Origin of the sequence: Cobetia sp. MMG027, from assembly GCF_027947415.1 — a bacterium.
In the GTDB taxonomy this organism is placed as follows: domain Bacteria; phylum Pseudomonadota; class Gammaproteobacteria; order Pseudomonadales; family Halomonadaceae; genus Cobetia; species Cobetia marina.
Genome location: NZ_JAQJIO010000011.1, coordinates 1 through 57,509, shown reverse-complemented (window position 1 = coordinate 57,509; position 57,509 = coordinate 1). Strand labels below are relative to the sequence as shown.

Genomic DNA, 57,509 nt, shown 5'->3' with positions numbered 1-57,509 from the left:
GCATCTATCTGGCTGACTCGCTGATCCAGATCGAGGACAAGGGCGGCAGCGCCAGCCTGCTGGGCACGCTGACGGGTCAGTCCGGAGGCCCCGAGGAGGGCAGTACCAGTGACGAGCTGGAGATCCTGGCCTCGCGGCTGGTGCTCGGGCAGGCCGTGGCGCGTGAGCGTCTCAACATCGTCGTCACACCGGTGCGCTACCCCGTCATCGGCGACTGGCTGTCCCATCGCGGAATGCGTCTGCCGGAGAGTCTCGGCGGCAATGAATATGCCTGGGGGGATGACGTCCTGAAGGTCACCACGCTGGAGCTTGGCGGCCAGTGGCAGGGACAGACGCTGACCCTGGAAGTGGTCGATGAGCAGCACTATCGCCTGCTGGACGCCGAGGGCAACCTGCTGATGCATGGCACGGTGGGCGAGAATGCGCTGTCCGGTGACATCAAGGTCTTCGTCCAGCGCATGGAGGCCAGCCCCGGGGCGCGCTTCGCGCTGACCAGCATCTCGGACCTCAGTGCCATCAACTCCATCAAGTCGCGTTTCACCGCCGAGCGCAACGGCAGCGATACCGGCGTGGTGACTCTGAGTCTGTCCGGCAGCGACCAGCAGGCCATCGTCAGCACCCTGGACACCATCACCGACGTCTTCCTGCAGCAGAACATCGAGCGCGAATCCGCCGAGGCCGACAATCAGCTGGGCTTTTTGGGTGACCAGATCCCGACGCTGCGCGGCCAGCTCGATGAGGCGGAATCCGCCCTCAACGACTATCGCCGCCGCCGCGATTCCGTGGACCTGACCGCCGAGAGCCAGCAGGTGATGGAGAACCTGGTGGGGCTGGACAACCAGCTGACCGAGATCAAGCTGCGACTGGCGGAGCTGTCGCGTGCCTACACCCATGAGCACCCGGCCTATCGGGCACTGGTGGCGCGTCGTGACTCCCTCAATCAGGAAAAGGCGCGGGTCCAGAAGCAGGCGGAACAGCTGCCGGCGGCGCAGCGCGAAGCGCTCAATCTGAACCGCAACGTCAATGTCAGCCAGGAAATCTACGTCGCGCTGCTCAACAAGCGCGAAGAAGTGCGCCTCAAGAAGGCCGGTACGGTCGGCAACGTGCGGATTCTGGATCCCGCCGTCCTGCAGCCTGGCCCCATCTCGCCGAGAACCTCGCTGATGATGGTGGTCTTCGCGATGGCCGGTTTCCTGCTGGGCGTGCTGGGCATCCTGCTGCGGCATTCCATGCGCAAGGGCATCGACAGCGCCGAACAGATCGAGTCCCTGGACCTGCCGGTCTACGCCACCATCCCGCTCTCGCCGCTGCAGCAGGGCATGATGCGTCGCGTGCGCCTCAAGGGCGAGAAGTCCGGGCGCGAGATCTATCAGGGCGTGCTGGCGACCTCGCAGCCTTCCGACATCAGCATCGAGGCGCTGCGCAGCCTGCGCACCAGCCTGCACTTCGCGCTGCTGGACAATCAGCGCAAGTCGGTGATGTTCACCGGCCCGAGTCCGGGCATCGGCAAGAGCTTCGTGAGCCTCAACCTGGCCGCGGTGAGCGCCGAGGCCGGCCAGCGCGTGCTGCTGATCGATGCCGACATGCGGCGCGGACATCTTCACCACGCCTTCCAGCGCACCTCCGAGCAGGGCGGCCTATCGGATGTCCTCAGCGGCGCAAGTCCTCTGGAAGAGGTCATCTATCACACGCGCATCGACAACCTGGACTTCCTGGGCCGTGGGGTGGCGCCACCGAATCCGTCCGAGCTCCTGATGCAGGAAAACTTTGCCCAGTTGCTGGAGCAGCTGGGGGAGCGCTATGACCTGATCATCATCGATACCCCGCCGGTACTCGCCGTCACCGAGGCGCTGATCATCGGGCGCCATGTCGGCGCGAGCCTGATGGTGGCGCGCTTCGGCATGAACCAGGTGCGTGAGCTGGAACATGCTCGCAAGAAGCTCGAGAACAACGGCATCCACGTCAAGGGCGCGATCTTGAATGCCATCGAGCAGCAGGCCGGGGATAAGCAGCACTACGGGTATTACAACTACAGCTATACCTGATGCCGTGTCGCGGCACGGCTCTCATGACGCTTGAATCACGGAGGAGATGGCACGATGAGCGGTTTACCCTTATCGATGGAGCACCAGCGTCGTTACTCGCATCATTACGAGCGCTTGATCGCCAGCAAACGCCTGCAGCTGGTCTTCGGCATGCTGGTGGTGGTGATCGCGCCGGCACTCTACCAGGCGGGGCTCAACGAGCTGGTACCCGGTGACCACGGCTGGTGGCTGACCAGCGATGCCCAATGGCACGCCATGATCGGCACGGGGGTGGCCTATACGCTGTCCATCACCGCCGTCAATCGCCTGTCGCGCCTGCCGGGGACCCGCTCCTACCTCTACGTGGTACCCACCATCGTCATCTGCTATCTGATGCTGATGCTGGCGCTGGGGGTCTTCGATCTCGACTACTCGCGTCATCAGGTCGGCCTGTCCTTCCTGCTCGCCGTGAGCCTGTGCACGGCCTACTACTACATCGACACCCATGTCCGGCGCATGCGCTTTGCCGTGGTGCCGTTCGGCAAGGCGCCGGCGCTGTGTCAGCGTCGCGAGGTCGAGTGGCTGACGCTCAAGGGGCCGGACCTCGTGGGCATGCGGCGCATCGATGGCGTGGTGGCAGACCTGCGTGCCGAGATGCCCCGTGAGTGGGAGAGCTTCCTCGCTGACTGCACCATCCACCGCATTCCCGTCTATCACGCCACCCAGGCCCACGAGATGATCACCGGCCGCGTGCTGCTCGATCACCTCTATGCCAATGAATTCGGCTCGCTGATGCCGCGTGAGGATTACGAGGTCATCAAGCGCTGGATGGACTTCAGCGTGGCGCTGGTGCTGCTGCCGCTGCTGGCACCGGTGATGCTGCTGACCGCGCTGGCCATCCGACTGGACAGCCCGGGCCCCGTGGTCTTCCGTCAGCCACGCATGGGCTTTCATTGCCGTCCCTTCACCGTCTACAAGTTTCGCAGCATGTATGACGGCATGAAGGGGGCCGGCTTCACCCAGGAAGGCAGTGACCCGCGCATCACCCGGGTCGGGCGCTTCATCCGCAAGTGCCGTCTCGATGAACTCCCGCAGCTGTTCAACGTGCTCAAGGGTGACATGAGTCTGATCGGGCCGCGTCCGGAATCGATGAATCTGGCGGACTGGTATCGCAAGGATGTGCCGTTCTTCCATTACCGCCATGTGGTACGCCCGGGCATCACCGGCTGGGCGCAGGTCGAGCAGGGCTATGCCGCGGAAGTCGAGGGCATGATCCGCAAGCTTGAATACGACTTCTTCTACATCAAGCACTTTTCCTTCTGGCTGGATCTGCTGGTGGTGATTCGCACCATCCGGATCGTGATCAGCGGGAACGGGTCGCGCTAGCCGACCCTCCTTCCTCCGGTTACCCCTGGCACTCGCGACCTGACAGGGGCCCATGAGCTACCACCCATTGTCTGATGCACGAAAGGAGTCGAGATCATGATCACGGTGACGCGCCCCTATTTTCCCGAGCGGAAGAATTTCGATCGTTATGTGGATGCCATCTTCCAGAGCCGCTGGTTGACCAATCATGGCCCGCTGGAGCAGGAGCTGACCCGGCGCCTGGAGACCTATCTGGGCGTCAAGCATCTGCTGCTGGTCAGCAATGGCACCCTGGCACTGCAGGTGGCCTATCGCGCGCTGGGGATCAACAACGTGGTCGGGCAGCGCGAACCCGCCGAGGTCATCACGACTCCCTTCACCTTCATCGCCACGGCCAGCAGCCTGAAGTGGGAAGGGATGCAGCCGGTCTTCGCGGACATCGATCCTGCCACCCTGTGCCTGGACCCCGCACAGGTCGAGGCGGCCATCACGCCGCGTACCCGCGCCATCGTGCCGGTGCACGTGTTCGGCAACGCCTGTGACGTGGAAGCCATCGATGCGCTGGGGGAAGAGCACGACCTCAAGGTCATCTATGACGGCGCCCATGCCTTCGGCGCGACCTACCGTGGCAACAGCCTGCTGTCGTACGGGGATGCCAGCACCCTGAGCTTCCATGCCACCAAGCTGTTCCACAGCATCGAGGGCGGCGCGATCATCTTCAAGCGCAAGGAAGACCTGGAGCGTGCCCGCAAGATGATCAACTTCGGCATCACCGGTCCCGAGTGCATCGAGGAGCTGGGCATCAATGCCAAGATGAACGAGTTCCAGGCCGCCATGGGGCTGTGCGTGCTCGACGAGATCGAGGGCAACCTCGAGAGCCGCGCGCTGGTCTGGCATGCCTATGCCCAGGCGTTTCAGGGCAACGTGCAGCTTCAGGCACGTCAGCCGGGCGTCAGCCTCAACTACGCCTATTTCCCGATCATTCTGGAAAGCGAAAGTGTCCTGCTGGAGGTGATGCAGCGTCTGGAGCGGGAAGGCTACCAGCCGCGGCGCTATTTCTGCCCGTCGCTGGAGTCACTGGCATTTCTGGGGCGACCGGCGGCAGACCTGCAGGACGCGGACTTCCAGCAGCCCGAGATCGTGCATTCCAGAGACATCGCCAGCCGTATCCTGTGTCTGCCGTTGTTCTCGGGACTTCAGGTCAGCGAGATTCTCGCCGCGGTGCGCGTCATCGTCGATCGGCATCAGAAGGCAGCCTGAACGATGAACATCGCGATCATGCAACCCTACCTGTTGCCGCATCTGGGCTACTTCCAGCTGATGCACGCCTGTGACGAATTCCTCATCTATGACGACGTCGCCTACATCCCGCGTGGCTACATCAACCGCAACAGCGTGCTGCTGGGCGGCAAGGCCCATCGCTTCACGCTGTCGGTGCCGGATGCCTCACCCAATCGGCGCATCAGCGAGCTGTCGTTCGCACCGACCCCCCAGTCACTGTTGACCACTCTGCACCATGCCTATGCCAAGGCGCCGCATTACGCAGAGGTCATGCCGCTGCTGCAGACGATTCTCATGCATGAGGATCGCCGCATCGGGGCACTGTGCCAGTTCAGCTTCGAGACGATCTGCCGCTATCTGGGGCTCGAGTGTCGCTTCGCGCTGACCAGCGAGATGGATTACGAGCGCAGCCAGTCGGCGCAGGACCGTCTGATTGAACTTTCCCGCCAGCGCGGCGGGCGCGGCTACGTCAACAGTATCGGCGGGCGCAAGCTCTACCGGGGGGAGGCCTTCGAGCAGGCAGGGCTGCGTCTGTCCTTTCTCTCCAGCCATCCGCGTGATTACCGCCAGGCAGCGCCCGGCGCACGCGAGGGCGAGTTCGTCGGCAGTCTCTCGATCATCGATGTGCTGATGTGGTGCTCGCGCGCCGACGTCGTCTCGCGGCTGGCGGAGTACACCCTGCTGTCGGGAGATGCACCCTGGGGGCCCGCCGCTGAGGGCATGGAACAGCTCTGGCAGCCGTCGCTTGCAGAGCCTGCTTCGCGCCCGCGCGCCTCTTCACGAGAAGCAGCCGGAGGCGTCGCCGCGTGTCACTGACCCACAAGACGACCATCGGCATCCTGTGGAATTTCATGGATCAGCTGTTGCGCCGTGGCATGGCCAGCATCGTCACCTTGCTGCTGGCCCGTCTGCTGCTGCCGGAAGACTTCGGGCTGCTGGCCATGGTGCTGGTCTTTCTGACCATCGCCTCGGCCATGATGGATTCGGGCCTGCAGCAGGCCATCCTGCGTCTGCCGACTCTCGGCCCGCGTGATGCCAGCACCGCCTTCTTCAGCAACATCGGCTTCGGGGTGGTGGCCTATGCGCTGCTGTACTTCAGCGCCCCGTTGATTGCCGATTTCTACGCTGAACCACGGCTTGTCGTGCTGGTGCGTATCGGCGGGCTGGTGGTGCTGATCAACGCCTTCGAGGTGATCCAGGGCGCGATGCTCAACCGGGCACTGGATTTTCGCACCCGCATGAAGGCCGGCATCCCCGGCAGCGTGATCTCGGGCAGCGTCGCGGTGTTGCTGGGCTGGCTGGGCTTCGGGGTCTGGGCGCTGGTGGGCCAGATGCTGACGGCGGCCTTCGTGACCACGGCACTGATGTGGTGGTGGGGCAGCTGGCGTCCGCACCTGACCTTCGACATGGACGCCTTCAAGGCCATGTTCAGCTTCGGCTACAAGATGTTCCTGTCGCGCATGCTGGACGTGGTGTTCGTCAATCTCTACGTGCTGGTGATTGCCAAGCTGTTCGCGGCTTCGGTGGCGGGACTGTTCTTCTTTGCCGATCGCCTCAAGGAGCTGGTGCTCAATCAACTGGTCGCCGCGATCCAGAACGTGACCTTCCCGGCCCTGGCCAGCATCCAGCATGACCCGGTGCGGCTGAAGGATGCCTATCGACGCATTCTGCAGCTGATGGTCTATCTGCTGTTCCCCGGGGTGCTGCTGATGGCGGCGCTGGCCCGTCCGCTGTTCGAGGCACTGTTCCCCGACCGCTGGCTGGACGCCGTGCCCTATCTGCAGTTGATGTGCATCGCCGCCGTCATGTATCCGCTCAGTTCGCTCAACCTCAATGTGCTCAAGGTCAAGGGGCGCTCGGACCTGTTCCTGGGGCTTGAGGTGATCAAGAAGCTGCTGATCTGTGTGGTGCTGGCGCTCACCTGGCAACACGGCGTGATCGCGATCCTGATCGGTCAGATCGTGGTGGCGGTGCTGTCCTACATCCCCAATGCGTGGTTCTCGCGAACGCTGATCGATTACAGCATCCGCGAGCAGTGCGTCGACTTCCTGCCGAGCCTGATGCTGTCATCGGTCATCGCGCTTTGCTGCTGGCTGGCGGTGGAGCATCTGGCGGCATCGCCAGACTGGTCTCCGTGGGCGGCGCTGCTGGGACTGGGATGTCTCTCCGGCGCAAGTTACCTGTTGCTCTCTTGCCTGCTGCGCTTTCCGGCCTGGCAGTCGGGTGTTGGTCTGATACGAGATCGTCTTTCACAACGGAAAGTGGAGAATCTTCATGCTAGCTGAATTGAGCTATTCCCAGGCGCAGGGTACCCCGGTCACGGGGGGCGCCCTCGAGGAAGGGCCGATTCCGGTACCCCCGGCGCCGGCGGATGAAGCCACCATCATGGCGGACTGGGAGGGGAATCTCTCCACGCCGCGTGTCTCGGTGATGTGCTTCGCCTTCAATCACGGCGACTACATCGCGATGGCGCTGGATGGTTTTCTGATGCAGCGCACGCGGTTTCCCTTCGAGATCGTGGTGCATGATGATGCCTCCACCGACGGCACGCGCGAGATCATCGAGGACTATGCCGCGCGTTACCCCTCCATCATCCGGCCGATCCTGCAGGACGTGAACCAGTACTCGCAGCACGTGTGGCCCATCACCTTCTGCATGCCGGTGATGCGCGGCGACATCATCGCCTACTGCGAAGGGGATGATTACTGGGTCAAGGCCGACAAGCTGGCGCGTCAGGTGGCGCTGTTCGATGCCAACCCGCGTGCCACCGTGTGCTTCCACCCGGCCATCGAGTATGACGAGCATCGCGATGAGCATTCGATCATCTGCCGCTATGCCGACAGCGTCGCGCGTCTCTCCCCCGAGGCCATCATCGGGCTGCGGGGCGGCTCCATTCCGTCACCGGCGCTGACCTTCCGCCGCGTGGAGTCGCATGTGGACGCCATGCTGGAATCCTACCGTGGTGCGCCGATCATGGACTTCTTCCTACAGGCCTACATGGCGCTGCTGGGGGAGACGCTCTATTACGAGGATGCCGCCTGCGTCTATCGTCGCAACGCCAAGGGCTCCTGGACCTCCCAGCAGCAGGATCATGAGGTCGAGCAGCGCTACCAGCGCGACATGCTGGCCGCCATCGACACCTTCTATGGCGCCACGCGCACGCTGCCGGAAGCCGACACCCTGTATATCCCGCTCTATCACTATTTCAAGCAGTACGTGATGGCGCCCGGCACCACCCAGCAGCGCCTCGCCAACTTCCGCCGCGGGCTGGGCTATCTGCACCACATGCAGCGCAACAAGGTGCTGTCGCTGGTCCGCCGCGACATGTTCGCCAAGCTGACGCGTCGCAAGGCTGCCACGCCCGGGCAGGCGAAGGACACGGAGGCAGCGGCATGAACTATCGCAGCTACGGCGATCTGGGCCGTGACATCGCCAGTCAGATGTCACGCCTGCAGGCAGGGGACTTCGACCTGATCGTCGGCATTCCGCGCAGTGGCATGGTGCCGGCCTACATGATCAGCGCGATGCTCAATCGCGCCTGTACCGATCTCGATACCTTCCTGGCGGATGGCGTGCCCGGCAAGGGCATCACGCGCAAGTTGCGCGAGTCCACCGCCGGCGAGGGGGCCGAGGAAGGCACACGTTCCGCCTGGGCCTGTCGTCGCGTGCTGCTGGTGGATGACAGCCTCAACAGCGGTGCCTCGCTCAAGGCCTCCCTGGCGCGCATCCCGGCGGATTGCCCCTGCGAGATCATGACCTGCGTGATCTACGCCAACCCCGGGGTCACCAATGAAGTGGATCTGGCGCTCGTCGAGCTCGAACACCCGCGCGCCTTCCAGTGGAACCTCTTCCACCATCCGGCACTGGAGGATGCCTGCGTGGATATCGATGGCGTGCTGTGTCTCGATCCTTCCCCCGAAGACAACGATGACGGCCCGCGCTATCGCAGATTCCTGCTCGAGGCGACCCCGCTGCATCTGCCCACCTACCGGGTGCACTCGCTGGTCACCAACCGTCTCGAGAAGTACCGCCCCGAGACGGAGGCCTGGCTTGCGCGCCATGGCGTGAGCTATGAGCGACTGATCATGCTGGATCTGCCGAGCAAGGAAGCGCGACTGAAACTGGGCTGTCATGCCAGCCACAAGGCCGGCTATTACCGCGAGTCGGGCTGTCGGCTGTTCATCGAGAGTGAAGTGGGGCAGGCCAGCAGCATCGCGCAGATGACCGGCAAGCCGGTCTACTGCGTGGATGCCCAGCAGATGGTCAACCCCGAATGGCTGGCCATGCTGAAGTTGCAGCGTGGCAAGTGGATGACACGCCAATGCAAGCGTGGCATCCGCCGGGTGATGAAGCTGCTGCCGGCTTCCTGGGAGCGTCAGGCACGGGGCGTCTTCCAGCGAGTGGCATGAACCTCGCGCGGACACCCCCTCGGGGGTGTCCATCCACTGCAAAGGAATCGTTATGAAAACGCACAGGATGGCGCTATTCGTCTCGGCCGGCTCCGATCATGGCGAGACTCGTCAGATGCTGGCGCTGGCCGCGGGTCTGACCCGCCTGGGACACGAGGTGGATGTGGTACTGCCGCATGCCGAGGAAGACGTCGTCACGTCGCTGGCGCATGGCGTGCGTCTGGTGGAGCTTGGCAGGCAGGGGCCGTTGGCCCTGTCATTGGCCCTGACGCGCTACCTGGCGCGCCACAAGCCCTGTGTGCTGATGTCCAGCGGTCTGGAAGCCAACCTGACGGCGCTCAAGGCGGCGCGCCTCAATCGGCGGCGCGTGCCGGTGGTCATCCACCACGTCGCGGCGCTGGCGCAGGAGCTGGCAGCGGCGGGGAATCGTCGCGACGCGGCAAGACGTGCGATGGCGCTCAAGTATCCGCAGGCGGCATTGGTGATCGGGGCCAGCGAAGCGATCACTCAGGCACTGGCCAGCGAGGCAGGCATCCCGCAGGCGAATACCGCGCAACTGGATCTCGCGCCACAGCGCATCGGTGGCGCGGCGCACGCCGGGGAATCGTCTGCGGCGCTGGAAGAAGGGCCCTTGATGCGGTGTCTGTGGCTCTTGATGCAGGCGGCAGGCATGAACACGCAAGAGCTGGAAGACAGCCCGTCAGTCGCGTCCGCGACTCCCGCACGCGTGCAGGGACGGGACACGCAGACCGTGCCAATCACCGCGTTTGCGGGTGACAGGGCATCGGCGACGTATCGCGTCACGGCCAATGCCGGCCTGTCTGCTACACACACCGACGTCAGGGACTGAGCCGTTTCATGGAAGCCATACTGCTCGACCTGCCCAATCTGCTCGTCTGTCTGGTACTGGTGATGGTGGGCTTCGTGCGCGGGTGGGTGACCCGCAACGTCGCGATCATCCTGAGTCTGAGCAGCCTGGTGCCTTACCTGCTCAACAATGTGCTGTTCTCGCCGGAATACATGCCGGACCAGTTCCGTTACTGGGAGCAGGTACTGGCCATGCGCAGCATGGACTGGGACTCGATGGATCACTCGCTGACCGTCTCGTTCTCCTCGAGCCTGCTGGCCCTGCTGCCATTGCCGCTGGTGGAGACGATTTCCAGTCTGGGATTCTTCAACAAGTTTCTCTACATCGGCGGGCTGATGGTCATGCTGCGCCGCGGGATCATCTCGCATGCGGTGCTGCTGTTCCTGCTCTGCTACCCGAGTCTGGTGCTCTACAGCTCGCTGAGTCTGCGCGACACCCTGGTGACGGGCTTCATGCTGGCCAGCTTCCTGCTGGCCATCGAACGGCGACCGGGCTGGGCACTGCTGATGCTGATGCCGCTGTGGCTGATCAAGTTCCAGAACATGCTGATCATGCTGGTGTTCCTCGGCGTCTACGTGGTCTACGACGTCAGCCGCCGTGGCCTTTCCACCAAGCGCTTCTGCTGGTTGCTGGTCGGTCTGGTCGCCAGCGTACTGATCATCTATCCGCTGGCGGTGGACCAGATCAACTTCTTCCGCGCGGCCATGTACATCGAGGATGGCGGCAAGAAGGAGGATGTCGAGATCATCCAGGGCTTCGGCGACTTCGTGGTCACGGGCATCCAGGGGGCGCTGTACTTCCTGATCAAACCGTTGCCCTGGGAGGCGGCCAACCCGCTGCAGCTGATCCAGGCCGGCGAGAATCTGCTGGTGGTGGTCTTCCTCGTCTGGCTGACCCTGCAATGCTGGCAGGTCCAGCGCGAGAAGACGCTCTTCTGGCTGCTGTACCTGATCGGCGCCTTCACCATCTATGGACTGGTGGTCTTCAACTACGGGACGGCAGTGCGCTACCGCTTCCCGTTCCTGGTCATCTACGTGGTCTGCATGGCCTACGACACCGGGCTGATTCGCCGCTGGCAGCAGGAACGCCGCCCGGCCTTGCTCGACTGACGCCTCGCGCTGATCGCCTGCCCGCACACTTCCCGCCGCTCATGTGGCTGGCAGATCACCGGGCAGGCGATCCGTGCCCCTCGCTTGTTCCTCTGCATCACATGCCAAGGATAGCCACATGCCGACATCAGATTCCCGGCCCGCCACGGTGGTGCTGGTCTCCAACTCGTCCTTCTTCCTCTACAACTTCCATCGCGGTGTCATCGAGGGCCTGCGCGACACGGGCTATCGCGTGGTGTGTCTCGCTCCCACCGATGCACACAGTGCGCGCCTGGTCGATGAGCTCAAGGTCGAGCATCGGCCGCTGGGGATGGAAGGCAAGGGCACGTCACTCGTGGGTGAGGGCAAGAGCCTGATGGCGCTGTTGATGACGCTGCTCAAGCTCAGGCCACGCTATGTCCTCAACTTCACCATCAAGGCCAATATCTACTCGGGGCTTGCCTGTCGCCTGCTCAACATCCCCTACACCAACAACGTCTCGGGACTGGGTACCGCCTTCCTCCACGACAGCTGGCTGTTCCGCCGGGTACGGGCGCTGTACGGCATCGCCAATCGCGGCGCACGCTGCGTGTTCTTCGAGAATCGGGATGACCAGGCGCTGTTCCTGCGCATGGGGCTGCAGAAGTCGACACCTTCCGTGGTGCTGCCCGGTGCGGGGATCGACCCTGAACGCTTCGCCTTCACCGAACAGCCCCAGAGCCCGCCGCTGACCTTCGTGATGGTCGCGCGGCTCATCGCCGACAAGGGCGTGCGGGAATACGTGGCAGCGGCGGAACGCCTGCATGAGCGTTATCCCCAGGCACGCTTCTGGCTGATCGGACCATCGGGCATCAGCAACCGCACCGCGATCAGTGACGAGGAAATCGCCCAGTGGCGTGCGCGGGGCGTGCTGCATTATCTGGGGGAACAGCGTGATGTCAGGCCGTTCCTGGCCGAGTCCAACATCCTGGTGCTGCCGTCCTACCGAGAAGGCATGCCGCGTACGGTACTCGAAGCGGCCTCAATGGGGCGTCCCGCCATCGTCAGCGACGTGCCCGGCTGTCGCAGCTCGGTGCTGCCGGGGGCCACTGGCTGGCTGTGCGAGGCCGGCAGCATCGACTCTCTCGAGCAGCACATGCAGGCCTGCCTGGAAATGCCCCGCGAGGCCCTGGAGGCGGCGGGGCTGGCCTCACGGGAGCGTATCGAGCGCGAGTTCGATCAGGCCATCGTGGTACGGGCCTATCTCGGGTGCATGCAGCACACCCTGGCGCCGGAAATCGGACGGGGGCGCGGTGCGATGTCACCGGCCTGAGCGGCGAAAGCATGACGGATTTGCTGCTATGCAGTGCGGCGAATATCGGAAACGGCGTGCGCGCGAGAGGCGCATAATGGACAGACCACGTTACCTGTCAGGCCGTCATCCTTCTGGTGCCTGCGCCGCCGTTACCTTCACGTCGTCATCGCCTTGTCGTTACCACGCCCACACGGCGCGAGCCCGCGGTGTCAGTCTGCCGAGTAGAGGGCAGCGCATGATGGCGATTGCGCCATTTGACTGTTCTGCCAGTTGCCATGCACGTAATGGAAGCATCTCGGGGTCGTGCCCGGGATATCTGAGAATACATGGAGTAGAGAGTCATCATGCGTGGATATCGTTTCTGCACCCAATGTGGCGGTGCCAGCGTGCACCGTATCAAGCGCCACTGGTGGCAGCGGCTGATCGGGCTGCCGCCTCGCTATCATTGCGAGGACTGTGGCGTGATTGACCAGGTCTCCGACAGGGAGCATCACCCAGCTCTGCATGAGGCGAAGCCGGGCGGTAGAGCCTCCTCCTGAGCGACGCATGATGTCGTCGTGACACCGCGATCGTGGGCCGAGCTCGCGATTGTCAGGCGAGACAGCGCGATGGCCATGCGTGATCGACCCTCGCCAGAGCCCCCGGACATGGCTTCTCGCCAGAGCCCCTCGAACTGGCTTACGAGCTAGCCTTTCGAAATGGCTCACTCTATATCGTCCACTCGAAATAGCCCTTCAAAATAGACCCCGCCATCGACACTCGTCGGTGGCGGGTTTTTTCTGCGCCGGAGATTGTCATGTCTGGTGCACCGCGCCCCTGGCTGCGCCTGCCGGACACGGCTCTCCTGCGTGAATTTCCCTGCACGGAGCGCATGAGAAATGAAGATCCTGTTCATCGTCGGCAATCTTTCCAGTGACGGCGGTACGGAACGCGTGACCTGCGAGATCGCCAGTGGACTGGCACGCGCGGGACATGATGTCACCATCGCCAGCCTGTTCGGTCCCGCGACCACCTCCTTTCATCTCGATGACGCTGTCATGACCAGTGAGCTCAAGCTCAAGGAAGCGCGCGGTGGCGTGCGCCGCTTCATGGGCATCAGCTCGGGTCTGCTTGCCAAGGTGCGCCGCCATCAGGCGGATGCGGTGATTCTGGTGGACTCCATCCTGTTCGCCTTCTGTGCGTCATGGGCACCTTTCGTGCGTTCGCGACTGGTGTGCTGGGAGCACTTCAATCTCGGCACGCATCATGGCTCGCACCTGCGCACGGTGGGGCGCTCGACCGCGGTGCGTCTGGCGGATGCCATCGTGGTGCTGACCGAGCGGGACGCCACGGCGTGGCGTGCACGCTATGGCATCACCGACAAGGTGCAGGCGATCTGGAATCCGGTGCCGCGCATCTCCCAGGAGGATGCGCCGACTCAGGCATCGCGCACCGTGCTGGCCGTCGGCCGCCTCACCGAGCAGAAGGGGTTTGATGTCCTGCTGGAGGCCTGGGCCAGGGTCGCCCGTCAACATCCGGACTGGCGACTGCGCATCGTCGGCTGGGGAGAGGATGAGAACGCCCTCAAGGCCCAGGCCTGGACGCTGGGACTGAGCGAGAGCGTGGTCTTCGTCGGTCGCACCTCCCGGGTGGAAGAGGAGTATCAGCGGGCGGCGCTGTTCGCGATGAGTTCGCGCTGGGAGGGATTGCCGATGACGTTGCTGGAGGCGCAGTCCTTCGGTCTTCCCGTGGTCTCCACCAACTGCGAGACCGGCCCGGCGGAAATCCTCCAGGGCGGCAGTGGCGTGCTGGTGGATGTGGAAGATGCTGCGGCACTGGCGCGTGAGCTCTGCCTGCTGATCGAGGACGCGCCGCGGCGCCAGCAGATGTCCCTGCTGGCGCGCGAGAACGCGGCACGTTTCGATGCCGACGTCCTGTGTGACGAGTGGCAGCAGCTGCTGGCGCGCATGCTGCCCGGGCAGCGGGTGCTGGACAAGGCATCCTGAGGCTCGGCCTAGAATGCCTCGCGTCGTATCAGAAACGTGCCGGGGAGCAGGGTGCCAGCCAGTCCGGTAAGCCTTCGGCTAAACACTCGCTGACAAGTCGCCCGGTCACGCCCGCCAGGGTCACGCCGATATGCTGGTGGCCATAGGCATGGATCACGCGTGGCTCGTTGGGTGACGGGCCGATCACCGGCACGGAGTCCGGCAGGGTGGGGCGAAAGCCCAGCCAGCGCCGGGCTACTGGAGCATCCAGTTCCAGCACCCTGCGCACTCGGGTTTCCAGATAGTCGAAGCGGGCCGGGTTGGCGGGCCCCGCAAGCGAACTCAACTCCACGGTGCCTGCCACTCGCAGACGCGGCCCTTCGGCGCCTCGCAGAGGCGTCATGTAGAAGGCGCTCTCCACCGGACAGGTCGGGCGGTTGAGCGGCGAGTGCTCGAGATCGAATTCGATGTGGTAGCCACGCTCGGTATCCAACGGAATCCTGTCGCCGATCTGGCGGGCGAGATGTGCCGACCAGGCCCCGGCTGCCAGTACCACGCGGTCCGCCATCAGCCGTCTGCCGTCGGCGTACTCCAGCAGCATGCCGGAGGCCTGAGAGCTCAGGCGGGTGACCTCGGCGGTGACGAGTCGGCCCTCCTCACGCAGCGGAGCGGCCAGGGTATCGATGAACACCTGCGGGTCATCCAGATGACAGGAGGAGGGGAACAGCACGCCGCCGGCGGTATGGCCTGCCATGGCGGGTTCCAGCGCGATCAGCTCGTCCGCTGTCAGTACCTGCTGCTGGATGCCGAGCTGGTCACGCAGCCGGATATCGTCCTGTGCGGCCTGCAGGTTCTCGGCCTTGCCGTAGGCATATAGACAGCCCTTGCGCTGAATCATCCCGGCCGCCGCCGGGGCATCGTCCAGCAGCGGCTGATAGTCCTCGTAGGTGTGACTGAGCAGACGCGCCAGCATCTCGCTGTTGGCTCGAAAGCGCGTGGCGTTGCACTGACCCATGAAGCGCATCAGCCAGGGCGAGAGCCTCGGCAGGCACTTCCAGTCGATGACGAAGGGGGAGTCAGGTGACAGCAGCAGTGAGGGCATGCTGCGCCAGATCTCGGGGCGAGCGATGGGCAGGCAGCCATAATCCGCGAGGGTACTGGCATTGCCGAAGGAGGTGCCGCTGGCGATGCCCTCGCGCTCGATCATCGTCACCTCGTGGCCGCTGCGCCGCAGCCACAGGGCGCAGGCGACACCGACGGCGCCCGCGCCGATCACGGCCACTTCCGTGTGTTCGCTATCACTCATCGAATGCTCACCATGTTGTCTTGTCGTTGTTGTCGGGGTGCTTGCGCCGCAATGCATCGCGCCCCGGAGTCAGCCGGGGCGCAGAGTGTGACAACCCGAGCATGCCTCGCAGGGGATATCTCGGCAAGGGCGTCCTGCGTCTCGGCAGCGTGTCCGCCAGGGCGATGGGCGCCAGGCGATGAGCGACTTGCGGCGAGCGGTTCAGGAGCCGTTCGGCTCCTCGAAGGGCAGCGGGATGTCATCGCCACGCCGCACGGCGAACACGTTCAGCGTCATCGCCACCAGGGCGTAGTAACCCAGTATGCCAACCAGTTCGACCACGACCGTCTCGCCGAACATCGCGACGGCCTCGGCATACAGCGCATCATCGATGCGCCGCTCGGCGTAGAGCGCGCGGGTGAATCGGTGGATCAGCCGCTCATCATCGCGGTCGAACTCAGGCTCCCGCTCCTCGCGCAGTGCCGTGATGACATCCGGCGAGAGACCGGCCTGCTCGGCGATCGGCGCGTGGATCTGCCATTCCGCCTGGGATTTCCACCACACCGCCGTGGTGAGAATCGCCAGCTCGCTCAGGCGCAGCTCAAGGCCGGTGGCGTAGCGGCAGAAGGCGCCGAGGCGCTGGGCGTGATTGGCAAGCTCCGGACTGTGGACCCAAGCCAGAAACGGGCCATCGAGGTTGCCGCGCGGGCCGCTGAGAATCTCGGCGATCACCTCGCGTTGGGCTGCGCTCATGCTGGCCTCATCCAGTTCGGTCAGGCGCGATGTGATCGCCATGGCAGAAGCTCCGTTCTGTGGGTGAATGACAGGTCGCCGATCAGTACGGGTGCCAGCAGGCCCGGCGACAGGAACGGCAACGGATCGAGGGGGAAACATCACAGGCTGGCCAGGGTGGTGTCGATGGCACGCCCCAGCCTGTCGGTGATCTCGTCCAGATGTGAGTCTTCCAGCATGAACGGCGGCGCCAGCAGGATGTGATCGCCCTGGCGGCCATCCAGGGTGCCGCCCATCGGGTAGCACATCAGGCCTTCGGCCATGGCGGCCTTCTTGAGGCGTGCGTGCAGCTTGAGAGCAGGGTCGAAGGGGCGTTTGCTGTCGCGATCCGCCACCAGTTCCATCCCGCGGAAGAGACCGCGACCACGGATGTCGCCGATGTGGGGATGGTTCGCGAAGCGCTCGCCCAGGCGTGCTTGCAGTCCCTCGCCGAGGACGTTGACACGTGTGAGCAGCTCGCGGGACTCGATGGCCTGCTGGACGGCCAGCGCTGCGGCACAGGCGGTGGCATGGCCGATGTAGGTATGGCCGTGCTGGAAGAAGCCGGAGCCATTGGCGATGGCATCACGGATGCGCTGGCTGACCAGGGTCGCGCCGATCGGTTGATAGCCGGCGCCCAACCCCTTGGCGATGGTGATCAGGTCCGCCGTGACACCTTCCTGCTCGGCGGCGAACAGGCTGCCGGTGCGTCCCATGCCGCACATCACCTCGTCGAGAATCAGCAGCACGCCGTAGCGGTCACAGACCTCGCGGATGCGCGTGAAGTAGCCCGGCACCGCCGTGACGGCCCCCAGGGTGGCACCCACGACGGGCTCTGCCACGAAGGCCATCACGTTCTCACCGCCCAGCCGCAGGATTTCCGCCTCAAGCTCGGCGGCGAGACGCACGCCCATCGCCTCGGGCGTCTCGTCGGGTTGCTGGTCCCGATAGGCGTAGCAGGGGCTGACGTGACTGACGTTGATCAACAGCGGCTCGAACTGCTGGCGGCGCCAGGCGTTGCCGCCGGTGGCCAGCGCGCCCAGCGTATTGCCGTGATAGCTCTGTCGCCGCGCGATCAGATGCTTGCGCTGGGGCTGGCCGATCTCGACGAAATACTGGCGGGCCAGCTTGAGTGCCGCCTCGACCGCTTCCGAGCCACCGGAGACGAAGTAGACGGACTCTAGCCCCTCGGGGGCGCGCTCGATGAGGAAGTCGGCCAGCTGCTCCATCGGCTCGCTGGTGAAGAACGAGGTATGCGCGTAGGCCAGTCGGCTGACCTGCTCCTTGATGGCCTGCGCCACTGCCTCGTCGCTGTGGCCCAGGCATGACACGGCAGCGCCACCGCTGGCATCCAGATAACGGCGACCCTCTCGGTCGACGATGTAGGGACCATCGCCCTGCACGGCGGTGGGGTAGTCCTGATGGAGGTTGCGATGGAAGACGTGGCTCATGGGGGCTCCGTGGGGCGGGTGCGCGAAGGCGTAATGCAAATATGTAGTGCATTTGTCGTTTGCGCAATCAATAATTGCATGTTGTCGCTTGTGCCTTCGGACTCGACCCGCCAGAGATGCTACCGTTGCCGCCATCTGTCCTGTCCCTTGCCAAGGAGGCATCCCATGCCCCCATCCTCCCGAGCCCCCGGGCCCGCATCCCCTGACTCGCCGCCGGAGACCCTGGAAGGGTTGAAGCAGCTGCTGGTGGCGATCGATCGTCGTGAGGTGGAGATCCGCCTCGGCGCGAGTTCCCGACGCGTGCTGGCCGTGCTGATCGAATCGCCGCAGCGCACGGCGGTGTCTTCCATCAGCCAGCTGGCGGAGATGACCGGCGTGAATGCCTCGACCTTCTCGCGTCTGGCCCAGCGCCTGGGTTACGAGGGCTTCAGCCGGTTTCAGGATGTCTTCCGTCAGGCCGTGACGGACGGCGAGCACTTCTACAGTCAGCAGGCGGCGCGACTCTCGTCACGTGATGCCGACAGTGGTGCCATGGCACAGCTGGCACGACTGGGGCGTCAGGAAAGCGCCAATATTCTCGGCATGCTCGAGAAGGTGAACGCCGCGGACTTCGAGGCCGCGACCACCTTGCTGGCTGAGGCACCGCGCGTGCGCCTGCATGGCATGCGTCAGTTCAATTCTCTGGCACTGTTCATGGCCTATGGACTTGGCATGCTGCGCCCGGACGTGGCGCCGCTGGATGCCAGTCGTCAGGGCGTGGCGGATGCGCTGGCCCAGCTGGCGGCCGGCGACGTGCTGGTGGTGGCCAGCTGCTTCCCCTATACCCCAAGCGTGGTGGCCTGTGCCGAAGTCGCAGTGAAACGCGGAGTCGTGGTGATCGCGTTGACTGATTCGGCCAGCTCCCCGCTGGCGCCGCTGGCGCGCCACAGTTTCCATGTGCCCAATCACAGCCTCTTCTACAGCAACAGCATGAGCGCCTTCATGTTTCTCGCCGAAGGTCTGCTCAGCGAGGTGGCCAGCAAGCTGGGAGAGGCAGGTGTGGCCTCGCTCAAGCAGCGCGAGGCGATCATCACGGAGCTGGGAGGCGCACGTCGCTGATCTGGCGCCGAGGCACTTGTCCCATCTCACGCGTCCCATCTCACGCGGCATGGCTGGGCGGGCGCACCAATTGGCAGCATCTGTCTGCTCGCCTCCGTTCGCGAATGACTGAAGGCGCGCCAATCTGGTGCGAGGGTGTCGCCGCGGTGATGTTCACTCTCGCCGTGCAGGCGTGTCAGTCATGCAGGCACGCCTTGCAGCGTGGGATCTGCAGGCATGTGCAGGACCAAAGAGGGACCTGAAGAAATTGGCGTGATTCCTGCAAAACGACTGAGATGAAATGACATCTGTCAGTGCAAGGAATCACCCATGAGTCGCGAATACCGTTACACCCTGGGCAGTCAGGTCCATCGCTTCGCCAGTCTGGCCGAGTTGATGGCCAAGGCGACCCCCGCCCGCTCCGGAGATCGCCTTGCTGGCGTGATCGCGGAAACTGCCGAGGAGCGAGTGATCGCTCAGCTGTGTCTGGCCGAATTGCCCCTCAAGACCTTCCTGAACGACGTGCTGATTCCCTACGAACAGGACGACATCACCCGCCTGATCATTGATGAGCATGATCCGGTAGCCTTCCTGCCGATCGCCCATCTCACCGTCGGCGACTTCCGCAACTGGCTGCTGAGTGATCTCGCGACGCCCGCGGTACTGGCGCAGGTGCGTGCCGGCATCACCCCGGAAATGGCCGCGGCGGTCAGCAAGCTGATGCGCAATCAGGACCTGATTCTGGTCGCGAAGAAGTGTGAGGTGGTCACGGCCTTTCGCAATACCATCGGCAAGAGCGGCCATCTCTCCACACGTCTGCAGCCCAACCATCCCACCGATGATGTCACCGGCATCGCTGCCAGCATTCTCGATGGCCTGCTCTACGGCAACGGCGATGCCGTGATCGGCATCAATCCGGCCACCGACAACGTGGCCCAGAGCATCAAGCTGATGCGTCTGATGGATGAGGTGATCCAGAAATACGAAATCCCCACCCAGTCCTGCGTGCTCACCCACGTCACCAACACCATTGAATGCATCGAGCAGGGCGCCCCGGTGGATCTTGTCTTCCAGTCCATCGGCGGCACCCAGGCCACCAACGAGAGCTTCGGCGTCGAGCTTTCCGTGCTGGCGGAGGCCCAGCAGGCCGCGCTGTCACTCAAGCGCGGCACGGTGGGCGACAACGTGATGTATTTCGAGACCGGCCAGGGCAGTGCGCTGTCCGCCGATGCCCATCACGGCCTGGACCAGCAGACCTGCGAGGCACGCGCCTATGCGGTGGCCCGCAAGTACTCGCCGTTGCTGGTGAACACCGTGGTCGGCTTCATCGGTCCCGAGTATCTGTTCAATGGCAAGGAGATCATCCGCGCGGGGCTTGAGGACCACTTCTGCGGCAAGCTGCTGGGCCTGCCGATGGGCTGCGACATCTGCTACACCAATCATGCCGATGCCGACCAGAACGACATGGATACCCTGCTGACGCTGCTCGGGGTGGCCGGCTGCAACTTCATCATGGGCATCCCCGGCTCCGATGACATCATGCTCAACTATCAGACCACCTCCTTCCACGATGCTCTCTATGCACGACGGGTGCTGGGCCTGGGCCCGGCGCCGGAATTCGCCGCCTGGCTCGAGGAGATGCAGATCTTCACCGATGTCGCCCAGCAGAAGCTGCCCGCTGACATGCCATCCTGCTTTGCCGACTCCCTGCGTCAGGTATCCGGAGGTGAGGCATGAGCCACGACTCCTCCCCCAGTGATGCGTCATCCGCGGCTCGCGAGGGCCAGCAGGGAACGGCTGTCAGCGAATCGCCCGCCATCGTCACGCCCAATGCCTGGCAGTTGCTGGGGCAGTTCACGGATGCGCGCATCGGCCTGGGCCGCGCCGGCATCAGCCTGCCGACCCAGCGCTCGCTGGAATTCCAGCTGGCGCATGCCCGTGCGCAGGACGCCGTCCATCTGCCGCTGGAGATTCCCCGACTGATCGAGGATCTCAATCAGCTACCCGCCCTCGAGAACGCCCCTGACCTTCAGCGCCTGCACAGTCGCGCCGTGGATCGCACCACCTATCTGCAACGCCCCGACTATGGGCGACGTCTCGATGCGGCCTCGTGTGAGCAATTGTCCAGCCTCGCACCGGAGCCTGCGGATCTGGCCATCGTGATCGTCGATGGGCTCTCGTCTCTGGCGGTACAGAACAACGCCGCGCCCTTCATCGCGGCATTGCTGGAAACGCTTGCCGAGGATGGCCCGGATGCCTGGACGCTGACACCCATCAGCGTGGTGGAGCAGGGACGGGTCGCGATCGGCGATGAAGTCGGTGAACTGCTCAAGGCGCGGGCGGTGCTGGTGATGGTCGGCGAGCGTCCCGGTCTCAGCTCACCGGACAGCCTCGGCCTCTATCTCACCTGGCAGCCGCGCGTCGGACTCAGTGATGCCAGTCGCAACTGCATCTCCAACGTGCGCCCGGCAGGGCTCGACTTCGCCATGGCCGCCCAGCGGCTGCATTACCTGCTGCGCGAGGCCCGCAAGCTCGGCCTCACCGGGGTGGGGCTCAAGGACAGAAGTGGCGACAACTCGCTGGAGAGCGGGGGCGGTATCCAGAACTTCCTGCTGTCCTGACGGGATGGCAGCGCATCAGCGGGAATCTCCCGATCCAACAATGACAATGCTTGACGGCAACAAGGCGGCACCATGACTCGCGACACGAACCACGACACCAACGAGCAGGACTATCTGGCCAGACGGCAGTTGAAGAAGGGCACGGCGGGCTGGATTCTGCTGGCGGGACTTGGGGTCTCCTATGTGATCTCCGGCGATTTCGCCGGCTGGAATTTCGGTATCGCGGAGGCGGGCTGGGGCGGCTTCGCGATCGCGGCGCTACTGATGGGCATCATGTATCTGGCGCTGGTGCTGTCGCTGGCGGAAATGTCAGCGGCGATACCGGCCGCCGGCGGCGGTTACAGCTTCGCGCGTCAGGCCATGGGCCCGGCCGGCGGCTATCTCACGGGCCTTGCGGTATTGATCGAATATGCGCTGGCACCCGCAGCCATCGTCATCTTCATCGGCAGCGCGGTGGAGTCGCTGCTGGGCATCAATGGCCCGATCATCTACGCCATCTTCTACCTGGTGTTCATCGGCATCCACCTGGCGGGGGTCGGCGAGGCGCTCAAGGTGATGATGGTGATCAGCGGCCTGGCGGTGTTCGCGATCATCGCCACCGCGGTCGCGCTGATCGGTGACTTCGACAGCAGTCGCCTGTTCGACATCGCGCCGACGGATGCCTGGGGCGCCAGCGATTTCATGCCCAATGGCTGGTATGGCATCTGGGCCGCGCTGCCCTTCGGCATGTGGCTGTTCCTGGCCGTGGAAGGGGTACCGCTGGCGGCAGAGGAATCGCGCAACCCGGCCCGTGATGTCCCGCGTGGCATCATCGGCGCCATGCTGTTTCTGATGTTCACAGCCGTGCTCGTCGTCTTCCTGCTGGCCGGTGCCGCCGGTGCCGAGGCGATCGGCAGCAGTGCCGTGCCGTTGGTGGATGCGCTGAACGCGACCGGCAGCGAAGGGCTGGCGACGCTGGTCAACGTGCTGGCGCTGGCCGGGCTGGTGGCCTCGTTCTTCTCGATCATCTACGGCTACAGCCGTCTGGTGTTCGCGCTGTCACGGGCCGGCTATCTGCCCAAGACGCTGTCGCTGACCAGCAAGCGCAAGGCGCCGACCTGGGCGCTGGTGGTGCCGGGCGTCTTCGGTTTCCTGGTCTCGCTGACCGGTGAAGGCGATCTGATCCTGGGCATGGCGGTGGTGGGGGCGACCGTCTCCTACGCACTGATGGCCGCCAGTCACATCCTGCTGCGCCTGCGCCAGCCGCAGATGGCGCGCCCCTATCGCACGCCGGGTGGCATCGTGACCTCCTCCATCGCGCTGGTGCTGTCGCTGATCGCGCTGACCGGGGTCTATGCCTTTGACCCGCGCGCCTTCAACTACACCGTGGTGCTGTTCGTGGTGGGCATCGCCTACTACGCCATCTTCAGTCGCCATCAGCTGGTGGCGAAGACCGCCGAGGAAGAGTTCGCGCTGGTGGCCAATGCCGAGAGTGATCTCGCGGCCAGCTGATCCGCTCAGGCAGACCCTTTAGCAAAGACGACAACGCCCGCCATGGCTGACCATGGCGGGCGTTGTCGTCTCTAGCTGATGGGCAGGATCAGCTCAGAAAGGATACTGCGCCAGAAATTGCTGGGCGGCGGCGGCGGGGTCCTCGGCACAACACAGCGCCGAGACCACGGCGAGGCCGTCAGTGCCGCTGCTCATGACGTCTCCCGCATTGGTCAGCGAGATGCCGCCGATGGCCACCGTCGGCAGCGGGCTTGAGCGCACCAGCTGGGTGAGTCCCTCGGTGCCCAGCGGTGCGGCGTGATCGGGCTTGGTCGCGGTGGCATAGACCGGGCCGAGGCCGAGGTAGTCGATGCGCTCGACATCGACGGCCTTGAGCTGCTCAAGCGTCTGGACCGACAGGCCGATCAGCACGTCATCGCCCAGCCGGCGGCGCGCCTCGATCGGGTCGCCATCGCTCTGGCCGATGTGCAGGCCATCGGCGCCACTGGCCAGCGCGACCTCGATGCGGTCATTGATGATCAGCGGCACCTCGTACTCGTCCAGCAACTCCTTGAGGCGAATGGCCTGGGCGATCATCTCCTCGTCACTGGCGTGCTTGTCGCGTAGCTGCACCACGCTGACACCGCCGCGCACGGCGGCCATCACGGTGGCCTCCAGGCCGCGCTCGGCACACAGCGCGGGGTCGGTGACCAGGTAAAGGGATAGATCAAGTGACATCGGTCAGCTCCAGACGAGAGGCAAGCAGGGGGGAATCGGCGTCGAGAGTATACAGGGCATCCATGAAACGTGGCACGAAGCTGCCCGGGCCTTGCGCCGACTGGCCCGCCGTCTCACCGGCTTCGGCATAGCAGGCCAGCGCGGCGGCGGTGGCCTGCAAGGTGTCGTCATGCCCGGCGAGGAAGGCGGCGACCACACTGCTCAGCGCGCAGCCCATGGCGGTGACGCGGCCCATCAGCGCATGGCCGCCCTGAATCGTGATTTGCCGCTGGCCATCGGTGACGACATCGACACGGCCGGTCATCGCCACCACGCAGTTCTGCGTACGCGCCAGGGAGATGGCGGCCCGACTGGCGCGCTCCAGCGCATCCTCACCGTCATCGCCGCTGTCCACGCCGCGACCCTGATTCATCTCGCCGGCAAGCGCCAGCACTTCGGAGGCATTGGCGCGAATCACGCTGGGGCGATATTCCAGCAGCGCGCGGCACGCGTACTGGCGCAGGCTTGAGGCGCCGATGCCGACGGGGTCCAGCACCCAGGGTTTGCCATCGCGGTGGGCGCACATCGCCGCCAGCTGCATGGCCTCGATCCAGCTGGGCGACAGGGTGCCGATATTGATCGACAGCGTCGCACTGATGGCGGAGATCTCCTGGATTTCCTGCTGCGCATGCGCCATCAACGGCGAGGCGCCAATGGCCAGCAGGGTATTGGCGGTCGGCGTCATGGCGACATGGTTGGTGATGTTGTGCACCAGTGGCGTGGTCTGACGCAGACGGCGCAACGCGTTGCCGGGGGAGAGGGGGTGCGATGTGGTCATGGGAGCTCGTGGTGGAAGACAGGAAAGGCAGGGAAGACGCTGTGAGTCGAGGGTAAGAGCTTGCGCTGCAAGGTCAAGCGGCGACCGTCGTGAGCGTGTGGATGACCCGCTAGCCATCGAAAGCCGCGAAAAGGGTAATAAATAACATCATGGTTCTATAAACCTTGACGACAAGTCCATAAGATACAGTCTCTTACGGTCTTTTGTGTACGAGTCATCAGTCAAGGGTCATGCAGTGATACAGACAGGTCATCCTGGTAGCGCCAGCAATCTGGTCATCAAGAACTCGATCAACAAGAACACTTTCGACAAGAACAGCACATGCGTCTCTCATCATGCGCGCCGCTGGCTGGGGAGTGTCGGCAAGAAGGTACTGCTGGCACTGTCGGTCCCGGTCTTGCTGGGCGGTGCCGCCGCCAGCCAGGCGAACGCGGTGATCGCCAGCTGGAACCTGAAACATGCCGGCTGGAACAACGGCAAGCATCTCGAACAGGTCGCGGCGGTGGCCAGCCACATGGATCTGATCGGCCTGCAGGAGGTGATGAAGGAGGAGGTCGTCACCGAGCTTGAACATCAGCTGGAAGCGCTGACCGGCGACGAGTGGGACAGCCTGGTCAGCCATGCGGTCGGGCGCAGCACCTATACCGAGCGTTACGCCTATCTGTATCGCGACAAGACGATCGCCTATCAGGGCGGGGCTACCGTCTATCTCGATCCCGAGGATGTGTTCTCGCGCGAGCCGCTGCTCGCCACCTTTGTCGAGAAGGACAGCGGGCGAGCCTTCAGCGCCGCCAACGTGCACATCGTCTATGGCGACAGCAAGGCGGATCGCTCGCCGGAAATCCGCGCGCTGGCCGATATCTATGACCTGATGAAGGAAATCTCGCCCGGCACCCCGGCGATCATCATGGGCGACTTCAATATGGCACCGGATGAACCTGCGTGGGGAGATCTGCGTACCCTCGGCCTGCGCCCGCTGATCACTGAAGGCGCAACGACACTCTCCAAGACCGAAGGCCGCTATGCCTCGCTCTACGACAACATCTGGTATGTGCCGAGTGAATGGCCCAAGGCCAATGGCGATGTGTTCCGCTTCCCGGACTATCTGGGCATCAGTCATGAGACAGCGCGTGCCGATGTCTCGGACCACGCGCCGATCTATCTGTCGGTGACCGGCGAGACACTGGCGTTGCTGCCGCTGGAGGGCGGTCAGCCCCAAGCGGCGGGCACAGAGGTGGCCAGTCGTGCGTCCAGTACCTCCAGTTCAGCGAGTCAGACCTGCATCGACCTCAACACCGCCAATGCCGATCAGCTGGATCAGCTGCCCAATATCGGGCCGGCGCGTGCCGCAGACATCATCCGTCAGCGTCCGTGGAGTTCCAGTGGTCAACTGACCCGCATCAGCGGTATCGGCCAGGGCACGCTCAGCGAGATCGTCGCCAGTGGGCTGCTGTGCAGCTGAGCTTTTTTCAGAACTGGCCTGTGCTGAACTGATCAGGCCTTAGCCTGAAGGGGCATCGGCCCCGGTCACACGGAAATGACGAAGCCAGCCATCACGCAATCCAGGTGATGGCTGGCTTCGTCGTATCGAGGCTGGTGGCAGTTTCCCCGGTGCCGCCTGAGGTCAGCTCAGATACTTCTCGAACCAGGCAAGGGTTCTGTCCCAGGCGAGCTTGGCGGCCTGTTCGTCATAGCGTGGGGTCGAGTCGTTGTGGAAGCCGTGGTGGGTGCCGGGGTAGAGATAGGCCTCGTAGACCTTGTCATGCTCCTTCAGCGCGGCTTCATAGGCGGGCCAGCCGGCATTGACGCGCTCGTCATGCTCGGCGTAGTGCAAGAGCAGCGGGGCCTGGATGGCCGCGACTTCCTCGGCGCGTGGCTGGCGGCCGTAGAAGGGCACGGCGCAGGCCAGTTCCGGGTAGGCGACGGCGGCTGCATTGGAGACGCCCCCGCCGTAGCAGAAGCCGGTGATGCCGATCTTGCCGGTGGTGCGGTTCTCGGCCATCAGGTATTCGATGGCGGCAAAGAAGTCGTTCATCAGCTTTTCCGGGTCTACCTGTGCCTGCAGCTCCTTGCCCCTGGGGTCGTTGCCGGGATAGCCGCCCACCGAACTGAGGCCATCCGGCGCCAGCGCGACATAGCCGGCCTTGGCCACACGCCGCGCCACATCCTCGATATAGGGATTCAGGCCACGGTTCTCGTGCACCACCACCACGCCGGGCAACGGCCCGCTGGCATTGGCCGGTGTCACTCGATAGGCGCGCACCTCGCCGTGGCCTTCGGGAGAGGGGTAGGTGATGTATTCGGCGACGATGTCGGGGTCGGTGAACTCGACCTGTGAGGCCAGTGCGTAGTTCGGGCTTAGACTGGCCAGTATCGAGGTGGCCGTCATGCCCGCGACGGCAAAGGCTGCCGCGCGATCCAGAAACTGGCGGCGGGTGATCTGGCCATGCACATAGCCGTCATACAGCTCCAGCAACTCGGGGGCAAAATCCTTTGCGGTCAGGCGGGTCATGTCAGACTCCTGTGATCAAGGGAATTCTGAACATAGCAACCCTGAGGTGACGCCACCATGTCAGCGCGAGTCTTTTTGTCGGATAGGCGAAGGGAGGCTGAATTCGGCATTCTTCCTGTACTACGCTCACCAGAGCGGTGGCCAATCGCTTGAGGCAAGCAGCGGGTGAGCGGTGAGCCGCCTGAGAAGCGTGCTCAAGACGTCTGACGTGGAGGCCAGCATGACAGAGGCGGAGTATCAGAGATTGCGCTGGAGAAGCATCGCGCTCACCAATGCCCAGTTGGTGTCGGCCGGTCTGGCGGTGGTGAATCTGTTTCGCGGCGATTTCGCCTCGGTGGTGGTGCTCGTCGGGGTCTGCTGGGTGCTTGGCTGGTTCAAGCCCCGCTGGGATGTCTAGCGTCGATGGCGGGCCTATCGCGCCAGTTGCGGATGGATATTCATGAAAGTGGAACGTATTGTATGGAAAAGTGATGTTTAATGGCGGATGATGGCGGAGCAGGCCGAGAGATTGCTCTGACTTGCCTTCATTTCCGTGCCATCGCCATGGCGCGGTGCACGACGTTTCTCAAGGAGGCCACATGTCCAGGACACGCATGGTGACCCAGTTCGGTATGGGCACTTCCATTCGCAGCCAGAACTACACCGAGGCGGCGGCCCGCGGGATTCGTGATGCCCTGTGGCACAACTCCCTGAATGTGGCGGATGCCTTCGGCTTTCCCAAGGAGGCGATGCTGATCGAGGTCGAGATCGGCGTGCAGCAGCCCGACAAGGTCGACAGTGACGCCCTGCTGGGGATCTTTCCCTATGGCCAGCCCAGCGTGAAGGTGGTCAAGGGCGGGTTAGACGTGACCAAGCCGGATGGCAGCGGGGTGAGCGTGATCGCCAATGTCGCCCTCATCGTGTCGTTTGACATGCTGGCGAGCGGTACCGACATGCCGGAGCACCCTCAGGCTTCGCGACAGACCCGCCATCCGTCAGGAGGTCAGGCATGAGCGAGCAGCGCATCATTCTCGAGATGGGCACCGGCAATGATCTCTACGGAGAGGACTACACCAAGGCCGCCTGCCGCGCAGTGCAGGATGCCCTGCATCATTCCTCCATCGTGCTGTTTCAGTCCCTGGGCATCGATCATCGTCAGATGCGTGTCGAGGTCACCATCGGCGTACAGACACCGGAGGCCGTGGATGTGGATGTCGTGACACGTGAGCTGCCACGCGGGCGCGCCGAGGTCACGGTGGTGCACGGTGGGCTGAATGTGCATGATGAGGCCAATGGCCAGACCCATGTCATCGCCTCGGCCGCCATCGCGGCAATGCTGGAGATCGAGCACGACGACTGGCAGCTGTGTCCGCCATCGTCTGGATAGTCCGGAGTGTCCAGGCAGGCCGTATCGCCTGCATCGCCTGTCTGCAAGGGCACGCAAGACAAGACGCCCCATCTGTCACTGACAGATGGGGCGTCTTGTCTTGCCGGCTAGCCGGCCGTCGCGTCCGGGAGCGAGTCCCTTGGATCAGGAGGCGTCCCGAGTGGTGACGTGGGTGATCACCGACATGCCGATGCGCACCTTGTCGAAGTCGGGTTGATCGGGGTCAAACGCGATCTTGACCGGCATGCGCTGGGTGATCTTGGTGAAGTTGCCGGTGGCGTTCTCGCTGGCCACTGCCGAGAAGGCGTTGCTGGAGGCCGGTGCGATGCTCTCGACATGACCATGGAAGGTCTTGCCCGGCAGGCTGTCCAGCGTCATCTCTACCGGCTGGCCCGGCGCCATCTCGGCCATCTGGGTCTCGAGATAGTTGGCGACCACGTAGGCTTCCTTGTGTGGCACGATGGCCAGCAGCGAGGAGCCCGGCTGCACGTAGGCACCGACACGCAATGAGCGCTGGGTGACGATGCCATCCTTGGGGGCGCGGATGGTGGTGTAATCGACGTTCAGCGCTGCCTGCTCAAGCGTGGCGCGCGAGCGCTCGACCTCGGCGCGGGCCTCGACGCGCTGAGCCTGCAGGACACCGATCTGTTTCTCGGCCGAGCGCTGAGCGGCCTGATACTGCACGAGTCGTGCCTCCCAGATGCCCTGTTCCTCATCGGCCTTTTCCTTGTCCTGCTGGGAGGCGGCATTGGTCATGCGCAGGCTGCGATAGCGTTTGGCATCATTGCGTGCGTAACGCAGTGACGCCTCGGTCGCCTTCACTTCGGCGAGGGCTTGCTGGACCACCGCGCGCTGACGTTCGATGTTGGCGTCCAGATCTCCCACCGCCGCCTGACTGGCGGCGAGATCCGCCTGGGCGGAATGCAGGGAGGCCTGGTAATCACGGTCGTCCAGCGTGGCCAGTATCTGCCCCTCGTGAACCACCTGGTTGTCTTCCACCCGTACCGTGTCGATCTGGCCGGCCACCCGTGGGGTGACCATCACGCTATCGGCACGCACGTAGGCGTTGTTGGTGGCCTCGCGGCCATCGTGACCCTTCCAGTAGAGCGCTGCATAGAGAATCAGCAGCAGCAGGGCCAGTCCGCTCAGCAGCAGAGTCGTGCGTGTCTTGTTCATGGCAGTATCGTGTTCTCGCTTTTCAGGTCGCAGGAGAGTGGGTGTGCTGGCGGACGGCAGGTGCCGGTTGCGGCGGGTAGGCGCGCACCGGCAACACCATGACCAGCACCAGCAGGGCCACCACGAAGGGAATGATGGCGAGGTAGGCATCCGCGTAGCTCATCACCGCGGCCTGCTCGGAGAGGCGCGTGGCGATATCGCGCGCGGCGTCCAGCGGGATGAGGCCGGCGGGCTGATTGCCCTGCAGGCCCAGCGCCTCGCTCAGACGGGTCGAATGCAGGGCATCACGCTGGACGATGAAGCTGCCATAGACGGTGGCGGCCACCACCGTGAACAGCGCCCGCAGCGAGTTGACCATCGCGGTGGCAAAGGGGCCGTCCAGCGGACTGATGGCGCCGGTGGCATTCATCAAGAGCGGCACGACCACCATCGGTTGGCCCAGGGTATTGAGCACCTCGATGAGCAGGAAGTTGTCACGGTTCCAGTCGCTGGTGAGCTGCGAGCCCAGCAGGCAGCTGATCAGGATCAACATCAGGCCCGTGGCCATCACATAGCGGCTGTCGACGTTCCTGCGATTGATCAGTGTCGCCACCAGCGGTGCCAGCACGAGCTGCGGCAGAGCCATGGTCAGCATCACCGGGAACAGCTGCATGGGGCGATAGCCCTGTACCTCGCCCAGGAAGGCGGCGGGAATGGTGCCGGCGGCCAGGGTCAGGAACATGAAGGTACACAGGGTGAGAATGCCGAAGGCGAAGTTGCGATGGGCCAGGAGCTGCAGCTTGTAGAGCGGCAACGGGTGGAACCATTCATGGATCAGGAAGGCGGCGAAGGCCAGTCCGCCCGTGCCCAGCAGGGCGATGATCACGGGGGAGTTGCCCCAGTCGAGACGCTCGCCCTGGGTCATGCCGGCCACCAGAGCACAGAGACCGGTGACGCCAAGCAGGGCGCCGAGCCAGTCGAACTGCTTGAGGCGCTCCAGCTTGAGCGGGTCCTGTGGCAGGCCCCAGGACACCAGCGCCGCCGCGATGAGACACATCGGCGCGGTTTCCCAGAACACCAGATTCCAGTCGCCCAGATCGCCATAGAGCGCGGCCAGCGGTGCCGACAGATAAGGGCCGAAGGTGGCCGTCATCGCATAGGCCGACAGGCCATAGAGCTTGCTGTGCCACGGCAGAAAGCGCAGCGCCGACATCATCAGCAGCGGCAGGATGCTGCCGGATGCCAGCCCCTGGGCAACGCGCAGCCCCGCCATCAACGGGAAGCTGTCGGCCAGTGGCACCAGAAGCGAGAACACTGCCAGTGACAGGCAGGCACCGATGGCGAAGCGGCGCAGGCTGAAGGTGACGGCCAACCAGCCGGCCAGCAGCATCATCGAGACTTCAGCGGCGCTGTAGAGGGTGGTCAGCCAACTGCCTTCATCATGGGAAAAGCCGAAGTGACCGATCACATCCGTCAGCACCGTCTGAGTGACTCGCTCGCCGACACCGGACATCAGCGAGGCGAGCAGGATACCCACGAGGCCGAGAGCGATTCGTAGATTGAAGGGTTGAGCAGCAGCCACTGGCAGGTTCTCGCGTCTGACGGAAAGGGCAGGAAGATATCGCGGTGGGTGTTTCGTTATGCGGTACACTGTACCATTCAGTGGTTTTGTTGAGCAAGTAGTTAGCTTGTTAAGGAGATGTGACTTGACCACACGTGAAGGCGGTGGCGTACAGGTCGTGGCCAGGGTCGCGGCGATTCTCAAGAGCCTGGAAGGCAATGAGCGGGGCATGAGTCTGGGGGAGATCGCGCAGCGCAGTGAGCTGCCGCGTTCCACCGTCAAACGGCTGGTGGACGCGCTGGCGCAGGAGGATCTGCTGGAGATTCATGGGCATGGCGGTATCCGGCTGGGGTCTGCCTTGATGCGACTGGCACGGCATAGCCAGCTCGACATCACCACGCACGCCAAGTCATTTCTGGAAGCCTTGAGTGTCACCACCGAGGAGACGGTGGTGCTCTGCAGCCTGAGCGGCAACGAGTTGCTGATACTGCATTCCGTATTGTCCCCGCAGCCCCTGCGGGTATCGCCGATGGCCGGCAATTTCCTCTCTCTGCACGCGACGTCCAGTGGCAAGGTCCTGCTGGCACACCTGCAGGATGCGCAGGTCAAGCACTTGCTGGGAACCGCGCTCACGGCCTACACGGACAAGACCGCGAACATGCCCGAGCTGCTCGAGCAGCTGGCGGAGATTCGTCGCTGCGGATACGCATACGACGCCGGTGAGCACACTCGCGGGGTCGCGGCCATCGCCATGGGTCTCGAGACCAGTCAGGGGCATTACGCCATCTCGGTACTGGGACCGGAGTGGCGCATTGCCAGCCGGCATGCCGAGATCAAGACGGCCCTCGGCCAGACCCGTGACGAGATGCTCAAGACGTTCCGGTCACTGGAGTGAAGGCATCGACAAGAGGCAGGGGGCAGAAGAAGGCTGCAGATCACCAGGGAGGTGGCGGTGAGGCGGGGGAAGAGGTGAATCAGACACGCCACGGGCCTTGAGTAGGCGCCGTGGCGTGTCTGTCATGCGGCTTTCACCAGTGGGGGAGATCAGGCGTGTCGGGTGGCGATCAGGTGATCGGCCAGGGTCATCAACTCATCGGCCACATGGTCCGGTGTCGGGACATTGTTTGCCGGCAGCACGGCATTGTGCGGACGCGTCAGGAGTGCACCCTGCATGCCGGCTGCCTGGGCGCCGATGGTATCCCAGACGTGACAGGCGACCATGCACATGTCATCGAGCTTGACCTCGAGTTGCTCGGCCACGTGCTGGTAGGTCGCGGGCGCCGGCTTGAACTGTTCCACGGCTCCGACACTGAAGTGCTGCTCGAAGGCCTCGCTGATGCCGGCCTTTTCCAACGGTGTCGGTGAGGCACCGGCGGGAGAGTTGGTCAGGGTCACCAGACGGAAGCCGGCCTGCTTCAAGCGCTCGAGCGCCGGTGCGACGTCGGGGTGAGCCGGCATCTCGGCCATGCGCGACTTGAGCTCATCGATATCGCTGTCCTTGAGCGTGACCTGATGGATATCGGCGACCATCTTCAGGACACCCACGCCAAGCTCACCGAAGGGGGTATAGCGATGCGCAAGCGTCAGGGTCTGGGAATACAGCACCAGTTGCGCGAACCATTCACGCAGCACGCCTTCATCGCCGAAGACGCGCCCGAACAGCGGTGAAAGGGTGGTGATGTCGAGCAGGGTCTCGTTGACGTCGAATACCAGAACGGAGACGGGCTTTGGGGTGGACATGAACACTCCTGGACAGACTGGGTGTGGGGTGTGGGCCTGGGGAGGCAGTACAGCGGATGTCGGTGAAAGGAATCTCCCTGCATTGCTGGTCCGGTAGCGCCCATCGATTGCCTACCAGCTTACGCAGATTTGAATGATTGCTCAACAATCGGCAGGAGGCGACCGTGATAGGGCCTGGCCATGACGAAAAAAGCCCCTTGCCCCCCTGATGGCAGGGGGCAAGGGGCGCTGGTTCGATGCACGCATGCGCCGGTCATCGACTCATGCGTGCATCGCTGCCTGGGGCTTGATCAGTCGTTCTGATAGGCACCGGCGGCATAGGTCATTTCATAGCTGTGGCTGTAGACCTCGAGGATGTTGCCGAACGGGTCTTCCATGTAGACCATGCGGAACGGCTTCTCGCCCGGGAAGTACTCGCGTACCGGCATGCGCTGCTTGCCGCCGGCGGCCACGATGCGTTCGGCCAGCCCTTCGACGTCCGGGTCCTGAACGCAGAAGTGGAAGATGCCGGTCTTCCAGTACTCGAAGTTGTTCTCCGGCGTCTCGTGGTTCGGGAATTCGAAGATCTCGACCCCGATACGATCACCGGTGGACAGGTGGGCGATGCGGAAGCTGCCCCAACCCGGACCGAAGACATCGCTGCACATCACGCCGATGGCGGAGTCGTCTTCGGTGATGGTGGTCGGCTCCATCACCACGTACCACCCCAGTACCTCGGTATAGAACTTGACGGCGGCTTCGACATCACCGACGGACAGGCCGATATGGGAGAAGGTGCGCGGATACGGTGTGTGCTTTTCGCTGCTCATGATTCACCTCGTGAAGGGAGTCGTGAAGGGAATTGGCTCAGTCACTGTCTGCGTGACGTTGGATGCCATCTTGGGCGTCATGAGCAATAATGAAAACTACGTAGCTGTTATGATAGTGATAAGAGTTCGTTATGGCGGGCCGGCGTCGTCGCCGATCAGGACTGCCGGCTGTCAGGCCAGACACGTCCCGGGTGCCATGACTGTCGCAACGAGGAGCCGACATGCTGCAACCCCAGTGGTTACGTACCTTCCGCACTCTGGTGAGTGTCGGCAATTTCACGCGCACCGCAGAGCAGCTCGATCTGACCCAGGCCGCTGTCAGCCAGCATGTGCGACATCTGGAAACCCAGCTGGGCAAGCTGTTGATTCGACATCCTCGCAAGCTCGAGCTGACACCGGCCGGCCATGCGTTGCTGGATTACGCGCGCGAGATGGAGACGGCGGAGCAGCGCCTGGCCCAGCGCCTGGCCGGCAATGAAGACAGTCACGGGGATATTCGGCTGATCACGCCGGGCAGCATCGGACTGGCGCTATACCCCCGCTTGCTGGCGCTGCAGCAGGCGTCACCCGGTCTCAATATCCATCATCGCTTCGCCCCCACGCGCGAAGTGGTGGAGTCAGTGCTTGAGAATCGCTTCGAGCTGGGCATCGTCACCCAGAAGCCGGATGACCCGCGCCTGAGCGTGACGGAGCTGACCCGCGAGCCACTTGAGCTGGTGGTGCCGGCGGGTGTCGAGATCCATGACTGGCGCGATCTCGAGACGTTGGGCTTCATCGATCATCCCGATGGCCAGGACATGGCGTCACGACTGCTCAGTCGGCGTTTCCCGGGCAATCCGGGGGTCCGCTCATTGCCGCGAAGTGGCTCCACCAATCAGATCAGCCTGATTCTGGAGCCGGTGGCCTGCGGGCTGGGCTTCAGTGTCGTGCCTCGCCATGCACGCGAGGCCTTCCAGAATCCTCAGGCCATCAAGGTGGTGGCACCCGCAGACGGGGATGTCGAGGTGGTGGATACGCTGTGGTGGATCACACGGGCGGAGTGGCCGCTGTCAGCGCGCGCCAGGCGGGTACAGCGCGATCTTCAGGCCGGTCTCTGAGAGCTGATGAGTGAGGAGGGCGGGCGTCAGGCGTCAGGCAATGTCAGGCCTGAGAATTCGCGTGTCAGCCAGCGGGTGATGGGTTGGATCACGGCGCTGTTGGGATGGCGGACACTCATGCGATAGCCATGACGGTCACGCGAGATATGCGGCGTCAGGGCGATCAGCGAGCCGTTGTCGAGCAGGTCCTGGATGACGTGACTCCAGCCCAGCGCGACTCCCTGATGGTTGACGGCGGCGTTCAGCGTCAGCGGGAAGTTGTTGAAGGGAAAGGCCTTGTCGAGACGCGGTACCGGCAGTCCCGCATGACGACACCAGGTGGCCCAGTCCAGCCAGCGGCTATCGCGCATGTCCAGATGCAGCAGCGTGATGCGCGACAGCGCCTCGGCATCCAGCCCCTTCTCCAGCCCATGACGCCGCGCGTAATCCGGGGAGCAGACAGGAAAGGCGCGCTCCGCGACCACCAGCGTATCGCGATGATCGCCCGTCAGCGGCGGGCCGAAGCGGATCGCGATATCGGCCTGCTGCATCTGCGGGTCTTCATCGCGATCGATCGGCAGCAGCGTGAAGTGACACTCCGGAAAGGCCTGCTCCAACCGCTCCAGCCGCGGGCGCAGCCAGACATGGGCGAAACCGGCACCCGCGGCGATGGTGATGCGCGGTGTCGGCTTGTGCACCTTGCGACGTGCTTCCGTGACGGCGCTGCAGACCTGGCCAAGTCCGCCTGCCAGTTCGGCATGGAAGGTCTCGCCGTAGTGGTTGAGGATCAGCCTGCCGCCCTGGCGATCGAACAGCGGATGGCCCAGGTGCTCCTCCAGCGCGCGGATGCGCTGGGAGATGGTGGGCTGGGTGGTATCCAGCTCATTGGCCGCAGCCGTCATCGAGCCCAGGCGAACCGTCACGTCAAAGGCGACCAGCCCGCGCAGGGAGGGCAGGTCATCCAGAGGGCTGGCGGTATCGTCTGGCGCAGGGGAGCGTGTCTTTCGGGCCGGCACGGGAGTCCTCGCTGTGATGCACTGTCACGGCGACCCTGTCCTGGAATATCCGGGCCTGCGAGAGGCTTCACGCCGTACACCGCGGATATCAGGCAGGAGCGCCGCCTTGTATAGGCGGCACTTATACGCGACGCAGCGAGTGACATCAACGCTCAGCCCGGCGAATCAGGGCGCGAGGTCGCACCTGATCCTGACCAGGGTCGCACCTGTTCCTGTTGGAGGGCGTCCCTGAGCTTACTGAGTGCCGCGCTCGGCAATTCGCGCATGCCAGGCCGCGATGCTCTCGTCGGGATACTCGGCGTGATGGGCATCACGCGCCTCGTGCGCGACTTCCACCCAGTTGGCCTTGCTGTCGAGCATGATGTGGACATGCTCCGGTGGCACGGGCAGCGGGGTGTCTATCGCCCCCGCCTGCGGGTGGATCAGTTCTGGCCAGCGGGCATCGTAGAGCCACAGTGCACTGCCGCAGTGCTTGCAGAAATGACGTTCCGCCGGGCTTTCGACCCCGTCGGTCACCGCGTGATAGATGGAGAGATTGTCCCGGCCTTCCACCTTCAGGGTGTTGGCATCGCCCGCCAGGTTGATCGCGTAGCCACCGCTACCCGCCGTCTTGCGACAGATCGAGCAATAGCAGCGCTGATACGGATAGGGGTGCGGCGATTCGAGCTGGAATGTGACGGCCTGGCAGTGGCACGAACCTTCAAGCTGCATGAGAAATTCTCCTTGTGATGCCTGGGCGAGGGTGCTGGCGAGGCTGGGGCCGAGAGGGTGACGCGATCCAGAGGCAGGGGGATCGCTCTGTCACTTGCCGCTCTGCCTGCCCGGCAGGAGATTCTCACATCGCCAGCGCATAGACATAGACTTCGAGCTCACGATTGTCGTCGAGAATGACGGTGGTGACGCGACGCTGATAGATGGGGCCCTCGAAGTCATCGAGAGCGTCCCAATGCTCGGGCAGCTGCGGTGAGGAAAAGACGTGACCGCGTATCACCTGCCCCGTGTTGTCGACCACCAGCCCGGGGAAGTTGTGCTCGGTACCCTGATCGCTGTTCTCGAGTCGGCCGCGCAGATAGGCCGGGCGCCATTCGCCATCGATGTTGGCGATGACATGTTCGTTGAGTCCGCCTGGCCCCAGCGGGCCATAGATGAAGAGGTGTTCCATGTGTCTGCCTGTCGGGTCGGGGAGGGGGAATGCGTCTCAAGGAGCGAGACTGCCGCATCATCAGGGACAGTCTTCATGGATACTTGCCTTGCCCCACGATGATGAAGGCTGAGTGGCGAGGTTCAACCCCCTGTTGGCGTGGTGCGCTCAACGCAACGCCCACAAACCACATTGCCCCCACTGGGCGGGCCAGTGGGGGCAATGGTCAAGCACAGGAGTGGAGCAGGTCAGGCGCGATTCATGCGCCCGCCATCCACACGTTCAGACGCGGCTGTCGAAACCGCCGGCGGGCTCTTCGCCGATCACGTCCGGATCGAAGGGCTTGCGTGCGAAGACGCGACGCAGAGCCGGCTCGAAGTGCTCCAGCGGCGGGGTCGGATAGTCGGGGTCGAAGGCCGCCTGATCATAACGCTCGCAGAAATCCACACACTTCTGATACCAGGGGTGATCCTTGTAGATCTCGCGCTCGTTGCGGTCCTCGCCGTAGAAGTGACCGTAGTAGAACTTCTGGAACAGTCCATGGTGGTGGATGATCCAGGTCACTTCGGCACGCACATAGGGGCGCACGATGGAAGCGGCCAGCTGCGAGTGATTGTAGGGCGCCAGCTCGTCACCCAGGTCATGCAGGAGGGTCGCGACGACGAGATCATCATCGCCACCGTCGGCTTCGGCACGTGCCGCTGACTGCAGGGAGTGCTCCAGACGGCTGACCTTGTAGCCGCTCAGACCATCATCGAGCTTGCGCAGGGCAAGCTTGAGACGCTCCACCAGCCCTTCATTGAACTGGTCTTCAAGACGCTCGAGCAACGCATAGTCTTCTGCGGTGCCGTCCTTCATCTGGGTGAATGAAACCTGATCCATTACGCCATTTCCTCACGGTTTTCTTGTTGTGCCTGATGCTGACGCTGACGCATCAGGGTCGTGGCGAAGCGCTCACGCGGGCCGTCGCTGTCCATGTAGCAGCCCTGCAGGTGACGATGCCCCTCATTGGTGTCGAACGCCGTACGGCCATGCAGCACGCGGGTGTTGTCGAACATCATCAGCTCACCGGACTCGAGCTGGAAGCGAATCTCGTTGGCCGGGTCCTGGAACAGTTGCCCAAGACGCTGGCGGGCCTGATGGTAGCGGCGTGTGTTCTCCAGCGACATGTGCGGCAGATGATCAAGACGCGGGCTGTAGTTGACGCCGATCGGCTCACCATCGGCGCTCTCACGGATCACGCAGCGACGGGTGGTCAGCTCGGTACCGGCATCCAGGAAGCGGAAGCCCACCGGGGTGGTGCGCAGCAGTTCATAGCCTTCCGGCATCTCGGCCTTGAGCTGCTTGAGCGCATTCAGGCTGTCGACCAGCGTGGACAGGCCGCCAGTGGTCTCGTTGACCAGGCAATGCAGCATCTGGATGCCCGGCACCGGATCACGATACGGATTATCGGTGTGCGGTCCAAGTGCCACGCTGCGATAGGCGAGATCGTTGCCGGTCGGGCGCGAATACACCTCGAAGTAGCTGCCGAAGTTGGTGTCCTTCACGTAACCGAAGTGACCGGCCACTTCCAGAATGCGCTCCGGATCGGTCGGCACGTTCTGCACGATGATGTAGCCAAAGCGCAGATAGGCCTCCAGTGCCTTCTGGAAGTCCTCATTGTTGCCCATCTTCTCCCAGTCGACGCGCTGCGCCTGCTGATCGATGCCCGCATCCCAGCTCTCGGCCTTGGGGAACGGCGTGATGCCCTGCAGCTCATGCGCCAGCAGGGTGAGGTCATACACCTCGCAATGCCCGTCACTGAAAGTGAATTCCACGTGCGTCTCATCGACCGGGCGCGCCTCGGTCAACTCGAGATTGACGTCGATGGCATGCGAATCGAACAGGCGCTGGGTGGTGACCTCATCGAGCTGCTCCGGGTCCTGGGTGCGCTCGCGCAGCCACAGCGGGCTGACCGGCTCGGGGCCTTCAGCGGTGATCAGGTTCAGTGACAGCGGCGACTCGCTCAGGGTCAGCGGCAGCGCGTCGGACAGGGCATTGGTCAGGGACATGCAGGCATCTCTCCATTAGCACGGTTGTATATCGTGGCCATTATGGGAGCGAGGCATGGGACCTAAGTAGGGGGTGAGTGTTATCGGAGGGTATGCATTTTTCTTATGGAGTTGAGGGGGGTGGAAGGCTCGCGCCCGCTGCACGACCGTCATTTCGCTGGGGGTAGGGCCTGCCTATATATGCTAAATGGATGATTTATAAATTGTTTTGGCTTTTTTGTTACCATCGTCGCGTACAAGGCGGATAGCGGTGACAAATTGGCCCTAAACCTGCAAAGCGAATCAGTGACACCTGCCGTCGGTGGGCCAGTCGTGCCCTCGGGGTCGCATGGGGCAAGGAGGATCACTGTTCTTGATAACTGGCATTTTGCATGCTCATCCAAATCGATAAATAACTGCTATCTCGCTTTGCTAAGCTAAGCAGATTCCCACATCGACCGGCTTCCGTCGTGCCTGACGACTCTGACCTTGTTGCCCTGATCTTTCGGGCTCTGATGCTTCGAGCTTTGATCATCAGGCGTGCGTCGCGGTGTGGAGTCTGTGCAGAACACAATAAAAGCAAGGAGATCTCGCTTGGAACTGATCCAGTATGCTCTGGACAATCTGGAGCTCTTGACCACACGCACGCTTGAGCACATCTCGCTGGTCGGGGTGGCGGTGGGAATCGCCACCCTGACGGGCGTGCCCATCGGTATCGCGATCACCAAGAACGAGCGAGCCGCCAAGACCGTTCTGTATATCGCCTCGATCATCGTGACGATCCCTTCCATCGCGTTGTTCGGCATCATGATTCCGATCCTGTCGTTGATCGGGCAGGGCATCGGCTATGTGCCGGCCGTGATTGCCGTGTTGCTGTATTCGCAGCTGCCGATCATTCGCAACACCTACACCGCGATCAACAATGTCGACCCGGCGCTGCGTGAAGCGGCCAGAGGGGTGGGCATGAGCCAGAATCAGCGTCTGTGGATGGTGGAGATTCCGTTGGCCGTGCCGATCATCATGGCCGGTGTGCGCACCGCCGTGGTGCTGAATATCGGGGTGATGGCGATTGCGGCCTATATCGGTGCCGGGGGGCTTGGCACCTTCATCAGCCGTGGCATTTCCCAGTCAGATCCACGTCAGCTGATTGTCGGGGCGGTGGCGGTCAGCGTGCTGGCCATCCTCGTCGACTATGCATTGTTGGCGCTGCAGAAGCGCCTGACGCCCAAGGGCATGGACCGCACGACAGCGGCCGCCGCCTGACGCGTCATTCGCGCGCGATTCTGCCAACACGACAAGGAACGCTTCATGATCGAACTCGACAACCTGACAAAAGTCTTCGATACCCCGAAAGGCGCCGTGACGGCGGCTGACCATATCAGCATGAAGGTCCCGAGCGGTGAGATCTGCATCCTGCTCGGCCCCTCCGGCTGCGGCAAGACCACCAGCCTCAAGATGATCAATCGCATCATTCGCCCGACTTCCGGGCGAGTACTGATCAACGGTGAAGATACTACCAACCTCAATACCCAGGACCTGCGCCGCAATATCGGCTACGTGATACAGCAGATCGGGCTTTTCCCGAACATGACCATCGAGGAGAACATCACGGTGGTTCCCAAGCTGCTGGGTTGGGACAAGACCCGCTATCGCGAGCGTGCGCGCGAGATGATGCGCATGATCGCGCTGGAGCCTGATGCGTTTCTCAAGCGTTACCCGAGTGAGCTTTCGGGTGGCCAGCAGCAGCGTATCGGGGTGGCGCGTGCCCTGGCGGCAGATCCGCCCGTGATGCTGATGGATGAGCCCTTCGGCGCGATCGATCCCATCAATCGTGCGGTGATCCAGGATGAGTTCCTCAAGATGCAGCAGGACCTCAAGAAGACCATCATGTTCGTCAGCCACGATATCGATGAGGCGATCAAGATGGGTGACCGCATCGCCATCTTCCGCGGTGGCAAGCTGGTGCAGTATTCACCGCCCGATGAATTGCTGGCCGCGCCGAAGAACGACTTCGTCGAATCCTTCCTGGGCGAAGATCGCGCCCTGAAGCGCCTCAACCTGGTCAAGGTGCGTGATCTGGCCAGCGAAGACATCGGCATGGTCAGGCCGGATGACACCCTGACCACGGCGCTCGAGCGCATCGAGGCCTACGGCTACCAGAACAGCATCGTGATGGTGAACGACAAGCGTCAGCCGGTCGGGATCATCAGTGCCGCCATCGCCCGCACCTCCAAGGGCCATTGCCGTGATCACTTCCAGAGCGTGCCCGTCGTGGTCACCTTGGATGATGATTTGCGCAAGGTCGCCTCACTGATGTTTGCCAACGACATGACCTGGATGCCGTGCGTCGATGATGAGGGCCGAATCATTGGCCAGATCACGCAGCGCGCCATCACCCACCACCTGGGGTCTCGCTATCGGGCGCATTCAGGTGGCGGGGCTGCGGGCCAGCAGGCTGAGATGTCCGCGACCGCGCTACACAAGGAGTAAGCCCATGCCGACACTGAAATTCACGGGCTTGCTGCGGCTGGTGGCCGTGGTCGCGATCTTCATGGCCGGGGTCTGGAGCCAATCGAGTGGCGTGATCGAAGAGTTTCTCTTCTATATACCCGACATCCAGTTCCTGACGGTACAGCACCTCTGGTTGACGACACTCTCAGGCGGGCTGGCGATCCTGGTCGCGGTCCCGCTGGGCATCATCCTGTCGCGACCCAGCATGACGCGCTACGCCGAATCCGCCATGCAGGTGCTCAACGTGGGCACCACCATCCCGACGCTGGCGGTGCTGGCACTGTCGATGAGCTTTCTGGGCATCGGCACCGTGCCGGCGGTCTTCGGCTTGTTCGTCGCGACCCTGCTGCCCATCACCCGCAATACCTACACGGGGCTCAAGGGAGTCTCACCTGCCTTGAAGGAAGCGGCGGCCGGGATCGGCATGTCGCCACTTCAGCGCCTGGTGCGGGTCGAGTTGCCCAATGCGCTGTATGTCATGTTCGCCGGGATTCGTACAGCTCTGGCCATCAATGTCGGCACGGTACCGTTGGCCTTCCTGATCGGCGCCGGTGGGCTGGGGGAGCTGATCTTTACCGGGATCGATCTCTATGACCCCATCATGATGCTGTCCGGCGCCATTCCCACGGCGCTGCTGGCGATCGGGGTGGATGTGCTGGTGGCCTTGGTGGCCTTCCTCGTGGTGCCGCGAGGCGTCAACCCGGCGCGGGCATGAACGAAGACCCACGAGCCGGCCCGCTCGGCGCGTGGTGACAGACTGCAATACCTGAACAATAACAACCAGCTGGACCGACTTTTCACAGGATAGGAGAACACCATGAAGACCTTGACGACTCTGCTGACCGGCGCGGCACTGGCCGCTTCCCTCTCGACGGCGCACGCCGAAGAGATCGTGGTGGGGGGCAAGAACTTCACTGAACAACAGATTCTGGCGAGCATGACAGGGCAGTATCTGGAAAGCCTGGGCTATGACGTGGAAGAACGCTCCGGCATGGGCTCTGCCGTACTCCGTCAGGCGCAGGAAAACGGCCAGATCGATCTCTATTGGGAATACACCGGCACCTCACTGATCAACTACAACGATGTCAGTGAGCGCCTGAGTCCGGAAGACACCTATGCCCGCGTCAAGGAGCTGGACGCCGAGAAGGGCCTGGTGTGGCTGGAGCCGTCTGCGGCCAACAATACCTACGCACTGGCGATGCGTGAGTCGGATGCCCAGGAGCGCGGTATCGCCTCATTGTCGGACCTCGCTCAGGCGGTCAACGACGACAAGGGGCTGTCCTTCGCGCTGAACGCCGAATTCTACGCGCGCGATGATGGCTGGCGTCCGCTGCAGAAAGCCTATGACTTCCGTGTCGGGCGCGCCGACGTCAAGCGCATGGATTCCGGTCTGGTCTACCAGGCACTGCGTGATGGTCAGGTCGATGTCGGCCTGGTGTTCGCTACCGATGGCCGCATCCCGGCGTTCGACTTCACGGTGCTCGAGGACGACAAGGGCTACTTCCCGGCCTACGCCCTGACGCCGGTGGTGCGTGAGGAGTCGCTCAAGGCCAACCCGGAACTCGAGTCGCAGATGAATGCGCTGTCCGCCGAGCTCAATGACGACACCATGGCGAGCCTTAACGCACAGGTCGATGTCGAGAAGAAGACCATCGAGCAGGTCGCCGAGGACTTCCTGAAGGAGCATGGCCTCAAGTGACCTTCAGGTACGCCTGATCCTCTGACAGCGAGGCTCAGGGGCCACGCCAGCACGACAAGGCCGCCAGCGGGCGGTCTTGTCGTCTCTGGCGGGCGCGTCTGCCTCGCTCGCGTCTGTCGCCATCCCGTTCGTCACTGCCGTGTCTGCCACCGTGGAGAAGTCCCATGTCTGCACCGGATTGTCTGCCTCATGCCATGCCTGCCACTGATGCATCTGGCAAGGCCTGCGTGGCGCCTGAGCCGCTGTCCCTGATCCATGCGTACGACTGCACCCGTCTCGGCGCAGAGCAGCTGCACCAGGCCAAGCGCTGCCTGCTGGATCTGCTGGGCGTCGCGGCAGGTGCGACGCGGACTCCCCTGGCCGCCAAGGCGGCGCGCTACGTCACGCGCCAGCACGGCGGCGACGTGCCGCTGTTGTTCGCCAGCGGTACGGCCTCTTCCAGCGGTGTCGCCCTGCAGGGTGGCTGGTTGATCGATGCGCTGGATGCCCACGATGGCCAGGTGCTGACCAAGGGGCATGCGGGGGTGGCCTTGTTGCCCGGCCTGCTGGCGCTCCCGGAAACCCGACAACTCAGCGGGCATGCGTTTCTGGCGCTGCTGGCCTATGGCTACGAGGTCGCCACGCGCGCGGGCATCGCCTTGCATGCCCAGAGTCCCGATTACCATACGTCGGGGGCCTGGAATGCGCTGGGCGTGGCCGCAGTGACTGCGCGTCTGCGCGGCTTTGATCGTGAGACGTTGCACCACGCGCTGGGCATCGCCGAGTTCTATGGGCCGCGCAGCCAGATGATGCGCTGCATCGATCACCCCACCATGCTCAAGGATGGCTCCGGCTGGGGGGCGATGACCGGCATCTCGGCGGCGTTGCTGGCGGAAGATGGCTTCACCGGAGCACCGGCATTGACGGTCACGGCGGCAGAGGTCGCCGCGCTGTGGCAGGACCTCGGCCAGCGTCATTTTCTGTTCGAGCAGTACTTCAAGGCCTATCCGGTGTGTCGCTGGGCGCAGCCGGCAGTCGAGGCGGTGCTGTCATTGGCGGACGCCGCTCGTGAGCCTGACGACATCACGCGTATCGAGATCATCACCTTCCATGAGGGCAAGCGGCTGCATGTCACGCACCCCGACACCACGGAGCAGGCGCAGTACAGTCTGCCGTGGTCGGTCGCCTGTGCCCTGGGGCGGGGCAGTGTGGATGTGGAAGGCGTCTGCGATGCCCTTGACGATGCCGGACTCAAGGCGCTGGCGAGCAAGGTGATGATCGAGGAGGATGCCGTATTCAATGCCCGTTTCCCTGCCGAGCGGTGGGCCCGTGCGCGAATCGTCCTGAAAAATGGTGAGGTGCTGGAAAGCGCAGACCATGAGGCGCTGGGCAATCCGGACAAGCCGCTGACGGACGCTCAGGTGTTGGCCAAATATCAGGCCCTGGCGGAGCCGGTGCTGGGAGATCGCGCAGCCAGGTTGTGTGATGTCGTGATGGATCTGGAGTCACGGCCGGTCTCCGAGCTGCTGGCGCTGCTGGGCGCACCGGCTTGAATATGGCGGCCGCGGCTGACATTCTGCGCGGCGCTTGATTCTCATTGGCCTGCTTCCTGGCCTTTCGCTTGGTTTTCTACCTGACCCTGACCCTGACCCTGGCTTCTGCTGTTCGTTGCCTTCTCTTTTCATTACCGAGACTTGCCCATGCACCATCAAGATCACCTGCACGTTGGCGCGGCCCAGATCAACGCCACCCTCGGCGATATTGAGGCCAACCTGGAACGTCATCTCGACATCATCCATCAGGCGCGGGATGTCGATCTGGACCTGCTGGTCTTCCCGGAGCTGTCGCTGACGGGCTATGGCATGGGCAGTCGGGTCATTGATCTGGCCTTTCCGCCGCATGACCCGCGCTTGCTGATGCTCGCGCGTGCCGCGGGCGACATGCAGCTGGTGGTGGGCTTTGTCGAGGAGGCCAGTCCGGGGGAGTACTACAACGCCCTGGCGATTCTGCAGCACGGCGCGCTGCAGGCCGTGCATCGCAAGCTGAATCTGCCGACCTACGGCGGGCTGGAGGAGGGCAAGCTGTTCACCCACGGCAGCGATCTGACCCAGAACGATGTGCGCGAAGGCTGGTCAGCCACCTCGCTGATCTGCGCGGACCTGTGGAATCCAGGCCTGGTGCACGCCGCCATGCTCGCGCGTCCCACCGTGCTGTGCGCGCCGATCAATTCGGCCTCGGGCATCGTCAGCGATGATTTCTCCAATGAGCAGAACTGGGCGATCAATCTCCAGTTCTACGCCATGACCTACGGCACGCCGGTCATCATGGCCAATCGCTTCGGGCCCGAGGGTGGCAGTCACTTCTGGGGCGGATCACGAATTCTTGGCCCGCGCGGGGAAACGCTGGCCCAGGCCGAAGACCGCGAGATGCTGATACATGCCGAGCTGTCGCGCACCGCGATCGCCAAGGCCCGATTCGAGCTGCCGACACACCGCGACGCCGATACGCCGCTGGTCCGTGACTTGATGATGGGCTATCGCTGAGCGGCAGGTACTGAGAAAGCCCAGCAGCAAGACAGATAAGCCCGCGGCACAAACAAGACGCCCGCGCCAGAGTTCTGGCGCGGGCGTCTTGTTTGCGGTCTTGTTTACGTTTTCGGCAATGCGGCTCAGGACGGGAAGCTGAATTGAGCGGCTTCCTGAGCACTGCGCTGCGGCCAGCGCTGGGACACGCTCTTGCGTCGGGTATAGAAGCGCACGGCGTCGGGGCCATAGGCGTGCAGGTCACCGAACAGCGAGTCCTTCCAGCCGCCGAAGCTGTGGAAGGCCACCGGTACCGGCAAGGGCACGTTGATGCCGACCATGCCGACCTCGATCTGGTCGGCGAAGCGGCGTCCGGCCTCGCCATCGCGGGTGAAGAGGCAGGTGCCGTTGCCGTACTGGTGGTCATTGATCAGCGCGATGGCATCCTCGAAGCTTGCCACGCGCACCACACAGAGTACCGGACCGAAGATCTCGTCACGGTAGATGCTCATGTCCGGCGTGACGCGATCGAACAGCGTTGCGCCCAGGAAGAAACCGGGTGAGCTCTCGACCAGCGGGTGAGTGCGACCATCCACGACCAGCTGGGCGCCAGCGCTGGCGCCTGCCTCGATATAGCCGGCGACCTTGTCGCGCTGCGAGGCATTGATCAGGGCACCCATGTCGTGCCCGGGTTCGGTGCCCGGGCCGATGCTCATGGCGCGTGCCTGAGGCGCGAGACGTTCGATCAGGGCATCCGCGGTGTCATCCCCTACGCAGACGGCCACCGAGATGGCCATGCAGCGCTCGCCCGCGCTGCCGAAGGCCGCGCCGATCAAGGTGCTGGCGGCATTGTCGAGATCAGCATCCGGCAATACCACGGCGTGATTCTTGGCACCTCCCAACGCCTGGATCCGCTTGCCCTGACGGGTTCCCCCCTCGTAGAGACTCCGCGCCACGGGCGTCGAGCCGACGAAGCTCATCGCCTTGACCTCCGGAGCCGCGATCAGCGCCTCGACGGCTTCGCGATCGCCATGCACCACGCTGAAGAGTCCATCGGGCAGTCCGGCTTCGCGCAGCAGATGGGCCATCTTGTTGGCCGCCGACGGGCTCTGCTCCGACGGCTTGAGGATAAAGGCATTGCCGCAGGCCAGCGCCATGGGGAACATCCAGAGCGGCACCATGGCCGGGAAGTTGAACGGCGTGACACCGGCCACGATGCCCAGCGGTTGATGGTTGGACCAGGTGTCGATGCTCGGCCCGGCATTGTGGGAATACTCGCCCTTGAGCAGCTCCGGCACGCCGCAGGCATATTCGACGTTCTCGATGCCGCGCTTGAGTTCGCCCATGGCATCGTCGAGCACTTTGCCGTGTTCTTCACTGATCAGGGCGCAGATCTCCTGAGCATCCCGTTCCAGCAATGTCTTGAATCGATACATGACCTGAGCGCGTTTGGCGGGCGGCATGGCGCGCCAAGCGGGCAGGGCATCCTTGGCGGCCACTATCGCGCGTTGCACGATGGCGGCATCAGCCAGTGGCAGACGGCGAACGGCTCGCGCGGTGGCCGGATTGAGCACATCCAGGGTGCGATCGCCAGTCACGGCGTCACCGCCAATCAGGTGAGTCAGGGTATCCATCGGTCAGTTTTCAGCCTTGTGTTCAGTCGAAGAGAATGTGACAGAGAAAGTCGCTGTCTTGTGCTGTCTTGAGCAGAGGTTGCCGTGAGCCTGAATTGACCCGTGCCGTGCTCAGAATTGACGCCCCAGCAGTGCCTCATCGAAGGGGTAGCGCGAGATCTTCTCGATGCCGGTCTCGGTGATCAGCACCTCTTCCTCCAGCTTGACCCCATCGGCCGCACCGACTTCGCCGATATAGCTTTCCACCGACACCACCATGCCGGGTTCCAGTACGCCATCCTTGGAGAAGCGATCAAAGTCCATGTGGTGCGCAACCAGCGGTGTCTCGCCATGCATGCCGACGCCGTGAATGATCGAGGGGTAACGGCGATCAAGGAAACGCTCGGGGATCTTCCAGGCGCTCTCGGCGATCTCGCGATAGCTGATGCCGGGCTTGAGGATCGACATGTTGTGGTGCACCTGCTCGTGCGCCATCTGGTACAGACTCTGCTGATAAGCGGTCGGACGGCCCGGCCCGACATGGAAGGTGCGTGAGAAGTCGGAGTAGTAGCCGTGGCAGCCGATGGTGTCGGTATCCAGCGCGACCAGCTCGCCGGGGCGAATTACGCGGTCGCTGGCCTCGTTGAACCATGGATTGGTGCGCGGCCCGGACGACAGCAGGCGGGTCTCGATGAACTCACCGCCCTGGCGGATGACATCGCCGTACATGATGGCGAACAGCTCATTCTCGGTGACGCCGGGCTTGATGGCGGCTTCCACGGCGGCAACCGCGGCCTCGCTTCCGGCCATCGACTGGGCCAGGCAGGCAATTTCCTCAGGCGTCTTGAGGCGGCGGCAATGCAGGGTGTCCTGCATGCAGTCGAAGACCTCCAGTCCCTGGGCTTCCAGCGAGCGCGCCAGATTCAAGGTGCAGCGATCCAGCCCGACCTTGCGATTGCCGCCACCATGTTCCTCGACCAGCTGGGCAATCTCGATGCCGAACGGGTCGCTCGAGAGGTTGTCGCGCTGGTTGACGGCGGACCACACCACCTTGGACGTGCGCGCCTCATCGATGGTTTCAAGCCAGGTCGAGACGTGGGCGCTGCCGGGGTATTCGAACAGGATCACCGGCCCCTCGAGGGGCACATAGATGTAGCGGGTGGAGTTGCGCAGGAAGTAGCCGAACATGTTGCGCGAGCCGGTGGCATAACGCTGGTTGTTGGGATCAAACAGCACCACGGCGGCGTAGCCCTGCTCCGCCATCATGGCGCGCAGGCGGGCCAGACGACCGCCGCGCAGCTGTACAGGGTCAAAGGCCGTGGGAATGCTGTCGCCATTGGCCATTGGCGCGGATGGCACGATCGGGAAGCTTGCGGGTTCGCTGTCGGTCAGGCGTTCAAAGTCGACGATGCTCATGGGTAGTCTGGGCTCACGGTCTGATGAAGAAGGGCAGAAAAAGCGCTGGGCAAAGGTGAATCACGTACGTCTTCTGGCGCGTCAGTCCGCCAGGTTGTCGCTGCGCTGCATGCCTTCCTTGAGCAGGCGCTCGTGGATAGGCGCCATGCGGCCGAAGATTCGCTGGGCGCGCTCAGGGCGACCGATGAAGCCGGGCTCCTTGGCGTAAGCGAAGATCACGGTATGGCGTTCTCGCTCACCACGAACCGGGGTGACGCGATGCAGGGAGTAGCGGCCGAAGAAGATCTGCAGGTCGCCCGGCTTCAGGTCGATGGCGGTCAGGCGCGAGCGATCTCCGTCGAGCACCTTCTCGACGCCTTCGAAGTTCTCGCCCTCGGGACTGCGGATACCGGCGGCGTACTCAAATCGGCCACCCGCATCGGACTTGCGGGTCATCATGGTGACGATGAATTCGTTGGTGTCGTAGTGCCAGGGATGCTGGCAGCCATCGCGCAGCACGTTGACGACCAGGTCCGCGAGCGGGTCGGCATATTGGTGAATGTCGTCCATGCCGACAACACTGGCGATGAAGTGCTGGAAATCGGGATGCGTGTAGACCTGGCGAATCAGGGTATCCGAGCCGATGCGGTCGCCCGCCACGAAACCGTTGGTGCGATCATCGAAGCGATTGCGCGGATGGGATGCAGGCAGTGAGTCATCACCGTCGCTGTTGTAGGGGTTGGTGACGGTCTGGTTGTAGTGCGCCAGCGGTGAAAGGCGCTCCGTTTCCTGCTCCAGACGTGTCAGCGCCTCCTGAGGCACGAAGCCCTCCAGCACGACGCAGCCATCCTGCGCGAGCTGTTCGCGACATTGGCGCATCAGTTCGCGACCCCGCGCTTCTGTCAGTCGATGGATGGGGTAGTGTTCAAGATCTATCAGCCCATCGAGAGAGGTATCACTGTCCTGCTGCTGGATTGCGTTCATGCCCGGCCTCCTGTTCCCTGATCGCTAAATAACGTAGGAATAGGTTAGAGGGCGTGTTTTGATAATAGAAATGAATGGTCAAGATCAAATGCATTGCGAGGGCTCATAGATCATGGATACCGACCTGCTTCGTGCCTTTGTCACGGTGGCCGAATGTGAAGGGTTCAGCGCCGCCGGCAAGGTGCTGCATCGCACCCAGTCTGCCGTCAGCCTGCAGATCAAGCGGCTGGAGGATCAGATGGGCGGAGCGCTGTTGTCCCGCACCAGCCGTCGGGTAGAACTCACGGCGTCGGGAGGGCGGTTGCTGCCCTATGCGCGGCACATTCTCAAGCTGCAGGATGAGGCGCGGCAGGTGCTCGGGGTCGATCGCAAGAATGAGCTCATCCGGCTGGGCACGTCGGAAGAACAGGCCAGTACCTACCTGCCTGAATTGCTGTCGCGCTTCGCCGCGGATCACCCCGAAGTGCGCCTGGAAGTGACCTGCAAGATCAGCGCGTCGCTGGTGCATGATTTTCAGGAAGGCTTGCTGGACGCCGTGCTGGTGGTGCGTCACGGGCCGACCCAGACCGGGCGGCTGTTGGGGCGCGAGCGCATGGTGTGGGTGGTCGCTGAAGACCAATCCCTTGCAGACTGGGAGGTACTGCCGCTCGCGCTCAATCCGGAAGGCTGCATCTTCCGCGCGCATGCCTTCGCCGCCTTGGGGCGGGACGACCGGCAGTGGGACGTGCGTTATTCAAGCCAGTCACCGACGGGCATCAATCTGCCGGTGAAGGCCGGACTGGCACTGACCGTCAAGACACCGCGCAGCGTACCCTCCGGCTGTCGTATCGTCGGCGATGACGAAGGCTTGCCGCCGCTTGGCCATGTGGAAATCGAGCTTCATCGCTCGCCGGGTCATGTCAGCGATGCGCTGAGTGACTTCTGCGATCACCTGGAAGCCATCGTCACCGGCAAGGGCAAGCTTGAGAAGGTCGAGGCATTGGAGGCGTGTTCTCAGGAAAGCCCTGAGGTCAGTCCTCAGGCTGGCGTTGAGCCAGATATCGCGACAGTGCGTGAGGCAGCGACCGCTGGTTGAGCAGCAAGCTTGTGCCAATCACTCACTTTTGAGCATCTTGCCGGCGCGAAATGCTGACGCACTGAAGAATTCGATCTTTAGCGTTGTGCAGCCTCTTTCTATCACGTCACTCTCGCGTTTCGAGACCGGGGCTTGATGTGCGTGTGTCTGCAACTCGCTAGCCAGCTGTCGCAGTACCGGATTTACTGGATGCTTGAGCAGGCTGGCGTTGCCGTGATGCATTACCAGCTGTCTAAGTGTTTCTAAGCGTATTCAAAGTGGGTTTGGCGATACGCCATTGTCATCATAGGGGAAGGTAAAAGGCTTGGATGGCGGTGGGCACGCGCCTCTTTCCCCCAGAATGCCCGCGCGCTGGATGATCTCCGGCACAGACGCTTCCTGACGATGCGCCATGATATGCACGCCACTCACACCCTCGATCTCCCGTAACTGCTGGATCATCTCGATGCAGAGGTCACGGCCTTCCGCCTTTTGATTCTTGGCACCCTTGAGGCGTTCGATCACGTGGTCCGGGATATGCACCCCGGGGACATGGCGGCGCATCCATTCGGCGGTACGTGCCGAGGCCAGCGGGCCGACGCCGGGCAGGATGAAGCATTTCTCCACCAGGCCCAGATCACGAGCGCGATGCATGAAGTCCTGAAAGCGTGGAAGGTCGAAACAGTACTGTGTCTGGATGAACTGGGCGCCGGCGGCGATCTTCTTGGCCAGACGATGAGGGCGAAACGCGAAGGGCGGGGCGAAGGGGTTGGCGGCGGCGCCCAGAAATACCTGGGGCGCAGAGGTCAGTGACCGGCCGCTTGCGAAGGCGTGCTTGTCACGCAGTCCGGTGACGATTTCCAGCAGCGACAGGGAATCGAGGTCGAACACCGGCTTGGCCTCGGGGTGATCCCCGACCTGCACACCATCGCCGGTCAGACACAGCAGGTTGCGGATGCCCAGCGCCGCGGCCCCCAGCACATCGCCTTGTATGGCGATGCGGTTTCTGTCACGACACGAGATCTGCATCACCGTCTCATGGCCTTCGCGGGCCAGCAGGGCACACATCGCCACGCTCGACATGTGGCAGTTGGCGCCCGAGCCATCGGTGGCGTTCATGGCATCCACATGGCCGGCAAACAACTGCGCGCGCGCATGGACGTCCTGTGGGTCAGCCGAGTCGGGAGGCGCCAGCTCGGCGGTAACGGCGAACTGACCGTTTCTGAGCACTCGCTCCAGGTGACCGACGTTGCCATCGCGCTCGGCAGGTGGCGCCTGGGTGTTGTCCGGGATAGTGAGTCTGGAGGTCATTTCAGGCTCTCTCGACGCTCAGCGGCTTGCCGAGCCACACGCAGCCAGGATGAAGTGCCCTGCAAGCGGTGGTCCACCGGCAACTGCACGACCTGGATCGCGTCGCTGTCCTTCATTCGCTGGCTGCCTTCCCAGGCTTCCACCCAGACACAACGCTTGTCCGGTTCGACTTCACAGTTGCCATTCTGCATGACACCGCCGCAGGGACCGTTGCGCAGATTCTTGGGGCAGTTCATGGAGCAGGACATGCCGGTCGAACTCAGAATGCATTGGCCACACATCTGACAATCAAACAGCAAGCCCTTGCAGGCTTGTTCCAGCCTGGCAACGGGCTTCTCTGCACGTGCGTAGCCCACGGATTTCCATAGCGGGTGCAATTTGATGATCACCGGCTCGATGGCCCGATAGGTGAGCTCCAGCAGCCGCGCGTGACGTGCGGCCCACAGACGAATCGAATACAAGGATGTCTCCTGCAAGAAATCTTTCAGGTGAAGGCTTGGACATGCATGCAGGGCAGTAAGGGAGCCGGTCACGTTGATCTGCATGACGCCATGAAGTTTGCCTATCTTCGCACGTCCTCATGGCAAGCTGGCATATGAATGCGGCAACCCAATAGGCATTACAGCCATAGGCGGGTTTTTCAGGTCTGGCGACACCACTGTGTCGGTTGTGCCGTCTTGGCATGTGCTCAAGCCGTGAAGACAGGTCTTATTGAGGAGTTGACGCTTCAAGACTGAAATCTGGAGGCATCAGGCAATTTTCAGAAGGTGGACGTCACCCCATCCCTGAAATGCGGCCTTTCTCCCTGAATCTCCTGACAAGGAGGCATATCAATGGGATGCCGGGATATCTGTCTGACGCTCAATGAATGGATTGGCTCAGGGGGCGAGAAAGTCATCGAGGAGGGGAGTTCGTGATGAATGATCACTTGCCTCTAGAGTGATATAGGACTTGAGTTCTTCTGTACTGATATTCGAACTGTCGCGAATGTGCTGATCGATCAGGTGGACCAGGAGCTCGGCGTAGCACTGTCGAGCGACCTCTATTGTCGTGACGGTGACTCCAATACGTTGAACGATCACGAAAAAGTATTCGTCTGTGTTCCGGCCAATATCAACGTGAATCCATTTTCGCTTGGCGTCAATGCCAAGGGCGTATTGTGGCAATCGGGAGGGCTTCCGTGCAGTGTGATGATGGTCATTTCTGCCATGAACTTGTCCAGGTTCTGAAGCGCTAATGCTCGGCCTCTATTATTCAATCCATGAATCACGATGTCTCAGAATGGTTTCTGGTAAAGCGTCCAGCTATTTTCTTGAGTGTTAAAGGCATGCAGGTCATCGGGACTTGACGAGTTCCAGCAGGGTGCGACAACGCTCTGTGCGATGACGGCTCGCTAGAGGAACCGGTCGCTCAGCGACAATGTCACACTCATTGGAAGACTCGAGATTCCACGCTGACCAGGCTTCATGGTCGATACTCTGATATGGCACGGGTAAACGAAACAGCCGCCCGATATCGGACGGCTGTTTCGCCTATTCATGCCTCAAGCGTTGGTCGTGACTGAAACATCCTGATCGATATACAGCGTGGCAGACCCCAGCGCGTAGGTATCATAGGTCGCGCCGTTGATCACTTCCTGGCCGACCATTTCTGCACCGTCAGCCTCGACTGTATCGTTGCTGTCACCTTCGATACGCAGCACATCCTCGTCATCAGTGAGGTTGAGTACCGTATCGGCATCCAGTGTCAGCGTCGTCCCACTTTCACTGCTATCACTGATATCGAGCACTTCGATATTGAGCATCTCGCTGGTGCCGGAATCAGTCGCCAGCAATGCGCTCAGATCGATGCTTTCTCCGGTGCCATCGAACTGCACGGTATCCGTACCGAGCCCGCCATCGATATCGAACGTCAGTGTCGAGGTGACGATGGTGTCATCGCCCAGGCCACCGTCGAAGCTGTTGTCGCCAGCTTCACCAAACAGCAGGTCATCGCCGCTTCCACCGACAAGAATGTCATCGCCATCACCACCACGGATCAGGTCGTTGCCAGAACCGCCCGTCAGAGTGTCATCCCCATCCAGTCCGTAGAGATTGACATCGTCACTTGCGGTACTTGCATCAATGACATCTGCGGCATCGTCATCGATGAATACCGTACTGCCTTCCGCACTGTCGAGCAGGTTGGCATCCAATAGTGATCCCAGAGCCTGGGTGGTCGTGGCGCCTTCGCTGTCCGTTGCACTGATGGACAGGTAGTCAAGCAAACTCAGGCTCACGAGGTCGCTTTGATTGAAGTCCAGTGTGCTCAGAAGCTCATTGATCTGCAGGTTGTCAATCGTGCCTCCGTCAGTTGACGTGATGGTGATGGAGGCTTCAGCTGCGACAAGGCCCAGCAGACCAGCACTGCTGGTAGTCTCGATCGAGAGCCCGAACTCCTCTGCCAGAGCCGTGTTGACGGATAACTCCGGTGCGCTCAGCAGGCTGCTGAGGTCCACGTTGACCAGTGGCGCGAAGGAAACGGTCACACTGGTCAAGTTGCCATCGACATCCGCCACGTAGAGATCATTCTGCGACAGATCGAGAATGCCCAGGGCGTCCAGACCCACCAGGCCAAGGAGTTGCTGGCTGGAGCCAGCCACCGTCGGCGCGGAGTTCGAGGTCTCGACGATCGTCGGTGCATCTGCCGCGAAGACCAGATCTCCCTGTGCCGTATCTCCGTCCCCATCGATCGCATTGACCTCGATTTCGCGTGAGATGTCCCCCAGCACGGTGGACGACGTGGCCTCATCGACCAGCAGCTTGCCTTCTTCCAACAATCGTGCGATCAGATCGGCGCTGTCCTCGCCAGTCTCGAACAGATCCACACCCTCGAAGGTGATGGTCTGATCCACAAGCCCGGTATCGGTCTCTTCACCCGTGAATGCTCCCGCGCTGCTGATCGACAGCACGGTATCTGCTCCCACCAGTTCAAAGGCCAGATAGCTTGAGAGATTGTTGAGTTCAGAGGTGACATAGCCCTCGCCCTGCAACAGTCGCGACAGATCGATGATGTCACCCGGGTTGTCGGCATCTGTCAGCGCGTTGACGTTGAAGTCTGTAATGACGTCATCAGAAGGCGCAGCGGTCGTTCCTTGATCACCCTCCTCCCAGCGGAAGATATCGACATCATCGCCACCGGTCATGGTGTCATTGCCGGTACCGCCTATCATCAGATCACTGCCGGCACCACCATCCATGATGTCGTCATCGGCACCGCCGCGCAGGATATCGGCTTCGCTGCTGCCAATGATGGTGTCGTTGCCATCGTAACCATAGAGGCGAGCACTTTCGGTAGGTACATCGAGTATCTCGTTGGCATCTACTCCAGTGGCATTCTGATCTCCATCGATGATATTCGCACTGGCACCGCTGTCTTCACCGTCCAGTAGCGTCAGGCCCAAGAGATCGCCCACTGAACTGGTATCCGATGCACCATCACTATCCGTGACAGTCATGGTGGTAGAGCCCAGCAAATTCAGGTCCAATATCCCATCTGAAGTGAAAGTGACCGTTGCCAGGAATTCGTTCAGTTGCTGTTGATCAATGGTACCTCCATCTGCTGCCGTAATCGTGAGAGTCGAAGTGCCAAGAAGCTCGATAATGAACAAGTCGATACTGGTTGTGACCAGATCAACTTCCAGTCCAAATTCATCTGCCAACTCTTGAGAGAAACCAAGCGACACATTGGGTGAATTGATACCAATATCCACAAGCCCTTGGGTGGTGATTTCCACTTGTTCAATATTGTTGTCGACATCGCTGACGCTCAGGTCTTGTGTTCCGGCAAGATCGAGTAGGCCAAGCGCTTCTACGTCCACGATCCCCAGCAAACCACCGGTATCCGCTACATTGGCTGAAGGCGCACTATTCTCAGGTGAAACAATACCCAATACGCCCGTGTACTCGTAATCATATGAACCGTCCGCCAGGTTGATCTCGAATGTCTCACCCAGCAATGTCGTGATGGAAAGTACGCCATCAGTGATTGCCACATCAGACGCGAGATCGATGATCTCTGAAGTGCCGGCGGTACTGAGGGTATAGCCATCCGTTGCGTCTTCAGCAATGGTGAAGGTGACGCCTTCAAACGTGACGCTGTTGATGTAACCGCCATCCGCGCCGAAACCAGCGGTCTCGAGCAGATTGCCGCTGACGACCGCAGCGCCCGCTGTCACTTCCTCGTACTGGTAACTGGTGACCTCAGGCACATCATCCACCACCTTGACGCTGATATCGCTGGTCAGGGTACCGTCACCATCCGTCAGCGTGACGCCGACAGAGAAGTTCAGACTGTCTTCGCCTTGCAGCGTATGATCCAGGGTGGAGAACAGCTCGGTCTTGTAGGTGCCGGTGTCATCGATAGTGATCTGCAATACCGTCTCGGTAGACTCTGGATTCACGGCTTGCAATGTCTGGCCATCTTCGCTCAGCACCCACTCGAGATCAGTTCCGTCCTGGCTCAGTGTCGTATCCGCAGGCGCCACCAGGGCGAAGCTGGCATCACGAGACACGTTTGTATACGTCAGCTGCCCGCTTGATGTCGTTTCTTCGATATCGCTGTCATCTTCAGTGGCGGGCAGGGCGGCAAATCTTGCGAAGCTGAAGGTAAAGGCAGCTGGTTCGACTGTCTGAGTAGATTCGACCGTCTCTGTTGTCAGTGCATCCTCGGTGACAGCAGTGCTACCTGTACCAAGCGTCGCAGTGGTGTCCTTGGTGGTGGTATCAACGAAGTCTGTCGTGTTTCCTGCTTCATCAGTGACACTCATGGTCACTGTTAGCTCACCTTCTGCCAGCCCGGAAAGGTCTTGCCCAGTGGTGCTGAGGATGCCATCCGTGATCGTGATATCCGCCACATCGACGGTAATGGAGCCACTTCCGCTATCGGTGATGGTAATCACGACATCGTTGCTATCGATGCCATCTTCCACTGCCCCTGTCAGTTGAACGCTGGTGATCTCATCAAGACTCAGCGTTTCGTCTCCACCATCCACGAAATCGATGGAGTTATCCGCTGCTGACGGCGCGGTCGCATCGATCACGATATCCTGCGAGGTCGCTGGACCTGTGTTGCCGGCTGCATCCTGCACACGGAACTGTACGGTCGCGGACTCGGTGAGGCCGCTGTCGTAGCTGACCGCAATGCCGGTCACGCTGGCTTCGGGGATATCGATCCAGGTGGTGCCATCGGCGCTGTACTGCAGGGTCTCGCCCTCGGCCAGCGGCGCATCCAGTGTGGCAGAGATCGTCAGGCCATCATCGTCACTGGTGATGAAGTCGCCCGCGATACCGGTGTCCTCACTGATGCCAGTGATGCTGATGGTGGTGGTCGGCGCAGCGGTGTCTTTGACGCTATCCGCTGTGAAGCTGTTGTCGTTGCCGGCGTCGTCAGTGACCGTCAGAGTGGCGGTCAGCTCGCCCTCGGCCAGGTCGGAGAGATTCTGGCCAGCGACAGTCAGAGTGGTGCCCACGAC

General features: G+C 62.6%; 49 protein-coding genes and 1 pseudogene (1 of these 50 running past the window's edge). 29 read left to right on the top strand and 21 right to left on the bottom strand.

Going from position 1 to position 57,509, the window contains the following annotated elements:
- From PJK54_RS15235 to PJK54_RS15185, 11 genes are all read left to right on the top strand, one after another.
- Nucleotides 1-2,045 carry the 3' portion of a polysaccharide biosynthesis tyrosine autokinase gene (locus PJK54_RS15235; RefSeq protein WP_084208242.1) on the top strand. 175 nt of this gene lie to the left of the window's left edge, so the window shows 2,045 of its 2,220 coding nt (coding positions 176-2,220); its start codon lies beyond the left edge, outside the window; it ends in the stop codon at nt 2,043-2,045.
- Between the two features lie 54 nt (nt 2,046-2,099).
- Nucleotides 2,100-3,410: an exopolysaccharide biosynthesis polyprenyl glycosylphosphotransferase gene (locus tag PJK54_RS15230; protein WP_240499685.1), complete on the top strand. Its 1,311-nt coding sequence runs from the start codon at nt 2,100-2,102 to the stop codon at nt 3,408-3,410.
- Between the two features lie 96 nt (nt 3,411-3,506).
- Nucleotides 3,507-4,649, top strand: coding sequence for a DegT/DnrJ/EryC1/StrS family aminotransferase (locus PJK54_RS15225; protein WP_077374068.1), 1,143 nt, complete (start codon nt 3,507-3,509; stop codon nt 4,647-4,649).
- A gap of 3 nt (nt 4,650-4,652) precedes the next feature.
- Nucleotides 4,653-5,486 (top strand): WbqC family protein, encoded by an 834-nt coding sequence (locus PJK54_RS15220; protein WP_271303291.1) that lies wholly within the window; start codon nt 4,653-4,655, stop codon nt 5,484-5,486.
- Nucleotides 5,477-6,955 (top strand): lipopolysaccharide biosynthesis protein, encoded by a 1,479-nt coding sequence (locus tag PJK54_RS15215; RefSeq protein WP_084208244.1) that lies wholly within the window; start codon nt 5,477-5,479, stop codon nt 6,953-6,955. The genes PJK54_RS15220 and PJK54_RS15215 overlap by 10 nt, the downstream gene beginning before the upstream one ends.
- A complete protein-coding gene (locus tag PJK54_RS15210) occupies nt 6,945-8,066 on the top strand; it encodes a glycosyltransferase family 2 protein (RefSeq protein ID WP_271303290.1) in 1,122 nt (373 codons plus the stop codon). Before PJK54_RS15215 ends, PJK54_RS15210 begins: the two co-directional genes overlap by 11 nt.
- Nucleotides 8,063-9,079, top strand: coding sequence for a phosphoribosyltransferase family protein (locus tag PJK54_RS15205; RefSeq protein WP_271303289.1), 1,017 nt, complete (start codon nt 8,063-8,065; stop codon nt 9,077-9,079). The genes PJK54_RS15210 and PJK54_RS15205 overlap by 4 nt, the downstream gene beginning before the upstream one ends.
- A gap of 52 nt (nt 9,080-9,131) precedes the next feature.
- A complete protein-coding gene (locus PJK54_RS15200; RefSeq protein ID WP_271303288.1) occupies nt 9,132-9,929 on the top strand; it encodes a glycosyltransferase family 4 protein in 798 nt (265 codons plus the stop codon).
- Nucleotides 9,930-9,937: 8 nt separating this feature from the next.
- The gene (locus PJK54_RS15195; RefSeq protein WP_077374048.1) at nt 9,938-11,056 is read left to right on the top strand and encodes a hypothetical protein; all 1,119 of its coding nucleotides are present in this window, start codon (nt 9,938-9,940) and stop codon (nt 11,054-11,056) included.
- Between the two features lie 118 nt (nt 11,057-11,174).
- Nucleotides 11,175-12,347, top strand: a complete 1,173-nt coding sequence (locus PJK54_RS15190; RefSeq protein ID WP_084208247.1) for a glycosyltransferase family 4 protein — start codon at nt 11,175-11,177, stop codon at nt 12,345-12,347.
- 860 nt (nt 12,348-13,207) lie between these two features.
- Entirely contained in the window at nt 13,208-14,314 is a 1,107-nt protein-coding gene (locus PJK54_RS15185; RefSeq protein ID WP_271303287.1) for a glycosyltransferase family 4 protein, read from the top strand.
- Between the two features lie 28 nt (nt 14,315-14,342).
- Here the strand turns inward: PJK54_RS15185 and PJK54_RS15180 are convergent, their stop codons facing one another.
- From PJK54_RS15180 to PJK54_RS15170, 3 genes are all read right to left on the bottom strand, one after another.
- Nucleotides 14,343-15,599 carry an NAD(P)/FAD-dependent oxidoreductase gene (locus tag PJK54_RS15180; RefSeq protein ID WP_271303286.1) on the bottom strand — a complete coding sequence of 419 codons (1,257 nt, stop codon included), beginning with the start codon at nt 15,597-15,599 and terminating at the stop codon, nt 14,343-14,345.
- Nucleotides 15,600-15,800: 201 nt separating this feature from the next.
- Entirely contained in the window at nt 15,801-16,373 is a 573-nt protein-coding gene (locus tag PJK54_RS15175) for a carboxymuconolactone decarboxylase family protein (protein ID WP_084208250.1), read from the bottom strand.
- 98 nt (nt 16,374-16,471) lie between these two features.
- Complete coding sequence (locus tag PJK54_RS15170) at nt 16,472-17,800, bottom strand: aspartate aminotransferase family protein (protein ID WP_271303285.1); 1,329 nt, start codon at nt 17,798-17,800, stop codon at nt 16,472-16,474.
- A 165-nt stretch (nt 17,801-17,965) separates the two neighbouring features.
- On the opposite strand from PJK54_RS15170, the gene PJK54_RS15165 reads away from it, so the two are divergent.
- From PJK54_RS15165 to eat, 4 genes are all read left to right on the top strand, one after another.
- On the top strand, nt 17,966-18,898 hold the full coding sequence (locus tag PJK54_RS15165) for a MurR/RpiR family transcriptional regulator (RefSeq protein WP_271303284.1): 933 nt from the start codon (nt 17,966-17,968) through the stop codon (nt 18,896-18,898).
- A 309-nt stretch (nt 18,899-19,207) separates the two neighbouring features.
- Entirely contained in the window at nt 19,208-20,614 is a 1,407-nt protein-coding gene (locus tag PJK54_RS15160) for an ethanolamine ammonia-lyase subunit EutB (protein ID WP_271303283.1), read from the top strand.
- Nucleotides 20,611-21,498: an ethanolamine ammonia-lyase subunit EutC gene (gene eutC, locus PJK54_RS15155; protein ID WP_271303282.1), complete on the top strand. Its 888-nt coding sequence runs from the start codon at nt 20,611-20,613 to the stop codon at nt 21,496-21,498. Before PJK54_RS15160 ends, eutC begins: the two co-directional genes overlap by 4 nt.
- A 72-nt stretch (nt 21,499-21,570) precedes the next feature.
- On the top strand, nt 21,571-22,989 hold the full coding sequence (gene eat / locus PJK54_RS15150; RefSeq protein ID WP_271303281.1) for an ethanolamine permease: 1,419 nt from the start codon (nt 21,571-21,573) through the stop codon (nt 22,987-22,989).
- 93 nt (nt 22,990-23,082) lie between these two features.
- Here the strand turns inward: eat and thiE are convergent, their stop codons facing one another.
- Both thiE and thiM read right to left on the bottom strand, forming a co-directional pair.
- Nucleotides 23,083-23,706, bottom strand: a complete 624-nt coding sequence (thiE, locus tag PJK54_RS15145) for a thiamine phosphate synthase (RefSeq protein WP_271303280.1) — start codon at nt 23,704-23,706, stop codon at nt 23,083-23,085.
- Nucleotides 23,696-24,523 (bottom strand): hydroxyethylthiazole kinase, encoded by an 828-nt coding sequence (gene thiM, locus PJK54_RS15140; protein WP_271303279.1) that lies wholly within the window; start codon nt 24,521-24,523, stop codon nt 23,696-23,698. Before thiM ends, thiE begins: the two co-directional genes overlap by 11 nt.
- A 235-nt stretch (nt 24,524-24,758) precedes the next feature.
- On the opposite strand from thiM, the gene PJK54_RS15135 reads away from it, so the two are divergent.
- The gene (locus PJK54_RS15135) at nt 24,759-25,985 is read left to right on the top strand and encodes an endonuclease/exonuclease/phosphatase family protein (RefSeq protein WP_271303278.1); all 1,227 of its coding nucleotides are present in this window, start codon (nt 24,759-24,761) and stop codon (nt 25,983-25,985) included.
- Between the two features lie 162 nt (nt 25,986-26,147).
- On the opposite strand, the gene yghX is transcribed toward PJK54_RS15135, so the two are convergent.
- Nucleotides 26,148-27,035: a YghX family hydrolase gene (gene yghX / locus PJK54_RS15130; RefSeq protein ID WP_141392026.1), complete on the bottom strand. Its 888-nt coding sequence runs from the start codon at nt 27,033-27,035 to the stop codon at nt 26,148-26,150.
- Between the two features lie 220 nt (nt 27,036-27,255).
- Here yghX and PJK54_RS15125 point away from each other — a divergent pair, with 220 nt between their 5' ends.
- The 3 genes from PJK54_RS15125 to PJK54_RS15115 all read left to right on the top strand — a co-directional run bounded on the left by PJK54_RS15125 (nt 27,256) and on the right by PJK54_RS15115 (nt 28,401).
- The gene (locus PJK54_RS15125) at nt 27,256-27,432 is read left to right on the top strand and encodes a hypothetical protein (RefSeq protein ID WP_157109441.1); all 177 of its coding nucleotides are present in this window, start codon (nt 27,256-27,258) and stop codon (nt 27,430-27,432) included.
- 181 nt (nt 27,433-27,613) lie between these two features.
- On the top strand, nt 27,614-28,027 hold the full coding sequence (locus PJK54_RS15120) for a Lin0512 family protein (protein WP_077374004.1): 414 nt from the start codon (nt 27,614-27,616) through the stop codon (nt 28,025-28,027).
- Nucleotides 28,024-28,401: a Lin0512 family protein gene (locus tag PJK54_RS15115; protein WP_176504033.1), complete on the top strand. Its 378-nt coding sequence runs from the start codon at nt 28,024-28,026 to the stop codon at nt 28,399-28,401. The genes PJK54_RS15120 and PJK54_RS15115 overlap by 4 nt, the downstream gene beginning before the upstream one ends.
- 144 nt (nt 28,402-28,545) lie before the next feature.
- Here the strand turns inward: PJK54_RS15115 and PJK54_RS15110 are convergent, their stop codons facing one another.
- Together PJK54_RS15110 and PJK54_RS15105 are read right to left on the bottom strand one after the other, a co-directional pair.
- Nucleotides 28,546-29,577: an HlyD family secretion protein gene (locus tag PJK54_RS15110; RefSeq protein ID WP_084208260.1), complete on the bottom strand. Its 1,032-nt coding sequence runs from the start codon at nt 29,575-29,577 to the stop codon at nt 28,546-28,548.
- 22 nt (nt 29,578-29,599) lie between these two features.
- Nucleotides 29,600-31,138: an MFS transporter gene (locus PJK54_RS15105; RefSeq protein WP_271303277.1), complete on the bottom strand. Its 1,539-nt coding sequence runs from the start codon at nt 31,136-31,138 to the stop codon at nt 29,600-29,602.
- A 124-nt stretch (nt 31,139-31,262) separates the two neighbouring features.
- On the opposite strand from PJK54_RS15105, the gene PJK54_RS15100 reads away from it, so the two are divergent.
- Nucleotides 31,263-32,012, top strand: a complete 750-nt coding sequence (locus tag PJK54_RS15100; RefSeq protein ID WP_169477186.1) for an IclR family transcriptional regulator — start codon at nt 31,263-31,265, stop codon at nt 32,010-32,012.
- A 149-nt stretch (nt 32,013-32,161) separates the two neighbouring features.
- On the opposite strand, the gene PJK54_RS15095 is transcribed toward PJK54_RS15100, so the two are convergent.
- Nucleotides 32,162-32,857: a haloacid dehalogenase type II gene (locus PJK54_RS15095; protein WP_271303276.1), complete on the bottom strand. Its 696-nt coding sequence runs from the start codon at nt 32,855-32,857 to the stop codon at nt 32,162-32,164.
- 290 nt (nt 32,858-33,147) lie between these two features.
- Nucleotides 33,148-33,666: a lactoylglutathione lyase family protein gene (locus tag PJK54_RS15090; protein ID WP_077373992.1), complete on the bottom strand. Its 519-nt coding sequence runs from the start codon at nt 33,664-33,666 to the stop codon at nt 33,148-33,150.
- Between the two features lie 221 nt (nt 33,667-33,887).
- On the opposite strand from PJK54_RS15090, the gene PJK54_RS15085 reads away from it, so the two are divergent.
- A complete protein-coding gene (locus PJK54_RS15085) occupies nt 33,888-34,763 on the top strand; it encodes a LysR family transcriptional regulator (RefSeq protein WP_077373989.1) in 876 nt (291 codons plus the stop codon).
- A 26-nt stretch (nt 34,764-34,789) separates the two neighbouring features.
- Here PJK54_RS15085 and PJK54_RS15080 read toward each other — a convergent pair whose 3' ends face one another.
- The 5 genes from PJK54_RS15080 to PJK54_RS15060 form a co-directional block, all read right to left on the bottom strand.
- Complete coding sequence (locus tag PJK54_RS15080) at nt 34,790-35,758, bottom strand: LysR substrate-binding domain-containing protein (protein ID WP_271303275.1); 969 nt, start codon at nt 35,756-35,758, stop codon at nt 34,790-34,792.
- A 234-nt stretch (nt 35,759-35,992) separates the two neighbouring features.
- Entirely contained in the window at nt 35,993-36,469 is a 477-nt protein-coding gene (locus tag PJK54_RS15075; protein WP_271303274.1) for a GFA family protein, read from the bottom strand.
- A gap of 124 nt (nt 36,470-36,593) precedes the next feature.
- Nucleotides 36,594-36,920 carry a gamma-glutamylcyclotransferase family protein gene (locus tag PJK54_RS15070; protein ID WP_077373980.1) on the bottom strand — a complete coding sequence of 109 codons (327 nt, stop codon included), beginning with the start codon at nt 36,918-36,920 and terminating at the stop codon, nt 36,594-36,596.
- A gap of 261 nt (nt 36,921-37,181) precedes the next feature.
- A complete protein-coding gene (locus PJK54_RS15065) occupies nt 37,182-37,781 on the bottom strand; it encodes an HD domain-containing protein (protein WP_271303273.1) in 600 nt (199 codons plus the stop codon).
- Nucleotides 37,781-38,950, bottom strand: a complete 1,170-nt coding sequence (locus PJK54_RS15060; RefSeq protein ID WP_271303272.1) for a TauD/TfdA family dioxygenase — start codon at nt 38,948-38,950, stop codon at nt 37,781-37,783. The genes PJK54_RS15065 and PJK54_RS15060 overlap by 1 nt, the downstream gene beginning before the upstream one ends.
- Before the next feature lie 573 nt (nt 38,951-39,523).
- On the opposite strand from PJK54_RS15060, the gene PJK54_RS15055 reads away from it, so the two are divergent.
- The 6 genes from PJK54_RS15055 to PJK54_RS15030 all read left to right on the top strand — a co-directional run bounded on the left by PJK54_RS15055 (nt 39,524) and on the right by PJK54_RS15030 (nt 45,661).
- Nucleotides 39,524-40,192: an ABC transporter permease gene (locus PJK54_RS15055; RefSeq protein ID WP_107336399.1), complete on the top strand. Its 669-nt coding sequence runs from the start codon at nt 39,524-39,526 to the stop codon at nt 40,190-40,192.
- A gap of 45 nt (nt 40,193-40,237) precedes the next feature.
- Nucleotides 40,238-41,419, top strand: a complete 1,182-nt coding sequence (locus tag PJK54_RS15050; RefSeq protein ID WP_271303271.1) for an ABC transporter ATP-binding protein — start codon at nt 40,238-40,240, stop codon at nt 41,417-41,419.
- Between the two features lie 4 nt (nt 41,420-41,423).
- Nucleotides 41,424-42,155, top strand: a complete 732-nt coding sequence (locus tag PJK54_RS15045) for an ABC transporter permease (protein WP_271303270.1) — start codon at nt 41,424-41,426, stop codon at nt 42,153-42,155.
- Between the two features lie 102 nt (nt 42,156-42,257).
- Nucleotides 42,258-43,139 carry a glycine betaine ABC transporter substrate-binding protein gene (locus tag PJK54_RS15040; protein WP_200017227.1) on the top strand — a complete coding sequence of 294 codons (882 nt, stop codon included), beginning with the start codon at nt 42,258-42,260 and terminating at the stop codon, nt 43,137-43,139.
- 164 nt (nt 43,140-43,303) lie between these two features.
- On the top strand, nt 43,304-44,671 hold the full coding sequence (locus PJK54_RS15035; protein ID WP_271303269.1) for an MmgE/PrpD family protein: 1,368 nt from the start codon (nt 43,304-43,306) through the stop codon (nt 44,669-44,671).
- 147 nt (nt 44,672-44,818) lie between these two features.
- On the top strand, nt 44,819-45,661 hold the full coding sequence (locus PJK54_RS15030; RefSeq protein ID WP_271303268.1) for a nitrilase-related carbon-nitrogen hydrolase: 843 nt from the start codon (nt 44,819-44,821) through the stop codon (nt 45,659-45,661).
- 125 nt (nt 45,662-45,786) lie between these two features.
- Here the strand turns inward: PJK54_RS15030 and PJK54_RS15025 are convergent, their stop codons facing one another.
- From PJK54_RS15025 to PJK54_RS15015, 3 genes are all read right to left on the bottom strand, one after another.
- Nucleotides 45,787-47,274 (bottom strand): CoA-acylating methylmalonate-semialdehyde dehydrogenase, encoded by a 1,488-nt coding sequence (locus tag PJK54_RS15025; RefSeq protein ID WP_271303267.1) that lies wholly within the window; start codon nt 47,272-47,274, stop codon nt 45,787-45,789.
- Nucleotides 47,275-47,385: 111 nt separating this feature from the next.
- Nucleotides 47,386-48,669: a M24 family metallopeptidase gene (locus PJK54_RS15020; RefSeq protein ID WP_166018350.1), complete on the bottom strand. Its 1,284-nt coding sequence runs from the start codon at nt 48,667-48,669 to the stop codon at nt 47,386-47,388.
- A gap of 81 nt (nt 48,670-48,750) precedes the next feature.
- The gene (locus PJK54_RS15015) at nt 48,751-49,632 is read right to left on the bottom strand and encodes a HalD/BesD family halogenase (RefSeq protein WP_271303266.1); all 882 of its coding nucleotides are present in this window, start codon (nt 49,630-49,632) and stop codon (nt 48,751-48,753) included.
- Between the two features lie 112 nt (nt 49,633-49,744).
- Between PJK54_RS15015 and PJK54_RS15010 the strand changes: the two genes are divergently transcribed.
- The gene (locus PJK54_RS15010) at nt 49,745-50,707 is read left to right on the top strand and encodes a LysR family transcriptional regulator (protein WP_176504045.1); all 963 of its coding nucleotides are present in this window, start codon (nt 49,745-49,747) and stop codon (nt 50,705-50,707) included.
- Between the two features lie 252 nt (nt 50,708-50,959).
- On the opposite strand, the gene PJK54_RS15005 is transcribed toward PJK54_RS15010, so the two are convergent.
- Nucleotides 50,960-51,997, bottom strand: a complete 1,038-nt coding sequence (locus PJK54_RS15005) for a methylenetetrahydrofolate reductase (RefSeq protein ID WP_271303265.1) — start codon at nt 51,995-51,997, stop codon at nt 50,960-50,962.
- Nucleotides 51,994-52,542: a methylenetetrahydrofolate reductase C-terminal domain-containing protein gene (locus tag PJK54_RS15000; protein WP_271303264.1), complete on the bottom strand. Its 549-nt coding sequence runs from the start codon at nt 52,540-52,542 to the stop codon at nt 51,994-51,996. Before PJK54_RS15000 ends, PJK54_RS15005 begins: the two co-directional genes overlap by 4 nt.
- Before the next feature lie 444 nt (nt 52,543-52,986).
- Here PJK54_RS15000 and PJK54_RS14995 point away from each other — a divergent pair, with 444 nt between their 5' ends.
- Nucleotides 52,987-53,226: a hypothetical protein gene (locus PJK54_RS14995; protein ID WP_271303263.1), complete on the top strand. Its 240-nt coding sequence runs from the start codon at nt 52,987-52,989 to the stop codon at nt 53,224-53,226.
- Between the two features lie 314 nt (nt 53,227-53,540).
- On the opposite strand, the pseudogene PJK54_RS14990 reads toward PJK54_RS14995, so the two are convergent.
- Nucleotides 53,541-57,509, bottom strand: a pseudogene (locus PJK54_RS14990) (Ig-like domain repeat protein); the annotation flags it as partial.

Bases quoted from the DNA above. Each gene is read 5' to 3' on its own strand.
- PJK54_RS15060 (WP_271303272.1), bottom strand. From the start codon at position 38,950: ATGTCCCTGACCAATGCCCTGTCCGACGCGCTGCCGCTGACCCTGAGC.
- PJK54_RS15000 (WP_271303264.1), bottom strand. From the start codon at position 52,542: ATGCAGATCAACGTGACCGGCTCCCTTACTGCCCTGCATGCATGTCCA.
- thiE (WP_271303280.1), bottom strand. From the start codon at position 23,706: ATGTCACTTGATCTATCCCTTTACCTGGTCACCGACCCCGCGCTGTGT.
- PJK54_RS15170 (WP_271303285.1), bottom strand. From the start codon at position 17,800: ATGAGCCACGTCTTCCATCGCAACCTCCATCAGGACTACCCCACCGCC.
- PJK54_RS15185 (WP_271303287.1), top strand. From the start codon at position 13,208: ATGAAGATCCTGTTCATCGTCGGCAATCTTTCCAGTGACGGCGGTACG.
- PJK54_RS15075 (WP_271303274.1), bottom strand. From the start codon at position 36,469: ATGCAGCTTGAAGGTTCGTGCCACTGCCAGGCCGTCACATTCCAGCTC.
- PJK54_RS15195 (WP_077374048.1), top strand. From the start codon at position 9,938: ATGGAAGCCATACTGCTCGACCTGCCCAATCTGCTCGTCTGTCTGGTA.
- PJK54_RS15175 (WP_084208250.1), bottom strand. From the start codon at position 16,373: ATGGCGATCACATCGCGCCTGACCGAACTGGATGAGGCCAGCATGAGC.
- PJK54_RS15125 (WP_157109441.1), top strand. From the start codon at position 27,256: ATGACAGAGGCGGAGTATCAGAGATTGCGCTGGAGAAGCATCGCGCTC.
- PJK54_RS15200 (WP_271303288.1), top strand. From the start codon at position 9,132: ATGAAAACGCACAGGATGGCGCTATTCGTCTCGGCCGGCTCCGATCAT.
- thiM (WP_271303279.1), bottom strand. From the start codon at position 24,523: ATGACCACATCGCACCCCCTCTCCCCCGGCAACGCGTTGCGCCGTCTG.
- PJK54_RS15220 (WP_271303291.1), top strand. From the start codon at position 4,653: ATGAACATCGCGATCATGCAACCCTACCTGTTGCCGCATCTGGGCTAC.
- PJK54_RS15230 (WP_240499685.1), top strand. From the start codon at position 2,100: ATGAGCGGTTTACCCTTATCGATGGAGCACCAGCGTCGTTACTCGCAT.
- PJK54_RS15180 (WP_271303286.1), bottom strand. From the start codon at position 15,599: ATGAGTGATAGCGAACACACGGAAGTGGCCGTGATCGGCGCGGGCGCC.
- eat (WP_271303281.1), top strand. From the start codon at position 21,571: ATGACTCGCGACACGAACCACGACACCAACGAGCAGGACTATCTGGCC.
- PJK54_RS15065 (WP_271303273.1), bottom strand. From the start codon at position 37,781: ATGGATCAGGTTTCATTCACCCAGATGAAGGACGGCACCGCAGAAGAC.
- PJK54_RS15005 (WP_271303265.1), bottom strand. From the start codon at position 51,997: ATGACCTCCAGACTCACTATCCCGGACAACACCCAGGCGCCACCTGCC.
- PJK54_RS15160 (WP_271303283.1), top strand. From the start codon at position 19,208: ATGAGTCGCGAATACCGTTACACCCTGGGCAGTCAGGTCCATCGCTTC.
- PJK54_RS15070 (WP_077373980.1), bottom strand. From the start codon at position 36,920: ATGGAACACCTCTTCATCTATGGCCCGCTGGGGCCAGGCGGACTCAAC.
- PJK54_RS15010 (WP_176504045.1), top strand. From the start codon at position 49,745: ATGGATACCGACCTGCTTCGTGCCTTTGTCACGGTGGCCGAATGTGAA.
- PJK54_RS15120 (WP_077374004.1), top strand. From the start codon at position 27,614: ATGTCCAGGACACGCATGGTGACCCAGTTCGGTATGGGCACTTCCATT.
- PJK54_RS15190 (WP_084208247.1), top strand. From the start codon at position 11,175: ATGCCGACATCAGATTCCCGGCCCGCCACGGTGGTGCTGGTCTCCAAC.
- PJK54_RS15090 (WP_077373992.1), bottom strand. From the start codon at position 33,666: ATGAGCAGCGAAAAGCACACACCGTATCCGCGCACCTTCTCCCATATC.
- PJK54_RS15045 (WP_271303270.1), top strand. From the start codon at position 41,424: ATGCCGACACTGAAATTCACGGGCTTGCTGCGGCTGGTGGCCGTGGTC.
- PJK54_RS15030 (WP_271303268.1), top strand. From the start codon at position 44,819: ATGCACCATCAAGATCACCTGCACGTTGGCGCGGCCCAGATCAACGCC.
- PJK54_RS15110 (WP_084208260.1), bottom strand. From the start codon at position 29,577: ATGAACAAGACACGCACGACTCTGCTGCTGAGCGGACTGGCCCTGCTG.
- PJK54_RS15205 (WP_271303289.1), top strand. From the start codon at position 8,063: ATGAACTATCGCAGCTACGGCGATCTGGGCCGTGACATCGCCAGTCAG.
- PJK54_RS15035 (WP_271303269.1), top strand. From the start codon at position 43,304: ATGTCTGCACCGGATTGTCTGCCTCATGCCATGCCTGCCACTGATGCA.
- PJK54_RS15210 (WP_271303290.1), top strand. From the start codon at position 6,945: ATGCTAGCTGAATTGAGCTATTCCCAGGCGCAGGGTACCCCGGTCACG.
- PJK54_RS15025 (WP_271303267.1), bottom strand. From the start codon at position 47,274: ATGGATACCCTGACTCACCTGATTGGCGGTGACGCCGTGACTGGCGAT.
- PJK54_RS15115 (WP_176504033.1), top strand. From the start codon at position 28,024: ATGAGCGAGCAGCGCATCATTCTCGAGATGGGCACCGGCAATGATCTC.
- PJK54_RS15040 (WP_200017227.1), top strand. From the start codon at position 42,258: ATGAAGACCTTGACGACTCTGCTGACCGGCGCGGCACTGGCCGCTTCC.
- PJK54_RS15050 (WP_271303271.1), top strand. From the start codon at position 40,238: ATGATCGAACTCGACAACCTGACAAAAGTCTTCGATACCCCGAAAGGC.
- PJK54_RS15225 (WP_077374068.1), top strand. From the start codon at position 3,507: ATGATCACGGTGACGCGCCCCTATTTTCCCGAGCGGAAGAATTTCGAT.
- PJK54_RS15165 (WP_271303284.1), top strand. From the start codon at position 17,966: ATGCCCCCATCCTCCCGAGCCCCCGGGCCCGCATCCCCTGACTCGCCG.
- PJK54_RS15095 (WP_271303276.1), bottom strand. From the start codon at position 32,857: ATGTCCACCCCAAAGCCCGTCTCCGTTCTGGTATTCGACGTCAACGAG.
- yghX (WP_141392026.1), bottom strand. From the start codon at position 27,035: ATGACCCGCCTGACCGCAAAGGATTTTGCCCCCGAGTTGCTGGAGCTG.
- PJK54_RS15020 (WP_166018350.1), bottom strand. From the start codon at position 48,669: ATGAGCATCGTCGACTTTGAACGCCTGACCGACAGCGAACCCGCAAGC.
- PJK54_RS15085 (WP_077373989.1), top strand. From the start codon at position 33,888: ATGCTGCAACCCCAGTGGTTACGTACCTTCCGCACTCTGGTGAGTGTC.
- eutC (WP_271303282.1), top strand. From the start codon at position 20,611: ATGAGCCACGACTCCTCCCCCAGTGATGCGTCATCCGCGGCTCGCGAG.
- PJK54_RS15015 (WP_271303266.1), bottom strand. From the start codon at position 49,632: ATGAACGCAATCCAGCAGCAGGACAGTGATACCTCTCTCGATGGGCTG.